Raw genomic sequence first — 56,265 nt, 5'->3', positions numbered from 1 at the left:
TCGACGGTCATGCCGTGCAGGTCGAGACTACCCTCGAACGGGATCTGGCCGACCTTGAGCTTGCGCATCTGGCTTTCCTGCACGCCGTCGCGGGCCCACATCAACTCGTCTTCGGGACCTACATCGATAACGAATTGATCCGACAGGCCGTCCACGGTGGTGGCGTCCGTGCGCACGGTCGCGGCCTGGCGCAGCTTGGCGATCTGGGCGCGATCGGTCTTGGGTTTGCCGGTGTCGGCGCGATCATGCTTGATCGGCTTGACGCCGCGCAGCTCGTTCTTGAATAGGGAAAAATCGTCGTCTTGCATGTCAGCCTCCGCGAAGGGCGGGCAGTTTACCTAATCGCGGCGGCTTGATGCGCAACAAACGCTATCTGTGCGCCATCAGTCGTGCTTTTTCATCAGGTGCGAAGCGATGTTCAGTGACAGCGGTTGGCGCATGCGCCGACGGCAACGGCGCCACAGCCATACGCCGAACCACAGCACCAGCAGGCCGATGACCAAGAGTATTGCAGAACCGCCAGGGCTGGCATTCAGCTCGCCCAGGGCCGGTGAGTGTCCAACCAAACCAGCGCCGCCAGCAATTGCCAGTAGTACGCCACCTATCGCCAACAGCGCGGCAAAGCCGGCGCCGATGCGCAGACGCCAGTTGCTCGGGCCCTTGGGGCGCAAGCGACGAGCATCAAAACCATCGGATATCTTCATTCCGACCTTTCCTCCAGGGTATCGGCCCTTCGACCGGAAGATACACAGGTTGTTCCGGGTACAGAGGCAATTGCAGCAAATGACAGGTATTTGCGGATGAGCGGGCGGCTACCCGCTCATCGAAGGTCGATCAGATCAGATCTTTGGTCAAGGCGAGGGTGGCGAAGTTGTCAGCCATGATGGCCATTTCAGTCTGCTGCACGTGGTCGGCGCTGAGGATGCCGCCCTTGTAAGGCAGGTCGCGGGTGGCGCAGGCGTCTTCCACCAGGGTGCAGCGAAAGCCCAGGTTTTTTGCCGCACGCACCGTGGTGCTGACGCTGGAGTGGCTCATGAAGCCGCAGACGATCAGGTCCAGGGAACCGAGGTCTTGCAGGTGTTTCTCCAGGCCGGTGCCGTGGAAGGCGCTGGGCAGCAGCTTGCCGATGATGGTTTCGTCGGCCTGTGGCTCAAGGCCAGGAATGAACTCACCGCGCTCGCCCTGAGGGTCAAACAACCCGCCGACAGTGCCCAGGTGGCGCACATGCACGATCGGGCGCCCGGCGTTGCGCGCGGCAGCCGCCAGTTGCTTGATATTTTCGACAGCAGCGTCCATGCCCGAGAGGGCGAGGGGACCACTGAGGTATTCCTTCTGGGCGTCGATGATCACGAGGGTCGCATGGTTCAGGTTCGCCGCTGCGTAACCACGACCGCTGAGTTGAAACATCGTCTTTGGAACGGACATTCTGGGGCTCCTGTGAGTGGGGCTTTTGTGACATTGTCCTCTGGCTGAGCGCTTCTGTGAATCGCTACCATCGTAAGGTACGCCGTTGTTGGCGTGCAGCGATGTCAATAGGGCACTACGTTTAGGCAAAAACCACGTTTAAGATGAAATCCGACGTGCGGCAAAGGGTTTTTTCGTACATCGTCGGTACAGCTTAAGACTGTTAGAATCGCCGGTCGTTTTTTCCAGGAGCTTGCCCCCGTGATCACTTCCCGCCTGCGCACCTTGCGCGACCACATCCGATGGGCCGTCAGCCGTTTCCATGGGGAAGACCTGTTTTTTGGCCATGGCACCGACAACGCCTGGGACGAAGCCCGGCAACTGGTGCTCGGCGCCTTGCACCTGCCATGGGAAATTGCCGACAGTTACCTGGATTGCAACCTGGAAGAAGAGGAAATCTCCCACGTGCAACGGTTGCTGCACCGCCGTATCCACGAGCGTGTGCCGACCGCTTACCTGTTGAAGGAAGCCTGGTTCTGCGGCATGTCGTTTATCGTTGATGAGCGTGTATTGATTCCACGCTCACCGATTGGCGAACTGATCGAAAACCGCTTCGAACCGTGGCTGGGCACACCGCCGGCACGCATTCTGGACCTGTGCACCGGTTCCGGTTGCATCGGTATTGCCTGCGCCTACGAGTTCCAGGACGCCGAAGTGGTACTGGGCGACCTGTCCTTCGAAGCGCTGGAGGTGGCCAACCAGAACATCGAGCGCCATGGCGTCGATGAGCGCGTGTATACCGTTCAGGGCGACGGCTTTGATGGTTTGCCGGGCCAGCGTTTTGACCTGATCGTGTCCAACCCGCCGTATGTCGACGCCGAAGACTTTGCCGACATGCCGGATGAATACCAGCACGAGCCGGAGCTGGGCCTGGCCTGCGGTGACGACGGCTTGAACCTGGTTCGGCGGATGCTGGCCGAGGCGGCAGATCACTTGACCGAGAAGGGCTTGCTGATTGTCGAAGTGGGCAACAGCCAGGTTCACGTCGAGGCGTTGTACCCGGAAGTGGACTTCGCCTGGCTGGAGTTCCAGCGCGGCGGGCATGGCGTGTTCATGTTGACGGCCGAGCAGTGCCGGGCGCATCAGGCGGTGTTTGCCGCCAGGGTTTAACCGCTTCCAAGTGGGTAACGCGGTCAGTGTGGGAGCGGGCTTGCTCGCGAATGCGGTGGCTCAGTCAAGATATCCGGTGACTGACACACCGCATTCGCGAGCAAGCCCGCTCCCACATTTTGATCCGGTTTCAATTGATAAACCGGATTACCGATGTGTCGCAATCCAGATCAACAACCCCGCCTGAAACACGGTAAACGCCACCAGGCACGTAATCGTGAAGCGCAACCCGCTGTCTTCGCGCTTGAACTTGGTGACCTTTTCCTCTTCCTTGCGCAGTTTCACTTCCTGTTCCGCCAGGTTCTGCTCGGCCTGTTGCAGCATCTGCGCCGCTTCCAGAATCTCCACGAACTGCAGCTTTTCGGTGTTCCAGCTGTCCAGCACATCGCTGACCTTGCCCGGCTGCACGTTGCCCTTCAAATGCTGGACATCGGCGTACGCCACATCAAAGCCCTGGATACGCAGGAAGTGATCCCGGCGCAGGCGCGTGGCTTCGTTGAGGGCGTCCTTGTTGGCCAGGTCGACGCCGTCGACGCGGTAGTGCGACCACTTCTTTTTCGCCCAGGCGGCGCCCTGGGCTACCAGGAAACGGCCGATGCCGCGGTTAGCCGGCTCGATCTCCAGGCTGTTGCCCGGGCCAAAGTGCACCCGATGGGTCGCGTGATCGACCCAGATATCCAAATGGTTCTGTTCCCGGCGCACCCGCTGGCCCGGCAACTGAATGACCATGCGCAGCAGGCTGTGGTCCTTGTTGTTGCGTTCGGCCCAGCCAAACTGCACAAAGCGCAGGGGCCGCACGCCCGTGGCACGGTCGGTGGCCAAAGGGGCCAGGCGCAGCATCTTGAAATGTTCGGCCTGCACCTCCGCCCACGGTAACGCGGCCGATGCGGCGGCCTCGGTGTCAGCCGTGGTGTCGGCGGTAGGTTCGGGTGTTGCTTCGGTGTTCGTCATTCGGCGCGATCCTGTCCAAGCTCTGCGGGCCGACAGGCTTTTTGCTGTCGACCCATGGCTTATCGGCCGTTTTGCTCAGGACTGGAGGGCAATACTCGCTTAACTGGCGCGAAGTCCGTCGATAAAGCGAACCAGGCGAGTGCCCAGTTCAGCCGCCAGCGGCAACTGCGGGTCGTTATAGGACTCCAGTTGCTGCTTCACGTTGTTGGGCACGATGCGCATCACGTGGTTCATGCCTTCGATCACCGTCAGCTCGGCGTCGGGCTTGGCCTTCTGCAATTGTTGCGCATCGGCCACGCCGACCTGCAGGTCATTGGTGCCCTGGACGATCAGCGCCGGCATGGTCAATTTGGCAAAGGCCGCCGAAGGGTCGGCGCGGAACAGGCTGATCAGATAGGGCTGCACGCTGGGGCGGAAAATGCCCTCAAGGGGGGTGGGCACATCGGCGTCCACCTGGCCGGCCTTGAGGTGATCGAGAATCTGGTTGCTGCGCAGTAACAGCGCTGGAGGCATATGGTCGGCCAGTTGCTGGCGGATCACCTGGTCCACCGGGCGCGCGCTGCCCGACAGTGAAATCACCCCGGCCGGGTTGAGCTGCGGGGCGGCGAGGGCGGCCACCAGTGCACCTTCGCTGTGGCCCAGCACAATCAGCGGGCCCATGCGTGGGTCGGCCTTGAGCAACTTGCCCCAGGCCACGGCGTCGGACACGTAGGCATCCAGAGTCAGGTTGCGTTCATCGGGGGTGGCGGCAAGGCTGGCGGCCACGCCGCGCTTGTCGTAGCGCACGCTGGCGATGTTGTGCCTGGCCAGCACCCAGGCCAGGCGCTTGAGGCTGTCGTTGCGTGCGCCGTCGGCGCTGTTGCCGTTGCGGTCGGTGGGCCCGGAGCCGGCGATGATCAGCACCACCGGCACCGGCTTGTCGGATCTGGGCAACAACAGCGAACCAAACAGCTCGCCACTGCCGGTGTCCAGGCTGATGGGCCGTTGCAGCACGACAGGGGAGGCGGCGAAGCCAAGGCTGGAAAACAGAGTGAGGGTCAAAAGCAGAACTCGCAGCATCATCGCGCCATCATGAGGAAGGTGCCGGTTGGACCAACGTCTACCGGTAAGGTTTCGAGGATGAACTAGTCGGTTAGCCTGCGTATACTGGCCGCCTTAAGTTATTACGGTTGACTTGATTCAACTGATTTCACGGAGCGCCCTGCATGTCCGGCAATACCTACGGCAAGCTGTTCACTGTTACCACCGCGGGCGAAAGCCATGGCCCGGCGTTGGTCGCCATTGTCGACGGCTGCCCGCCGGGCCTCGAGTTGTCCCTGGAAGACCTGCAGCGTGACCTCGACCGCCGCAAGCCCGGCACCAGCCGCCACACCACCCAGCGCCAGGAAGCCGACGAAGTCGAAATCCTCTCCGGCGTGTTCGAAGGCCGCACCACCGGCTGCGCCATCGGCCTGCTGATTCGCAACACCGACCAGAAGTCCAAGGACTACTCGGCGATCAAGGACCTGTTCCGCCCGGCCCACGCCGACTACACCTACCACCACAAATACGGCGAGCGCGACTACCGTGGCGGTGGCCGCAGCTCGGCGCGGGAAACCGCGATGCGTGTGGCGGCCGGTGCGATTGCCAAGAAGTTCCTGGCTACCCAGGGCATCGTGATCCGCGGCTACATGAGCCAGCTGGGCCCGATCGAAATCCCGTTCAAGACCTGGGACAGCGTCGAAGACAACGCCTTTTTCTGCCCAGACCCGGACAAAGTGCCGGAGCTGGAAGCCTATATGGACCAGTTGCGCCGCGACCAGGATTCCGTCGGCGCCAAGATCACCGTGGTTGCCGAAGGCGTGATGCCGGGCCTGGGCGAGCCGATCTTCGACCGCCTCGATGCCGAACTGGCCCACGCGCTGATGAGCATCAACGCGGTCAAGGGCGTGGAAATCGGCGCCGGGTTCGATTGTGTGGCCCAGCGTGGCACCGAGCACCGTGACGAGCTGACCCCGGAAGGTTTCCTCAGCAACAACGCCGGCGGCATTCTCGGCGGCATTTCCTCCGGCCAGCCGATCGTTGCGCACCTGGCCCTCAAGCCGACGTCCAGCATCACCACGCCAGGCCGTTCGATCGATGTGCACGGCAACCCGGTGGACGTGATCACCAAGGGCCGTCACGACCCTTGCGTCGGCATCCGCGCCACGCCGATTGCCGAAGCGATGATGGCCATCGTGTTGATGGACCACCTGCTGCGCCATCGTGGGCAAAACGCCGACGTAAAAGTCAGTACTCCGGTATTGGGCCAGCTGTGACCGTGTGTGGCGAGCGAGCTTGCTCGCGCTGGGCTGCGCAGCGGCCCCAAAGCCTGCAATCCGGTAGTACCTGGAGAACTGCGGCGCTTCTATCGGGGCCGCTTCGCGACCCAGCGCGAGCAGGCTCGCTCGCCACAAGTCACTTATGCTGACGCAAGCCCTTCCATACTGGCGACTCTCCAGCTTCTACCTGTTCTATTTCGCCCTGCTGGGGGCGACGGCGCCGTTCCTGGCGTTGTACTTCGATCACCTTGGGTTCTCCAGCGCGCGCATCGGCGAGCTGGTGGCCATCCCCATGCTGATGCGCTGCGTGGCACCCAACCTGTGGGGCTGGCTGGGGGATTACACCGGCCGGCGCCTGGCCATCGTGCGCTTTGGCGCGGTGTGCACCCTGGTGAGTTTCTCGCTGATCTTTGTCAGCAAGACTTACGCCTGGCTGGCGCTGGTGATGGCCTTGCACGCGTTCTTCTGGCACGCGGTCCTGCCGCAGTTTGAAGTCATCACCCTCGCGCACCTGCAAGGCCAGACCTCGCGCTACAGCCAGGTGCGGTTGTGGGGCTCCATCGGTTTTATCCTCACCGTGGTGATCATGGGCCGCTTGTTCGACTGGCTGAGCCTGGATATCTACCCGGTGGTGGTCGTGGTGATCATGGCCGGCATCATCGGCGCGAGCCTCTGGGTGCCGAATGCGCAGCCGCCGGCCCAGGGCAACCGCCTGGCCGGTGACGGCTTTTTGCGGCAACTGCGCAGCCCCGGCGTCCTCGCGTTTTATGCCTGCGTGGCGCTGATGCAAATGAGCCACGGCCCGTACTACACCTTCCTCACCCTGCACCTTGAACACCTCGGTTACAGCCGTGGCGTGATCGGCATGTTGTGGGCGCTGGGCGTGGTGGCGGAAGTCTTGATGTTCCTGGCCATGAGCCGGATTCTCACGCGCTTTTCGGTACGCCGGGTATTGATGGCGAGTTTCCTGCTGGCCGCACTGCGCTGGTTGCTGCTGGGCTCGTTTGCCGAATTCTTCTGGGTGCTGTTGCTGGCGCAGGTGATGCACGCGGCGACCTTCGGCAGCTTCCACGCGGCGGCCATCCAGTTCGTGCAACGCAGCTTTGGTGCTCGCCAGCAAGGGCAGGGCCAGGCACTGTATGCGGCACTGGCCGGTACCGGCGGTGCGCTGGGCGCACTCTATTCAGGTTACAGCTGGAACCTGCTGGGGCCGACCCTGACCTTCAGCATTGCCAGCATCGCGGCCCTGGCCGCCGCCCTAATCATTGGCATTCGATTGCAAGAGGAGCGGCCATGAGCGGCTCCCGTGACAGAGGAAGAGTTTGATGAGCTATCTCGCGGTTTACCACGTCTGCACCCCCGACACCCCGAACAAGGTCCTGACTCACCAGGACGATATCGCCTCGACCCTGGCCGAGCTGGGTGTGGGGTTCGATCGCTGGCAGGCGGCTACCCGACTTGAGCCCGGGGCCAGCGAGGTTGAGATTATCGCCGCCTACCAGGCGCCCATCGACAAGCTGATGACCGAGCGCGGCTACACCACCGTTGATGTGCTCCGCGTCAGCAACGATCACCCACAGAAAGCCCAATTGCGCGCCGAGCGACTCGACGAACACCGCATGGCCCAAGACCACGTGCGTTTTTTCGTAGCGGGTCGTGGGCTGTTTACCTTGCACATCGAAGATTACGTGTACGCGGTGTTCTGCGAGAAAAACGACCTGATCTTGGTGCCGAGCGGCATCCCGCACTGGTTTGATATGGGGGAGAACCCGCACTTTGTGGCGATCCGCCTGTTCAGTGACCCTGAAGGGCTGGCGGTCATGCTGACGGGCGACGCGATCGCCGAGGGTTTTCCTCGGCTTGATGACTAAGTTCGTCCGGCAATGCCTCCTGAACAGGGGGCATTTTTTTAACTTCAATTCCTTCAGGTTGGAAATCGCTGTAGGAATAAACTTGAAAGTTTGTGGGTAACAGCTGTTTATCGTTGACCTTACTTGTTACTTCCACTCTTTGTGTAACTCTCTCTGGTCTCAATATTTATTCGCCTGTCAATAGGAGTAATCCGACTTCGGGCGTTACAAGACCTATATGAAGAGAGAGGCCTGCATGAGCGGTTCGGAGCCACAGGAACAACCGTCCACGCAAACGGACAGCGCGCCGGTTGCCAACCGCAAGGCGCGTGCGATGTTGTCGGGTAAACCCCTGACCCCAAAGGAACGGGAAATCCTGCATTGGGCGGTCGAGGGCAAGACGGTGTGGGAAATCAGCAGGATTCGCTCCATCTCCCAGGCCACGGTGAAGTTTCACCTGCGCAACATCTACGGCAAGTTGCAGGTGACTAACCGGGTCCAGGCCGTGAACGAGGCGGTGAAACAGGGATTGTGCAAATAAAAAAAGGCCGTGGTGCGCAACGGCACCACGACCTGTTCGGGTCCTGCATGACGGTCAAGCCGAATGGTAGGTCGGCAGGGCAAAGCGGTTCTGGCTTTGCAGCATCGAAATCTGTGGCAGGTCGCTGGCTTGTTCAGCCAGGTCGCGGCGAATGGCGCTGATGACCCACGTCAGTTGGTCGGCCGTGTGCAGTTGCTGATAAGAGATCGAACGTTTGATCTGCTTGCCTTCGCTGTTACGCAAGGTCAGCAGGATGCCGCCATCAGGACGCGCCTGGGTGGTGACGTCGAAATTGGAGAACACAGAAGAAAATTTATCTTGGATCAGGCTCATGTCTATCAGCTCCGTTAGCTCATGTTTTGCAGCGTGGAGTGATAGGTGCAGTGATTGTGCCAGTACTGAGTATCTTAAAAAATCGTTATAAATCAATCAGTTATAAAATTTTAAGATTTCCGGTTTCGTGCAATTTGCATGAATGGCCATCGTGCATCCTGCATTTTGCGGGGTTTTGCCAAGTGTTTCACCGCTGGCACGCAAGGCAGGTCTTCCATAGTGACCAACTGGCGGTGCGCAAAATTCCTTTTCCTTTCGGGATACAAAACTTTTCAAATCCTGCGTGTACAGCCGAAGAACGGCTGGCGTATTTTCCTGCAAGGCATTCGGCGCGGGTCTTACAGTGCGATGAGTGCCTTGAGGGTCATACGAACAATAAGAAAAAGGACGTTCCCGCCATGAACCACCCGCCAAGTGACATGATCACCTGGGGCATGATGCTGCGTAAGGTGCCCACCATTGTCCGTGCACTGCCGCGCCTGGTGCGCGGAATCCGCGTTGCCAACATCACCGATCCCGACCAGCCGTGCGGCCTGGGCTGGACCTTTGAACAAGCCACCCAACGCAACCCCGACGGCGCCGCGCTGCTGTATGGCGACACGGTGCTGAGCTACCGCCAGGCCAACCAGCAGGCCAACCGCATGGCTCACTACCTGCAGCAGCAGGGGATCGGCAAGGGCGACGTGGTGGCGTTGTTTATCGAGAACCGCCCCGAGTTGTTGCTCAGCGTACTGGCCGTGGCCAAGGTGGGCGGCATTTGCGCGATGCTCAATACCTCGCAAACCCAGACCGCACTGGTTCACAGCCTCAACCTGGTGACGCCGGCGGCCATTGTGGTGGGTGCCGAGTTGATGGGTGCCTACGAGGCGGTTCGCAGCCAGGTGGCAATCGGCGCAGAAAAAACCTGGTTTATCGCCGATCAACAGCACACCAGCGTACCACCGGGTTATGTGGACCTGATGGCCGCGAGCGCTGATCATTCGCTGGAAAACCCCGCCAGCACTCAGCAGATCTACTTCAACGACCCTTGCTTCTATATCTACACCTCCGGCACCACCGGCTTGCCCAAGGCCGGCATTTTCAAACACGGCCGCTGGATGAAGTCCTCGGCCAGTTTCGGCACCATCGCCCTGGATATGGGGCCCGAGGATGTCGTCTATTGCACCTTGCCGCTGTATCACGCCACTGGCCTGTGCGTGTGCTGGGGTTCAGCGATTGCCGGGGCGTCGGGGTTCGCGATTCGCCGCAAGTTCAGCGCCAGCCAGTTCTGGGACGATGTGCGCAAATTCAATGCGACCACCCTGGGTTATGTCGGCGAGCTGTGCCGCTACCTGATCGACCAGCCCGCGAGCGAGCAGGACCGTGATAACCGTGTGACGAAGATGATCGGCAACGGCCTGCGCCCTGGGGTTTGGGCTGAGTTCAAGCAGCGCTTTGGCGTTGATCATATCTGCGAGCTGTACGCCGCCAGTGACGGCAACATCGGCTTCACCAATGTGCTGAACTTCGACAACACCATCGGCTTTTCCCTGATGCACTGGGCACTGGTGGACTACGCCCATGACAGCTGTGAGCCGATTCGCGGCGCCGACGGTTTCATGCGCGAAGTGCCCAAGGGGGGCCAGGGGCTGCTGCTGGCCAGGATCGATGACAAGGCACCGTTCGACGGCTACACCGACCCCGAGAAGAACCGCAAGGTGGTGCTCAGCGACGTGTTCGAGAAGGGCGACCGTTATTTCAACACCGGCGACCTGTTGCGCAATATCGGCTTCGGCCACGCCCAATTCGTTGACCGGCTGGGGGACACCTACCGCTGGAAAGGTGAAAACGTCTCCACCACCGAAGTCGAGAACATCTTCCTGCAGCACCCGCAGATTTCCGAAGTGGTGGCCTACGGCGTGGAGATTGAAAACACCAACGGCCGCGCGGGCATGGCGGCCATTACGCCTGCCGAATCCCTGGCTTCCCTGGACATGCGCGAGTTGCTGACCTTCGCCCACGGGCAATTGCCCGCGTATGCGGTGCCGTTGTTCCTGCGGATCAAGGTGAAGATGGAAACCACGGGCACCTTCAAATACCAGAAGGTGAAACTCAAGGAGGAAGCGTTCGACCCGGGCAAGGCCGGTGATGATCCGATCTTTGCCTGGCTGCCTGGGTCGGACAGTTATGTGCCGGTCACCGGGCAACTGTTGGCGGATATTCAGGCGGGCAAGTTCCGTTATTGATTCTGCCTATCGCCGCTTTTGGGAAAAAAGGCATGACAGTGGGGAACTCCATCGCGAGACTGGGCGCCTTATGAAATACCAGACAAGGAGCCCCACATGTCAGACCAAGCCAAACAAATGACCGAAGACGAAGCCGCCGAATTTGCCGAGCAGGTGTTCGACGTGGCGCGCAAGGGCGATGCCGCGATGCTGGCTGCGTTGCTGGCCAAGGGCTTGCCGCCGAACCTGCGTAACCACAATGGCGATACGCTGTTGATGCTGTCGGCCTACCATGGTCATGTGGACGCGGTGAAAGTGCTGCTGGAATTCAAGGCCGACCCCCAGATTGCCAACGACAAGAACCAGCTGCCGATTGCCGGCGCGGCGTTCAAGGGCAACCTGCCGGTGGTCAAGGCATTGATCGAAGGCGGAGCGTTGGTCGAAGGCGCATCCTCTGATGGTCGCACCGCCTTGATGATGGCGGCGATGTTCAACCGTACCGAAATGGTGGACTACCTGATCAGCCAGGGCGCCAATCCCAAGGCCACCGATGCCCAGGGCGTGACCGCGCTGGCAGCCGCGCAGACCATGGGGGCGGTGGATACGGCGGCGCAGTTGCAAAAACTGGTGTAGGCTTTGCGCCCTCAAAATCAGCCCCGCCACAGGACCACCCCATGAAAACCGCACTCGTCGAACTCATCAGCAAAATCAGCTCCGGCTGCATGAGCGAACCCGAGATCGCCAAGGTGGCTGACGAAGCGGCCCAGGCCTACGCCGATCCCGACGCTTTCCTGGCCGCCAACCCCGACATCAACTACGACGACACTTTCCCGATTCCCCTGGGTGAGTGGATCGTCGTCGGCAGCCTGCCTGACACCGTGCTGTTCCAGGCCGACACTTACCAGGACCTGTTCGCCCAGATCGTCGCCTCCTTTGGCCCCGGCGTGGCGTTCAACCTCAAGCCCAAGCAACTGGCCAAGACCGAAGCCCTGACCGCGCTGAACCGCATCCAGATCCAGATGAGCGCCCTCAACCCGGAGAACGGCGGCTACGTGCTGATGAACTTCAGCCAATTGCTGGACGACGAGATCCAGGCTGTGCTGGTCTACGGCAACGACGTGCCACGGGTGCTGGAGTTGTGTGCCGAAACCGGCATAAAGGGCGAACCATCGCTGGAAGCCCTGCGGGTTGCGGTACACGTCTGAAATAAAACGGAACCCCCGGCCACGGCTGACTATCCTAAGCAGGCAAGCCCTCACTTAGGAGCGACACCATGGGTTCCACTTTTAATGGTCTGATCGGGTTGATCATCCTCGCGCTGGATATCTGGGCGATCATCAACGTGTTCAAAAGCGGCGCGAGTACCGGCGCCAAAGTGTTGTGGATCCTGTTGATCCTGCTGCTGCCGGTACTGGGCTTGATCATCTGGGCGATCGCCGGGCCGCGCGGTAACGTGCGGATCTGATCCAAACAACGCTATCCAGAGCGGGCACAGTAAGTGTGGGAGCGGGCTTGCTCGCGAATACGGTGTAACAGTCACCTGATGTATCGACTGATTTACCGTATTCGCGAGCAAGCCCGCTCCCACATCTGTTTCCGTACGCCCGTTATTGTGTTTCGAGATATTCGCTGTACAAAATTTTCACATTCCATCCAAGACAATTCGCCGGCTATTTCCCCTGTCGAGTGCTCTAAAACGAGTGCCCACCTACTGCAGGAGTGAGTAATCAATGGCGTTGCCGGCGTTGATCGGGCACCATTTGCGCCATTGCGTTCACCGTCTACCCCAGCCTGCCTGGGCGAGGGCGGGGCGCCGCTGTATTCATTCGCAACTTAAACTTCCAATGGGTCCTAAAACGACATGGCAAACCCGGACGCCCTGAATCAGCAGCGAGCTTCTAATCGCTTGCTGCAACCGACCGTCAAATCCCATCTGGCGTACACGCTGCTTTGTGCCTTGATCATGATGGTGATGTTCTCCCTGCTGCGCCTGGCGCTGCTGGTCTACAACCGCGAGATGATCCTCGACACACCGGCCTCGACTTTCCTTGAAGCGTTCGCCAACGGCCTGCGCCTGGATATCCGCCTGGTGATGTACGTGCTGGTGCCGCTGCTGCTGGCGTTGTTCAGCGTACGGGCCATGGCGGCGCGCGGGTTCTTCCGCTTGTGGCTGACGGTCGCGTCCAGCATCGCGCTGTTCCTGGGCCTGATGGAAATGGACTTCTACCGCGAGTTCCACCAGCGCCTCAACGGGCTGGTCTTCCAGTACGTGAAGGAAGACCCGAAAACCGTGATGAGCATGCTCTGGTACGGTTTCCCGGTGGTGCGCTACCTGCTGGCCTGGGCCGTGGGTACGCTGATCCTGAGCATCGCCTTCAAAGGCGCCGACCGTGCAACGCGCCCACGCGGCCCGTTCAGTGGTGGCAGCATCGGCACTCGCCAGGTAGCGCCGTGGTACACGCGCATCGCGGTGTTCGTGGTCTGCCTGCTGGTCGCCGTGGTCGCCATCCGTGGCACCCTGCGCCAGGGCCCGCCACTGCGTTGGGGCGACGTGTACACCACCGACTCGAACTTCGCCAACCAGTTGGGCCTCAACGGTACCTTGTCGCTGATTGCGGCGGCGAAATCGCGCTTCTCCGAGGAGCGTTCGAACATCTGGAAAGCCACCCTGGAGCAGCCGCTGGCCACCCAGACCGTGCGCGACATGCTGGTATTGCCGACCGAGAAACTGGTCGACACCGACACCGCCGCGGTACGCCGTGACTTCACGCCGCCGGCCGAGAAGACCCTGCCGATCAAGAACGTCGTGGTTATCCTGATGGAAAGCTTCGCCGGTCACTCGGTGGGCGCCCTAGGCCGCCCGGGCAACATCACGCCGTACTTCGACAAACTGTCCAAGGAAGGCCTGCTGTTCGACCGCTTCTTCTCCAACGGCACCCACACCCACCAGGGTATGTTCGCCACCATGGCCTGCTTCCCGAACCTGCCGGGTTTCGAATACCTGATGCAGACCCCGGAAGGCAGCCACAAGCTGTCGGGCCTGCCGCAGTTGCTCAGCGCCCGCAAGTTTGACGACGTGTACGTCTACAACGGCGATTTCGCCTGGGACAACCAGTCGGGCTTTTTCAGCAACCAGGGCATGACCAACTTCATCGGGCGTAATGACTTCGTCAACCCGGTGTTCTCGGACCCGACCTGGGGCGTGTCCGACCAGGACATGTTCAGCCGTGGCCTGGAAGAGTTGAAGGCACGTGAAGGCGGCAAGCCGTTCTATGCGCTGCTGCAAACCCTGTCCAACCACACGCCGTACGCGTTGCCGACGCCATTGCCGGTCGAGAAGGTCACCGACCGTGGCAGCCTCAACGAGCATTTGACGGCCATGCGTTACTCCGACTGGGCCTTGGGCCAGTTCTTTGAAAAGGCCCGCAAGGAGCCGTACTTCAAGGAAACCCTGTTCGTGATCGTGGGCGACCACGGCTTCGGCAACGAGCAGCAGATCACCGAGATGGACCTGGGCCGCTTCAACGTGCCGATGCTGATGATCGCACCGGGCATGCAGGAGAAGTTCGGCGAGCGTGACCACACCGTGGGCACCCAGATCGACATCGTGCCGACCATCATGGGCCGTCTCGGCGGTGACACCCTGCACCAGTGCTGGGGTCGCGACCTGCTCAACCTGCCGGAAGGTGACAAGGGCTTTGGCGTGATCAAGCCGTCGGGCAGCGACCAGACCGTCGCCTTGCTCACCGGTGACCGGGTGCTGGTACTGCCCAAGGAAATGCCGCCGAAGTTGTGGGAATACGAACTGGGCGCCAACCCGACCGGGAAAGTGATTCCAGAGTCGCCGGACGAGGCTGCGTTGAAGCAGAAGCTCGAATCGTTCCTGCAGACCGCTACCAAGAGCCTGCTGGACAACACTGCCGGTGTAGTGGACGGCAAGCCGGACTAAACACCCGCGCATAAAAAAAGAGGCCTTTCAAGGCCTCTTTTTTTTGCACGCTGGAACGCGTTATATCTTGCCGAGCAACAACAGAATCAGCAGCACTACCAACACAGTACCGAGAATACCCGATGGCCCGTAACCCCAATTGCGTGAGTGAGGGAACACTGGAAGACCGCCGACCAGCAGGAGGATCAGAATAATGATAAGAATGAGGCTCATGTTTTGTTTTCCTTATTGTCTTCTGAAAAGACCTGTTATTTAACGAATAGGCCCGACAACTGATACGGACGCCTTAATAACTCCGACCAATGTGTTTGGCAGAAAATTCCGTGTTTTTTTAAAGCTTTTCGCTAACTTGCTTATTTCCTTTAACCCCGTTGCAAATAACTGTCCTTAGTTCAAATAAATGGAACTTGGCGGGTTTCCCGCTATCCGACCCGGCCCACGGTTTGCCTGGGGCATTCAGCACTCTGATGGTGCGTGGGTGCAGGAAAAACCTTCGCTACACTGCGGCTCACTTCTTCCGTGAACCACAAGGCTACTTTCCTATGCAAAATCGCATGATGATCACCGGCGCCGGTTCTGGCCTGGGTCGCGAAATCGCTCTGCGCTGGGCCCGTCAGGGTTGGCAGCTGGCCTTGTCGGACGTCAGCGAAGCGGGCCTGCAAGAAACCCTCAAGCTTGTACGCCAGGCCGGCGGTGACGGTTTCACCCAGCGGTGCGACGTGCGCGACTACAGCCAGCTCACCGCGTTCGCACAGGCCTGTGAGGAAAAGTTCGGTGGCATCGACGTGATCGTCAACAACGCCGGTGTCGCATCGGGCGGGTTCTTCAGCGAACTGTCCCTGGAAGACTGGGACTGGCAGATCGCGATCAACCTGATGGGCGTGGTCAAGGGCTGCAAGGCCTTCCTGCCGCTGCTGGAAAAGAGCAAGGGCCGCATCATCAACATCGCGTCCATGGCCGCCCTGATGCAGGGCCCGGCCATGAGCAACTACAACGTGGCCAAGGCCGGCGTGGTGGCACTTTCGGAAAGCCTGCTGGTGGAACTCAAGCAACAGGAAGTCGGCGTGCATGTGGTGTGCCCATCCTTCTTCCAGACCAACCTGCTGGACTCGTTCCGCGGGCCGACGCCCGCGATGAAGGCCCAGGTGGGCAAGCTGCTGGAAAGCTCGCCGATTACCGCCGCAGAAATCGCCGACTACATTTACCAGCAAGTGGCGCAAGGGCAATTCATGATCCTGCCCCACGAGCAGGGGCGCATGGCCTGGGCACTGAAACAGAAGAACCCGCAACTGCTGTATGACGAGATGACCGTGATGGCGGACAAGATGCGGGCGAAAGCCCAGTCGCAGGCGGTAAAAGGTTGAATTTCAGGTGAGCACCTGATGTGGCGAGGGAGCTTGTTGTGGCGAGGGAGCAAGCTCCCTCGCCACAACAAGCTCTCTAGCCACAGAGAGTGCCTGCAAATTTGAACATATCGTTTGGTTCTTGGGTGTAATTCGAGATTATTCACTGCCTGTCTGTAGGGTAATTTACCCTGATGTGTAAGGCATGCCTGTTTAACCTGAAGGCCATTGATGGTGCCAGGCAGGGAGCGCATGGTCGGGGTTCGGTAACTTAAAAAGGACGAACCCCATGCTGGTATTAAGCCGCGCGGTAGGTGAAATAATTTCGGTGGGTGACCAGATCACCTTGCGCATTCTGGAAGTGAACGGCACCCAAGTGAAGCTGGGTGTGGAAGCGCCGGTGGGGGTCAATGTGCACCGGGCGGAGGTCTATCAGAAGATCCTCAGCCGCCACGGGCAGCAGGCCAACACCCATCCAGTGCCGGTGCCAAACCCTTGAGTCTCAGTCGAACAGGTGCTTGGGCACATCGTGCTTGAGCATCAACTGGCACTGCTCGCTCTCGGGGTCGAAGACAATCAGCGCCTGGCCCTTGGTCAGCGCCTGGCGTACCCGCAGCACCCGTGTTTCCAGGGGTGTGTCGTCACCATTGTCGGTGCCGTCGCGGGTCACGAAGTCTTCGATGAGGCGTGTCAGGGTGTCGACTTCAAGTGCATCGTAGGGAATCAGCATACAAGCCTCGGCTAGGGAATCCCGGCGATGCTACTGCGCCGGGATCCGAGTTGCCAGTCTCAGGTTTTTTGGCCCACCAGGCTGTCCACCGACGGCACGCGGGTATCACTCTCCATTTGTGTGTCGTGTTCGATCTGGTGACTGAACCGGTCGAGGGAGCCCTTGGCCGGCTGTGCATCGCTGGCGAACACCGGCGGGCTGAGGATGTACGCGCCCAGCAGGCGACTCAGCGCGGCGAGGCTGTCGATGTGCGTGCGCTCATAACCATGGGTGGCATCGCAACCAAACGCCAGCAGTGCGGTACGAATGTCGTGGCCGGCGGTCACCGCCGAATGCGCGTCGCTGAAGTAGTAGCGAAACAGGTCGCGGCGCACCGGCAACTCATTTTCCGCCGCCAGGCGCAGCAGGTGGCGGGACAGGTGATAGTCATACGGCCCGCCGGAATCCTGCATCGCCACACTCACCGCGTGCTCGCTGGAGTGCTGCTCGTGGGCCACCGGCGCAATGTCGATGCCGACGAACTCACTCACATCCCACGGCAATGCCGCCGCCGCACCACTGCCGGTTTCTTCGGTGATGGTGAACAGCGGATGGCAGTCGATCAGCAGCGGCTGGCCGCTGTCGACAATCGCCTTGAGCGCCGCCAGCAGCGCGGCAACCCCGGCTTTATCGTCCAGGTGGCGGGCGCTGATATGCCCGCTCTCGGTGAACTCCGGCAGCGGGTCGAAGGCGACGAAATCGCCGACGCTGATACCTAGGGAGTCACAGTCGGCGCGGGTGGCGCAGTAGGCATCCAGGCGCAGTTCGATGTGGTCCCAACTGATGGGCATTTCATCCACGGCCGTATTGAACGCGTGACCGGAGGCCATCAACGGCAACACGCTGCCACGGATCACGCCGTTATCGGTGAACAGGCTGACGCGGCTGCCTTCGGCAAAACGGCTGGACCAGCAGCCCACCGGCGCGAGGGTCAGGCGGCCATTGTCCTTGATCGCCCGCACGGCGGCGCCGATGGTGTCCAGGTGCGCGGAAACGGCGCGGTCGGGGCTGTTTTTCTGGCCCTTGAGGGTGGCGCGGATGGTGCCGCGCCGGGTCATTTCAAACGGAATACCCAGTTCTTCAAGGCGCTCGGCAACGTAGCGCACGATGGTGTCGGTAAACCCGGTGGGGCTGGGAATGGCGAGCATTTCCAGCAGCACTTTTTGCAGGTAAGCGAGATCCGGTTCGGGGATGGTTCGGGTCATAAAGACTCCTGATGAGTTGAGGATGATCGTTCCCACGCTCTGCGTGGGAATGCCTCATGGGACGCTCTGCGTCCTCTCTTGTGACGCGGAGCGTCACGGGCTGCGTTCCCACGCAGAGCGTGGGAACGATCATTCACGCCGTCGGTTGGCTATGGGGAAACAACAGGTCCACGAACTTTTCAGCCGTCGGCTGCGGTTCATGGTTGGCCAGCCCGGCCCGTTCGTTGGCTTCGATAAACACGTAGTCCGGTTGGTCGGCGGCCGGCACCATCAGGTCCAGGCCCACCATGGGAATGTCGAGGGCACGGGCGGCGCGCACGGCGGCGTCCACCAGGGTCGGGTGGAGGATGGCGGTGACGTCTTCCAGGCAACCGCCGGTGTGCAGGTTGGCGGTACGCCGCACCGCCAGGCGTTCGCCACGGGGCAGGATGCTGTTGTAGTCGTAGCCGGCCGCCTGCAGGGTGCGTTGGGTTTCATGGTCCAGGGGGATTTTGCTTTCGCCATCGGTGGCGGCCTGGCGTCGGCGGCTCTGGGCTTCGATCAACGCGCCAATGGAATGCTGGCCATCGCCGGTGACTTCCGCCGGGCGGCGAATGGCGGCGGCGACCACTTCAAAGCCGATCACCAGAATGCGCAGGTCGAGGCCTTCGTGGAAGCTTTCCAGCAGTACACGGGTGTCGAATTGGCGGGCCGCCTCAATGGCTTTTTGCACGTCTTCAATGGTCTGCAAATCCACCGCCACACCCTGGCCTTGTTCGCCATCCAGCGGCTTGACCACAATACGCTGGTGCTCGTCGAGAAACTCCAGGTTGTCATCGGCACTGCCGGCCAATTGCTGGGCCGGAAGGTTCAGGCCAGCGGCCTTGAACACCTTGTGGGTCAGGCTCTTGTCCTGGCACAAAGTCATGCTGATGGCGCTGGTCAGGTCGCTGAGGGATTCGCGGCAGCGCACCCGGCGGCCACCGTGGCTCAGGGTGAACAAGCCGGCATCGGCATCGTCCACTTGCACGTCAATCCCGCGCCGATGGGCTTCCTCGACAATGATCCGCGCATAGGGATTGAACTCCGCCTGCGGGCCAGGGCCGAGGAACAGCGGCTGGTTGATCCCGTTCTTGCGCTTGATGGCGAAGGTGGTCAGCGCGCGAAAGCCAAGCTTGGCGTAGAGACTTTTCGCCTGGCGGTTGTCGTGCAGCACCGACAGGTCGAGGTAGCTCAGGCCACGGCTCATGAAGTGTTCGATCAAGTGGCGCACCAGCACTTCACCCACCCCGGGGCGGGTACATTGCGGGTCGACCGCCAGGCACCAGAGGCTGCAGCCGTTCTCCGGATCGTGAAAGGCCTTCTGGTGGTTCAGGCCCATCACGCTGCCGATCACCGCGCCGCTGTCTTCGTCCTCGGCGAGCCAATACACCGGGCCGCCTTGATGGCGTGGCGTGAGCAGCGCCGGGTCCACCGGCAACATGCCGCGCCCCTGGTACAGCTGGTTCACCGCCTGCCAGTCCGCCTCGGTTTGTACCCGGCGAATCCGGAACCCGCGAAACACTCGGGTCGCCGGACGATAGTCGGTGAACCACAGGCGCAGGGTATCGGACGGGTCGAGAAACAACTGCTGGGGATCAATCCCGAGGATCTGCTGCGGCGCCGCCACATACAGCGCGATATCCCGCTCGCCGGGCTGCTCGTTGAGCAACTCCAGGGCCAGGCTCGCCGGGTCCGGGAAGGTGTGGCCGATCAACAGCCGGCCCCAACCGCAATGCACGGCAATCGGCGTGGGGTCCAGTTCGCTGCCGTCTTCGGCGAAGCGGGCTTGCAGGCGCTCGTAGGAGGGCGCCTGCCCTCGCAGCAAGCGTTGGCTGTAAGCCGTGGCATGAGGTTTCATGAATCAGATTCCTTGTTCGCTGAGCCACAGGTTCAGCGCCGCCAGTTGCCACAGCTTGGAGCCGCGCAACGGGGTCAGTTGGCCTTGGGGATCGGTGAGCAGGCGGTCGAGCATGGCCGGGTTGAACAGGCCGCGGTCCTGGCTTGGGTCCAGCAGCAGCTCACGCACCCAGTTCAAGGTGTCACCCTGCAAATGCTTGAGGCCGGGCACCGGGAAGTAGCCTTTCTTGCGGTCGATGACCTCGCTCGGGATAACCCGGCGCGCCGCTTCCTTGAGCACTTGCTTGCCGCCGTCCGGCAATTTGAATTTGCCCGGCACGCGGGCCGACAGTTCTACCAAGCGATAGTCGAGAAACGGCGTGCGCGCTTCCAGGCCCCAGGCCATGGTCATGTTGTCGACGCGCTTGACCGGGTCATCCACCAGCATAACGGTGCTGTCCAGGCGCAGGGCTTTGTCCACCGCCGCATCGGCGCCGGGCTGGGCGAAATGCTCGCGCACGAAGTCACCGGCGGCGTCATTCGCGGTCAACCATCTCGGCGCGACGGTAGCGGCATAGTCGTCGTAGCTGCGGTCGAAAAATGCGTCGCGGTAGGCCGCGTACGGGTCGCTTGCGCCATCCACCTGCGGGTACCAGTGGTAACCGGCGAACAGTTCATCGGCGCCCTGGCCGCTTTGCACCACCTTGCAATGCTTGGCCACTTCCCGGGACAGCAGGTAGAAGGCGATGCAGTCATGGCTGACCATCGGCTCGCTCATGGCACGGAACGCCGCCGGCAACTGCTCGATGATTTCGCTTTCGGCGATACGCAGTTGGTGGTGACGGGTGCCGTAATGCTTGGCGATCAAGTCCGAATACTGGAACTCGTCGCCGCGCTCGCCGCCCGCGTCTTCGAAACCGATGGAGAAGGTCGACAGGTCCTGCACGCCGACTTCCCGCAACAGGCCCACCAGCATGCTGGAATCGACACCGCCGGAAAGCAGCACGCCCACATCCACCGCCGCCCGCTGACGAATCGCCACGGCTTCGCGGGTGCTGTCGAGCACGCGGTCGGTCCAGTCTTCCAGGGTCAGGTTGGCTTCATCGGCGTGGGGGCCGTAGGGCAGGGTCCACCAGGTTTTCTGTTCAGTCTTGCCATCGGCGTCGATGCGCATCCAGGAGGCGGGCGGCAGCTTTTCAATGCCCGCCAGCAGGGTGCGCGGCGCCGGCACCACGGCGTGGAAGTTCAGGTAGTGATTGAGCGCCACCGGATCGAGGATCGGGTTGATATCGCCACCCTTGAGCAGCGCCGGCAGGGCCGAGGCAAAACGCAGGCGCTGGCCGGTGCGCGACAGGTACAGCGGCTTCACGCCGAGGCGGTCACGGGCGATGAACAGGCGCTGGGCATCGCGCTCCCAGATGGCGAAGGCGAACATCCCGTTGAGCTTGGGCAGCAGGGCTTCGCCCCAGGCGTGGTAGCCCTTGAGCAGCACTTCGGTGTCACCACCGGAATAGAAGGCGTAGCCCAGGGCTTCCAGCTCTTCACGCAATTCCGGGAAGTTATAGATCGCGCCGTTGAACGCCAGGGACAGGCCCAGCTGGGCGTCGACCATCGGTTGGGCGGAGCCATCCGACAGGTCCATGATTTTCAGGCGTCGATGGCCCAGGGCAATCGGCCCCTGGGCATGAAAGCCCCACGCGTCAGGACCGCGTGGCGCCAAGTGATGGGTGATTCGTTCCACCGCTGCCAGGTCGGCAGGTTGGTGATCGAAACGTAACTCTCCAGCTAATCCGCACATAAATTCCTTACCGGTTTTTCCGTTGGGGAGGGATAGAAATGCAGCCCGCCAAAACGGCGGGTACCCAGAGACTGACCCGGGTACATTGTGGGAGTTTTAGAACAATACGTTATAAGGCAAAGAGCCTTGACGGGCTGCGAGCCCGTCATGGCCTTCAGGATTTGCCTGGGGTACCGCGGATCAGGGCACGCAGCGCGAACCGATTGGGGTGACAGGCTTCGCTGACACTGCGCGGCAGCGGCAGGGGCTCATTGTCGAGCCAGGCGGCCAGCAGCTCTGCGCAGAGTGGCGCGGTGACCAGCCCCCGTGAGCCATGGCCACTGTTGATATACACGCCGTGCAACCACGGGCACGGCGCATCAGGGACCTGCCGGGCGTCTTTGCCGAGGGCGGCGTAGGTGTGATCAAACGCCTCTCGCTGCGCCAGCGGCCCGACGATCGGCAGGTAGTCCGGGCTGGTGCAACGGAAGGCGGCGCGGCCTTCAAGCTGTTCGGGTGCCAGGCTGTCGGCGCCCAGGCGTTGCAGCAAATCGAGGGAGATTTCCCGCAGCATCTCCAGATTGCCCGCGTGCTCGGCCACCGTGGGCGTAAGGTCATCGCTCTTGAAGTCGAAGCTGGCACCGAGGGTGTGCTCGCCCAGGCGTGGCGGGGCGACGTAGCCCTCGGCGCACACCACCGTGGCCAACGCCTGGCTTTGCGCCGTTTGCGGCAGGCGAGTGATTTGCCCGCGGATGCGCTTGAGGGGCAAGTCAGCGCTGAAGGAAAACCGCTTGATCTCGGCGGCGCCGGCCAGCACGACCACACTGGCTTGAGCCAGAACCGTATCGCCCTGCAACGCCTGCCACTGACCGTCGACCTGCTTGAGCTCAAGGGCGTCGTGGTGCTGGAGCACTTCGATCAGCGGGTGCCTGGCTTGCCATTCGCACAGCGCCGGCGGGTGAACCCAGCCGCCCTCGGGGAAGAACAAGCCGCCGTGCTCCAGCGCTATCCCGGCGCGCGCCTGTGCCTGCTCTTTATCCAGCAGGTGCAACAGGTCCGGGGCAAAAGCGCCGGCCAGTTGTGCCTGGCGCTCGGCTTCCTTGGCGTTGAAGGCCAGTTGCAGCACGCCGCAGCCATCCCAGTCCACGCCACGTTGCAGGTGTTCCAGCAGGCGCCGCGTGTGGCCGAAACCGCTGAGAATCAACTGCGAAAGTGCCGTGCCATGGGCGGAAAGCTTGAGGTACAACACCCCTTGCGGGTTGCCGGAAGCTTCCTGTGCGAGCGCCGCGTGGCGTTCCAGCAAACTGACGCGCCAGCCGCGTGCCGCCAGGCTGGCCGCCGTGGCGCAACCGGCCAGGCCACCACCGATGACCAGTGCATGGCGTTCACCGGAAACCGCAGGTGGGCGCGCAAACCAGGGTTTTGCCGCGGCAGGCGCAGGCGTTTCAGCGGGCCAGCCGAGAAACTCACCCCGCAGGATTTCCCACTTGTGGCCGATGCCGGGGGTGCGCTTCATCTTGAACCCGGCGGCGTTGATCAACCGCCGTACCCAGCCGGTGCTGGTAAAGGTGCTGATGGTCGAGCCCGGCGCCGCCAGCCGCGCCAGTTCGGCGAACAGCTCGGCAGTCCACATGTCGGGGTTCTTGGCCGGGGCGAAACCGTCGAGGAACCAGGCGTCGACTTGCGCGTCCAGTTGCGGCAATTGCTCCAGGGCGTCGCCGATCAGCAACGTCAGGGTGACTCGACCGTTATCCAGTACCAGCCGCTGGAAGCCTTGGTGAATCGCGATGTATTGCGCCAACAGTTGCTCGGCGAACGGTGCCAGTTCCGGCCAGAGGGCGAGGGCGCGCTGCAGGTCGGCGTGGCTCAGCGGGTACTTTTCCACGCTGACAAAATGCAGGCGCGCACCCGCCTCCGCGTGTTGATCAAACAACTGCCAGGCGCACAAAAAATTCAGGCCGGTGCCGAAGCCCGTCTCACCAATCACCAAGCGCCCGCCCACCGGCAGCGCCGCAAAACGTTCCTGCAGACGGTTCTGTTCGAGGAACACGTAGCGGGTTTCTTCAAGGCCCGACTTGTCGGAGAAGTACACGTCATCGAAGACCCGCGAGTGCGGGCGACCTTGGTCATCCCAGTCAAGCTGGGCGTGGGATACGGGGTTCATGAGCGGCTCGGCAAAGGCAAGGCGGCCATTCTAGCTGATCAACAGGGTTGTCATTGATCCATGGCAAGCCGCTGCGGAATTTCCTGCCACGTGTTGTTGCCCAATCCGCTAGTCTTGATCACTTCTGGAACGGAGCCGCCCATGTTCGAATCTGCCGAAATCGGTCACGCCATCGACAAAGACACCTACGACGCCGAAGTGCCGGCCCTGCGTGAAGCCTTGCTGGAAGTGCAGTACGAACTGCAACAGCAGAAGCGCTTCCCGGTGATCATCCTGATCAATGGCATCGAAGGCGCGGGCAAGGGTGAAACCGTCAAATTGCTGAATGAATGGATGGACCCGCGCCTGATCGAGGTGCGCACCTTCGACCAGCAGACCGACGAAGAACTGGCCCGCCCGCCGGCCTGGCGCTACTGGCGCCAGCTGCCGGCGAAAGGTCGCATGGGGGTCTTTTTTGGTAACTGGTACAGCCAGATGCTGCAGAGTCGTGTCCATGGCGAGATCAAGGACGCGCGGCTGGACCAGGCCATCGCCGGGGCCGAGCGCCTGGAAAAGATGCTGTGTGATGAAGGTGCGCTGATCTTCAAGTTCTGGTTCCACCTCTCCAAGAAGCAAATGAAATCCCGGCTCAAGGCCTTGCAGGACGACCCGCTGCACAGCTGGCGCATCAGCCCGCTGGACTGGCAGCAGTCCAAGACCTACGACAAGTTTGTGCATTTTGGTGAGCGGATCCTGCGCCGCACCAGCCGTGACTATGCGCCTTGGTATGTGATCGAGGGTGTCGATGCGCACTACCGCGGGCTGACCGTCGGCAAGATCCTGCTCGAAGGCCTGCAAAACGCCTTGAAAGTGCCCAAGGGTAAAGCCAGCGGCATGAACCCGGCGCCGCTGCCATCGGCGGTTGACCAGATGAGCCTGCTGAACAGCCTGGACATGAGCCTGAGCCTTGAAAAGGACGATTACGAAGAACAACTGATTACCGAGCAGGCGCGGTTCTCCGGGCTGATGCGCGACAAACGCATGCGCAAGCACGCGTTGGTGACGGTGTTTGAAGGCAACGACGCGGCGGGCAAGGGCGGGGCCATCCGGCGTGTGGCGGCAGCCCTCGACCCCCGGCAGTACCACATCGTGCCGATTGCCGCGCCCAGTGAAGACGAGCGCGCCCAGCCTTACCTGTGGCGTTTCTGGCAGAAGATTCCGGCGCGGGGCATGTTCACCGTGTTCGACCGCTCCTGGTATGGCCGGGTGTTGGTGGAACGCATCGAAGGCTTCTGCACGCCGACGGACTGGATGCGCGCCTACGGCGAGATCAACGACTTCGAAGAGCAACTGCGCGACGCCGGGGTGATCGTGGTCAAGTTCTGGCTGGCGATCGACAAGCAGACGCAGCTGGAGCGGTTCCAGGCCCGCGAGGAAATCCCGTTCAAACGCTTCAAGATCACCGAGGACGACTGGCGTAACCGCGAGAAGTGGGACGACTACCGGGCGGCGGTGGGTGACATGGTGGACCGCACCAGCACCGAGATTGCGCCGTGGACGCTGGTTGAAGCCAACGACAAGCGCTGGGCGCGGGTGAAGGTACTGCGCACCATCAACCGGGCGCTGGAGGAAGCGTTCGACAAGACCGACAAGCATGACAAGAAGGACAAGAAGAAGTAACGCCATGCTTTTGCATACGCGGGGTGAATGATTGTCGCGGTTGAAGAGGGCGGGATCTATGCTCGATCCATCTCTCAACAACCACAACAATTGAGGTAGCCCATGCGTGAAGTAGTGATCGTCGACAGCGTGCGAACCGGCCTGGCCAAGTCCTTTCGCGGCAAGTTCAACCAGACCCGTCCCGATGACATGGCTGCCCATTGCGTGAACGCGTTGCTGACCCGCAACGGCATCGACCCGGCCACGGTCGAGGACTGCATCGTCGGCGCCGGTTCCAACGAAGGTGCCCAGGGCTACAACATCGGCCGCAATGTGGCGGTGTTGTCGCAACTGGGTACCGGTACGGCGGGCATGACCCTCAACCGTTTCTGTTCCTCGGGGTTGCAGGCGATTGCGATCGCCGCCAACCAGATTGCTTCCGGTTGCAGCGAGATCATCGTGGCCGGTGGGGTCGAGTCCATCAGCCTGACCATGAAGAGCGTCAACACCGATAACCTGATCAATCCGTTGCTCAAGGAGCAGGTGCCGGGCATTTACTTTCCCATGGGGCAGACGGCGGAAATCGTTGCGCGGCGGTATCACGTCAGTCGTGAAGAGCAGGATCTGTATGCGCTGCAAAGCCAGCAGCGTACGGCTCAGGCCCAGGCTGACGGGTTGTTCGATGATGAAATCGTGCCGATGGCGGTGAAGTACAAGGTTGAGGACAAGAACACTGGCGCGGTGCAGGTGTTGGAGGGGGTGGTGGATCGGGATGATTGCAATCGTCCGGATACGACGTTGGCCAGTCTTGCGGGATTGAAGCCGGTGTTTGCGGAGGATGGGTCGGTGACGGCGGGGAATTCGTCGCAGTTGTCTGATGGGGCTTCCATGACACTGGTGATGAGCCTGGAAAAAGCGCTGGAACTGGGGCTTAAGCCCAAGGCGTTTTTTCGCGGGTTTACGGTGGCGGGGTGTGAGCCGGATGAGATGGGGATCGGGCCGGTGTTTTCGGTGCCCAAGTTGCTCAAGGCCCGTGGGCTGGCAGTGGCGGATATTGATTTGTGGGAGTTGAATGAGGCGTTTGCCTCGCAGTGCCTTTATGCGCGTAATCGGCTGGAAATTGATAACGCCAAGTACAACGTCAACGGTGGGTCGATTTCCATCGGGCATCCGTTTGGGATGACGGGGTCGCGGCAGGTGGGGCATCTGGTGCGTGAGTTGCAGCGGCGCAAGTTGCGTTACGGCATTGTCACTATGTGTGTGGGCGGCGGCATGGGGGCCACCGGCTTGTTCGAAGCCGTACGCTGACTCAGTGTGGGAGTGGCGGTGCGACGATTCGACTTGCTCGCGAATGCGGCGGGGCAGTCGATGAAAATGTTGGCTGATAGACCGCCTTCGCGAGCAAGCCCGCTCCCACATTTGATCAGCACCGTATCCCAATCCGTTCACATCCCCCTAGAATGCACCTCCTCCACCTCAGGCATTCGGGGCACTCATGCACATCTCATCGGGCCGTTGGGTCTACGGTTTATCCCTGGCCCTGCTGACCGCGCTGCTCTGGGGCATTCTGCCGATCAAACTCAAACAGGTCTTGCAGGTGATGGACCCCGTCACCGTCACCTGGTTTCGCCTGGTCGTCTCCGGCAGTTGTCTGTTTATCTATCTCGCCGCCGTAAGGCGCCTGCCCAGCTGGCGTTCCCTCGGACCAAAAGGTGGCTGGCTAGTAGCAATCGCCGTGTGCGGCCTGATGGGCAACTACGTGCTCTACCTGGTCGGCCTCAAACTGCTGAGCCCCGGCACCGCGCAACTGGTGGTACAGGTGGGCCCGATCTTCCTGATGATCGCCAGCGTCTTCGTGTTCAAGGAACGCTTTAGCCTCGGGCAGGGCATGGGCCTGCTGGTGCTGATCATCGGCTTCGGCCTGTTCTTCAACCAGCGCCTGACCGAGTTGTTGACCTCCCTGGGCAGCTACACCGCCGGGGTGCTGACGATTCTCTTGGCCACCACCATCTGGACCTTCTACGCCCTGGGCCAGAAGCAGTTGCTGACGGTATGGAATTCGTTGCAGGTGATGATGGTGATCTACCTGTCCTGCGCGCTCTTGCTGACGCCATGGGCGCACCCGATGGAAGCGCTGCAACTGAGCCCGCTGCAAGGCTGGCTGCTGCTGGCCTGCTGCTTCAATACGCTGATTGCCTACGGCGCATTCGCCGAAGCCCTGGCCCACTGGGAAGCCTCGCGCGTCAGCGCCACCCTGGCGCTGACGCCATTGGTGACCTTTGTCGCGGTGGCGCTGGCCGCGTGGATGTGGCCCGAGTATGTGCACGCCGAAGACATCAATGCCCTCGGCTACGGCGGTGCCGTGTTGGTGGTGCTGGGGTCTGCGACCGTGGCGTTGGCGCCGTCGCTGTTCGCCGGGCTCAGGGCCCGGCGTGCACGATTGGCGTCTTAATGACCGGCTTCCAGCATGTTTTCCGGACGCACCCACTGGTCGAACTCTTCGTCCGTGAGATAGCCCAGCTTCAGCGCCGCTTCCCGTAGGGTCAGCCCTTCGGCATAGGCCTTCTTGGCAATCTCGGCGGACTTGTCGTAGCCGATGTGCGGGTTCAGCGCAGTCACCAGCATCAGGCCACGCTCAAGGTGCGCGGCCATTTGCTCGGCGTCGGGTTCCAGGCCGGCGATGCAGTGCTCCTGGAAGTTGCTGCAACCGTCGGCCAGCAGGCGGATCGATTCCAGCAGGTTGTGGATGATCACCGGCTTGTACACGTTCAACTGCAAGTGGCCCTGGCTGGCGGCGAAGCCAATGGTCACGTCATTGCCCAGCACCTGGCAGGCCAGCATCGACAGCGCTTCGCACTGGGTCGGGTTGACCTTGCCGGGCATGATCGAGCTGCCCGGTTCATTCGCCGGCAACTTGACTTCCGCCAGCCCGGCACGCGGGCCGGAGCCCAGCAGGCGCAGGTCGTTGGCGATTTTCATCAGGGCCACGGCCAGGGTCTTCAACGCGCCGTGCAGGGTGGTCAACGGCTCATGGCCCGACAGCGCGGCGAATTTGTTCGGGGCGGTGACAAACGGCAGGCCCGACAGCGCGGCCAATTCCGAGGCAATCGCCTCGCCAAAACCGTGGGGTGAATTGAGCCCGGTGCCGACGGCAGTACCACCCTGGGCCAGTTCACACACGGCGGGCAGGGCGCTGCGGATCGCGCGTTCGGCGTAGTCGAGTTGCGCTATAAAGGCCGAGACTTCCTGGCCGAAGGTGATGGGCGTCGCATCCATCATGTGGGTGCGGCCGGTTTTCACCAGCTTCATGTGGCGCGCCGACAACTCTGCCAAACCACCAGACAGTTCACGGATCGCCGGCAACAGCTTCTCGGTGACGGCCTGCACGGCGGCGATGCTCATGGCGGTGGGGAAGCAGTCGTTGGAGCTCTGGGAACGGTTGACGTGGTCGTTGGGATGCACCGGGCTCTTGCCGCCACGGGGCTTGCCCGCCAGCTCGTTGGCACGGCCGGCGATCACTTCGTTGGCGTTCATGTTGCTCTGGGTGCCGCTGCCGGTCTGCCACACCACCAGGGGAAACTGGTCGTCGTGTTCGCCGGCGAGCACTTCGTCAGCGGCCTGTTCGATCAGCCGGGCGATGTCGGCGGGCAGGTCGCCATTGCGGTCGTTGACCCGGGCCGCAGCCTTCTTGATCAGGGCCAGGGCGTGCAACACAGCCAGGGGCATGCGTTGGTCGCCGATGGCGAAGTTCACCAGCGAGCGTTGGGTCTGCGCGCCCCAGTAAGCGTCATCCGGGACTTGCACTTCTCCCAGGCTGTCGGTTTCGATACGGCTCATCGGGCACACTCCTTCAGGTTCGTTTGCGCAGTTTAGGCCCTGATCGCCCGGTGGGGTTCCCTTAAAAGACTTTTCATCGGATTAAGCCCCGCAAAACCAGGCCCCACAAGGCGTGGGGTTGAGCCGCGGCGTTTTTTAGGCGCAGAATGGGCGCCCTTGGGGTCTTACCTCGCCTGCTAGAAAAGGAAACTCGATGACTCGTCTTCGTGCCATCTGTACCGCGGTTGCTCTGGTATGTGCCAGCGGCCAGGTTTTTGCCGATACCGCCAGCCACAACGCCAGTGCCGAAGCCTTCCTTACCCTGGCCCATGCCGACAAGCTGGGTACCCCGGTGTACATGCAAGTGCAACAAATGTTCGCCCAGCGTTTCGAGCAGACCAAGGCGCCTGCTTCCAAGCAAACCGTCCTGGACACCTACCAGGCCAAGGCCAACACCGCCCTGGACCAGGCCATCGGCTGGAACAAGCTCAAGCCGGACATGATCAAGCTCTACACCGACAACTTCAGCGAATCCGAGCTCAAGGACCTGGTTGCGTTCTACCAGTCGCCACTGGGCAAGAAAGTCCTGGAGAAAATGCCCCAGCTGACCCAGCAATCGGCCCAGATGACCCAGGCCAAGCTGGAAAGCGCGGTACCTGTGGTGAACAAGCTGCTGGAAGACATGACCAACGAGCTGACGCCAAAAGCCCCGGCCCCGGCCAAGAAGAAGTAAACAGGAATGACCATGCAACAGCGTATCGAATCGGCACTCGTCGCCCTGAGCCCGGAACACTTGAGCGTGCTGGATGAAAGCCATATGCACAGCCGTGGGTTGCAGACCCACTTCAAGGCCGTGCTGGTCAGCCAGCAGTTCGAGGGCCTCAACCGCGTCAAGCGCCACCAGAAGGTCTATGCCACGTTGGGTGACCTGATGAGCGAATTCCATGCGTTGGCGCTGCATACCTACACGCCTGAAGAATGGGCGAAAATCGACGCAGCCCCGGCCTCGCCGACCTGCGCCGGCGGTCACTGACACTGTGGCACATCAGCTTGATGTGGCGAGGGAGCAAGCTCCCTCGCCACAGTAAGAGGCGGTCCATAATCGTCGCCATTTTTGTTAGAATCCGCAACGCGCCGCTCAGTCGGCGCGTTTTTTTTGCATCCGGTTCACCCTTTACGAGGGTAGCCACCTGGAGAGAACACCCATGACTCAACCGATTGTCGTGGCGGCACTGTATAAGTTCGTCACCCTCGAAGATTACGTCGCCCTGCGCGAGCCACTGCTGCAGGCGATGGTCGACAACGGCATCAAAGGCACCTTGCTGATTGCCGAAGAAGGCATCAACGGCACCGTTTCCGGCAGCCGCGAAGGCATTGATGGCTTGATGGCCTGGCTCAAGAACGACCCGCGCATGGACGACATCGACCACAAAGAGTCGTACTGCGACGAGCAGCCGTTCTACCGCACCAAGGTCAAGCTCAAGAAAGAAATCGTGACCCTGGGCGTCGAAGGCGTCGACCCGAACAAGAAAGTCGGCACCTACGTCGAGCCGCAGGACTGGAATGCGCTGATCAGCGACCCTGAAGTGCTGCTGATCGATACCCGCAACGACTACGAAGTGTCCATCGGCACCTTTGAAGGCGCGATCGACCCGAAGACCACCAGCTTCCGCGAATTTCCCGACTACATCAAAGCCAACTTCGACCCGGCCAAACACAAGAAAGTCGCCATGTTCTGCACCGGCGGCATTCGTTGCGAAAAGGCCTCGAGCTATATGCTCAGCGAGGGTTTCGACGAGGTGTATCACCTCAAGGGCGGCATCCTGAAGTACCTCGAAGAGGTGCCGCAGGAAGAAACCAAGTGGCAGGGCGATTGCTTTGTGTTCGACAATCGCGTGACCGTGCGCCACGACTTGAGCGAAGGCGACTACGATCAATGTCATGCCTGCCGCACACCGGTCAGCGTCGAGGACCGTGCATCCGAACACTATGTAGCTGGCATCAGTTGCCCGCATTGCTGGGATAAGCTTTCAGAGAAGACCCGTCGCAGCGCGATCGACCGGCAAAAGCAGATTGAACTGGCCAAGGCCCGCAATATGCCGCACCCGATTGGCTACAACTACAAGCAATCCCCATCCTCCGAGGCCTGAGCCATGTCCGCACGCCTGCTCTATGTAATGGATCCGATGTGCTCCTGGTGCTGGGGTTTCGCCCCGGTGGCCAAGGCGCTGGTTGAGCAGGCCCAGGCCGCAGGCGTGGAGCTGCACCTGGTGGTGGGCGGCTTGCGCACCGGCAGTGGCGCGGCGCTGGAGCCGACGACCCGGCGCTATATTCTTGAGCATTGGCAGGCCGTGACCGACGCCACCGGCCAGCCGTTCAAGCGTGAAGGTGCACTGCCTGATGGTTTTGTCTACGACACCGAGCCGGCTTGCCGCGCCGTGGTCACTGCCCGCAGCCTGGCGCCGGATTGCGCCTGGAAACTGCTGGGCCTGATCCAGCAGGCGTTCTACGTCGAAGGGCGCGACGTGACCCGCGCCGACGTATTGGTGGAACTGGCCGAGACCGCCGGCGTGCCGCGTATCGAGTTCGCCGAAGCTTTCGACCGCGCCGACCAGCACGCGGCTACCGCGGCGGATTTCACTTGGGTCCAGGACTTGGGTATCGCCGGTTTCCCGACCTTGCTGGCGGAGCGTAATGGGCAACTGGCGCTGCTGACCAACGGCTATCAGCCGCTGTCCGAATTGGCGCCGCTGCTGAGCCGCTGGCTGGAGCGAGCTGCCTGTGCATGATCAGCCCGATCCCGTTGAGCAACCCAAGCGTGTCGACCGGCTGACCTGGGCGGAAGTCCGCCGCCTGGCGCTGCATCACAAGAAATCCCTGTGGATCGCCAATGGCGTCGCCGTGCTGGCAACCTTGTGCAGCGTGCCGATTCCATTGCTGCTGCCGTTGCTGGTGGACGAAGTGCTGTTGGGCCATGGCGATGCGGCACTGAAGGTGATGAACCACGCATTGCCCCTGGGTTGGCAGAAGGCCGCCGGCTATATCGGCCTGATGCTGCTGGTGACCTTGCTGCTGCGTTGCGGCGCCCTGGTGTTCAACGTGCTGCAGGCGCGGTTGTTTGCGCGACTGGCCAAGGACATCGTCTATCGCATTCGCGTGCGGCTGATCGAGCGCCTCAAACGCATTTCCCTCAGCGAATACGAAAGCCTGGGCAGCGGCACGGTGACCACGCACCTGGTCACCGACCTGGACACGGTGGACAAATTCGTCGGTGAAACCCTCAGCCGGTTCCTGGTGGCGATGCTCACCCTGGTAGGCACCTCCGGGATCCTGATGTGGATGCACTGGAAGCTGGCACTGTTGATCCTGCTGTTCAACCCGCTGGTGATCTACGCCACGGTGCAGTTGGGCAAGCGGGTCAAGCACCTGAAGAAGCTGGAAAACGACAGCACCTCGCGTTTCACCCAGGCGCTGACCGAAACCCTCGATGCGATCCAGGAAGTGCGTGCCGGCAATCGCCAGGGCTTTTTCCTCGGTCGCCTGGGCCAGCGGGCCCAGGAAGTGCGGGATTTTGCGGTCAATTCCCAGTGGAAAAGCGACGCCTCCAGCCGCGCCAGTGGCTTGCTGTTCCAGTTCGGTATCGACATCTTCCGTGCGGCGGCGATGCTGACGGTGCTGTTTTCCGACCTATCCATCGGCCAGATGCTCGCGGTGTTCAGTTACCTGTGGTTCATGATCAGCCCGGTGGAACAGTTGCTGAACCTGCAATACGCCTACTACGCGGCGGGCGGGGCGCTGACGCGGATCAACGAACTGCTGGCCCGCGCCGATGAACCGCAATACGCGGGCGGTGCCGATCCGTTTACCGGACGCGAGACCGTCGGCATCGAAGTGCGCGGCCTGAATTTCGGCTACGGCGAGGAACTGGTGCTGGACCAGTTGAACCTGAACATCGCCCCGGGTGAAAAAGTCGCGATTGTCGGCGCCAGCGGCGGCGGCAAAAGTACCCTGGTGCAACTGTTGCTGGGGCTGTATACGCCGCAGGCCGGCAGCATTCGCTTCGGTGGTTCGACCCAGCAGGAAATCGGCCTGGAGACGATTCGCGAGAATGTCTCCGTGGTGCTGCAGCACCCGGCACTGTTCAATGATACGGTGCGCGCCAACCTGACCATGGGCCGCGAGCGCAGCGACCAGGCCTGTTGGCAGGCGCTGGAAATTGCCCAGCTGGATGCGACCGTCAAGGCGCTGCCGCTGGGCCTGGACAGCGTGGTCGGACGCTCCGGCGTGCGCTTTTCCGGTGGGCAGCGTCAACGCCTGGCCATTGCCCGGATGGTGCTGGCGGAGCCGAAAGTGGTAATACTCGACGAGGCCACCTCGGCCCTGGATGCGGCAACCGAATACAACCTGCACCAGGCGCTGGCGCGGTTTCTCAGTGGCCGTACCACCTTGATCATCGCCCACAGGCTGTCGGCGGTGAAACAGGCGGATCGGGTATTGGTGTTCGATGGCGGCCATATTGCCGAAGATGGCGACCATCAGCAGTTGATTGCTGATGGTGGCTTGTACGCCAAACTTTACGGACACTTGCAACAAGTGCGGTGATTTAGCCTACGCTGAGCTATCAGGAGCGGTTTTCACTCGCGTGCGTATTTTAGTTGTGCATGTGCAAGGGACCTCATGAAGCAAAAGCAGACTCTCGGAACCCCTCGGTTATTGGGCATTGTGTGGCCTTTTATCGCCGTCGTGCTGTTCCAGGCATTGTTAGGCTGCGTCAGTCTCTACGTACTCTCGGCGGTGCGCGGTTATGTGGCGGGCGAAAGCCTGTGGTCCAAGGGCCAGAAAGACGCGATCTTTTACCTGACGCTCTACGCCGACAGCCGCGACGAAGCCACCTTCCTCAAATACCAGAACGCGATTGCCGTACCCCAGGGCGGGCATGAGCTGCGGCTGGCCCTGGACCGCCCGACGCCGGACCTGCCTGCCGCGCGCCAGGGCATCCTCAAGGGCGGTAACCACCCTGACGACGTTTCCAGCCTGATCTGGCTGTACCTCAACTTCCGCCATTTCAGTTACCTGGAAAAAGCCATTGAACTGTGGACGGTGGGCGATGGCTACCTGGTGCAACTGGACGACCTGGCCCAGGAGATGCACCGAGCGATCATGGCCAATCAGGTCAGCGGCAGCGACGTACACCGCTGGAAGCAGCGGATCTTCGCGATCAACGACGGGGTGACGCCGGCCGCGAAAGCCTTCAGCGATGCCCTGGGTGAAGGCTCGCGGATGATCCTGCGCCTGCTGCTGGTGACCAACCTGGCCACGGCACTGGGCTTGATCGTGCTGGCGCTGTTGCGCACCCACAAGCTGCTGGCCCAGCGGCATGCGTTTGCCGACGCGCTCCAGTTGGAGAAGGAGCGGGCGCAGATCACCCTGGAGTCGATTGGCGACGGAGTGATCACCACCGATGTCGACGGCGCCATTGCGTATATGAACCCGGCCGCCGAAGCCCTGACCCATTGGAAAGCCGCCCAGGCCCAGGGGCTGCCGCTGGCGGCGCTGTTCAACCTGCTGGACGAAAATGCCCAGGCCGACGGCTTTACCCTGATCGAACACATATTGGGCGGCCAGCTCGGTGGGGGCAGCGAGCACTCCAAGCTGATCCAGCGCCTGGACGGCACCACCGTGTCCGTCACCCTGGTGGGCGCGCCGATCCGCAGTGCCGGCAAAGTCGTCGGCGCGGTGCTGGTGTTGCACGACATGACACAGGAACGCCAGTACATCGCCAACCTGTCCTGGCAGGCCACCCACGACGCCTTGACCGGCCTGGCCAACCGCCGCGAGTTCGAGTTCCGCCTGGAGCAGGTGCTGCACAACGTCGGGCGCCAGCAAACCGGGCGCCATGCCTTGATGTTCCTCGACCTGGACCAGTTCAAGCTGGTCAACGACACCTGCGGGCATGCCGCGGGGGATGAACTGTTGCGGCATATCTGCGCGCTCTTGCAGTCCGACCTGCGTGAAGGTGACACCCTGGCCCGGCTGGGGGGCGACGAGTTCGGCATCCTGCTGGAGAACTGCCCGGCGCCGGTGGCGGAAAAAATCGCCGAAAGCCTGCGCCACACCGTGCAGAGCCTGCACTTTGTGTGGAAGGGCAGGCCGTTTGTCACCACCGTGAGTATTGGCCTGGTGCACATCACGCACGCCCCGACCACCCTGGAGACTTCCCTGCGAGCCGCCGACATGGCGTGCTACATGGCCAAGGAAAAGGGCCGCAACCGGGTGCAGGTGTATCACGCCGATGACTCGGAATTGTCCCTGCGCTTTGGCGAGATGGCCTGGGTGCAGCGCCTGCACATGGCGCTGGAAGAGAACCGTTTTTGCCTGTACGCCCAGGAAATCGCGCCGCTTGGGCACACCGAACAGGGGGATGGGCATATCGAAATCCTGCTGCGCCTGCATGACGAGGCGGGGCGGATCATCCTGCCGGACAGTTTTATCCCGGCCGCCGAGCGTTACGGCTTGATGACCTCCCTGGACCGTTGGGTGGTGGAGAACGTGTTCAAGATCATCGCGGGCTGTATGCGTGAGCGCCCGGGCCGGCCCATGGCCATGTGTGCGATCAATCTGTCAGGCACTACCATCGGCGATGAGGACTTTCTTGGGTTCCTGCGTGAGCAATTCATTGCCTATGGCATTCCACCGGAAATGATTTGTTTTGAAATTACAGAAACCAGCGCTATAGCGAATTTGGGTAGTGCGATTCGTTTTATCAACGAGCTCAAAGAGTTAGGGTGCCATTTCTCCCTGGATGACTTCTGCGCCGGGATGTCCTCGTTCGCATATCTTAAACATTTACCTGTAGACTTCTTGAAGATCGATGGAAGTTTCGTAAAGGATATGCTGGACGACCCGATTAACCGCGCTATGGTCGAAGTGATCAATCACATCGGTCATGTCATGGGTAAGCGCACAATTGCCGAATTTGTCGAGACACCCCAGATCGAACAAGCCTTGCTTGAGATCGGGGTCGACTACGCTCAGGGATACCTGATCGAGCGACCGCAGTTGTTTACCTTTGATAGTTTGCAGTGTCGACCTGTGCGACCGCAGCCTCTGTTATTCAAGGCGCCTGGCACGTTCCGATGAAACATTTGCTGGTCTGTACATATCACAAATCAAAAGGAGCCCGACAGTGATCGACACATTCAACAGAACCGGCCCGCTTATGGAAGCCTCAAGTTACCCCGCCTGGGCGCAACAGCTGATCCAGGACTGTAGCGAGAGCAAGCGTCGCGTTGTCGAACACGAACTGTACCAGCGCATGCGCGATAACAAGCTCAGCGCCAAGACCATGCGCCACTACCTGATTGGTGGCTGGCCGGTGGTTGAACAGTTTGCGTTGTACATGGCACAGAACCTCACCAAGACCAAATTTGCCCGCCATCCTGGGGAGGACATGGCGCGCCGCTGGCTGATGCGCAATATTCGCGTGGAACTCAACCACGCCGATTATTGGGTGCATTGGGCCCGCGCCCATGGTGTCAGCCTGGAAGAATTGCAGGCACAGGAAGTGCCGCCGGAGCTGCATGCACTGAGCCACTGGTGCTGGCACACCAGCTCGGCCGATTCGCTGATTGTCGCGATTGCCGCCACCAACTACGCCATCGAGGGGGCCACTGGGGAGTGGTCCGCCGTGGTGTGTTCCACCGGCGTCTATGCCGCGGCTTTCCCTGAGGAAGACCGCAAGCGCGCGATGAAGTGGCTGAAGATGCATGCCCAGTACGATGACGCACATCCCTGGGAAGCCCTGGAAATCATCTGCACCCTGGCCGGCATGAACCCGACCAAGGAACTGCAGGTAGAGCTGCGCCAGGCGGTCTGCAAGAGCTACGACTACATGTACCTGTTCCTGGAACGTTGCATGCAGCTGGAAAAGTCGGTGGCCGCCCCCCGCAAACAACCGGCCCTGGTTGCCAGCGAGGCGTAAACGGGGTGATGGCGGGGTAAATTACCCCGCCATTGCCAGCCGATTGCGGCCTTCACGCTTGGCCACATACAAGGCACTGTCCGCCCGGCGCAACAGGCTCTCGGCGGACTCTCCCGCCAGCAAGGTCGAGCAGCCCAGGCTCACCGTCAATTCGATCCGCTCATCATCCGCCCAATAATCCTGGGCCTGTGCCGCCTGGCGCAGGCGCTCGCCGACCATCGATGCCGCGTCCCGGCCGGTGTTGGACAGCAGGATCAGAAACTCTTCCCCGCCAAACCGGAACACCATGTCCACATTGCGCAGCTGGCTCTTGATCGAGGCGGCGACGGCCTTGAGCACCTTGTCGCCCGTGGCATGGCCGTGGCTGTCGTTGATGTGCTTGAAGTGGTCGATGTCCAGCATCAGCAAGGACAGGGGTTGCAGGTGCCGGCGAGCCATGTCGATTTCCCGTTGCAGGGTCTGGTCCATGGCGATGCGGTTACCGGTTTCGGTCAGTGGGTCGCGCAGGGCACTGCGAGTCGCCGCACGGTAGAGCAGCGCATTGCGCATCGGGTAGAGCAAGGTGGCCAGCAGCGATTCCAGGTTGGCCAGTTCGTCTTCGAGAAAGCGTTGGTTGCGCCGAAACACCAGTTCGCCAAGGTGCTCGCCTTCATGGCTGAGGGCATAGCTCACCGAATGATGGCCGCGGTGACCGTACTCCAGGCGCAGGTCGCTGGCTTCGTGGCGGTATTGCAGGGCGTCCAGCGGCACCAGGCGTTGGATCTCGCGGAAGAACAACGCAAGGATATGCTCCGGCTCCAGGCTGGTTTGCAATTGCATGCCCAGTTGCTGGCGAAGTTGCTCAACCGTCGCGGGGCGTCGTGTAAGAAGGGAAGGCTGACCAAAGCCCAGGCGTTGCAATTTGGCGCTGTCGAAGTCAATTGCGTTGGTCTGGGTCGGTGTTTTCATAAGCGAATGAGCCTCTAAGCACAAAACTGTCTTACAGGCTGGGTGAGAGCGTCGTACTGTTCCTTCAGTTCCGTAGGACTGACGTACAGTCTAGCCCGGTTTGCCTAAGGGTATAACTGCCGCACGTCTTATAGCCGGGGCCGCGTCGCCGCGGGCCCCGGGTTAGGGCTTATTGTTTTTGCGGGTCGAACTGCTTGTCGCGGATAAACAGCGCTGGGATTACGCCGCAGATAAAGTACGCGCCGCCCATGACCAGGAATCCCACGCCAATCGAGCCATGGGACGCCAGGAAACCAATGGCTGCCGGTGCCACCGCCGCGCCGATTCGGCCAATGTTGTAGGCGCCGCCCACTGCCGAGCCGCGAAATTTCGCCTCGAAGCTTTCGGTCATGTAGGTCGCATTCACGCCGTAGGGGATGCCGTACAGGAAACCGAACACAATCAGCATCCACAGGATGTTGTCCGGGCTCTGGAACAGCACGATCACCGGCAGGAAAATCGCCGTGCCCAGCGCGCCGACGGCGAACACCAGGCGCCGGCCCAGGCGGTCTGCCGCGAGCCCGGCGAGGATCTTGCCGAAAATCATCGCCGCGTAGGTGCCGACCATGTAGCTGGTCATCGACTTGAAGTTCATCCCCAGCTCGCCTTCCAGGTACGACGGCATCCAGTTGTTCACGCCGTAGTAGCCGAACTGCAGGAAGCCTGCGGTCAGTGCCCAGAGGATAAACATGCGGCTGGCTTTCGGGTCGCTGAAGATCAGCTTGAACATGCCGTCGGGTTTCTTCGCCGACACGCGCTTGATGCCTTCGGCCTTTTCCCGGGCACGTTCGGCCTGGGCCTTGATCCAGGCTTGCGGCTCCGGCACCAGGCGTTGCATCAGTACGGCGAGGATCACCGGGATGATCGCCACGTAGAACAACCAGCGCCAGCCGTGGTTCGGCAGGATCCAGCCGGCGAGCAGGGTGGCGACGATATAGCCCACCGACCAACCGGCCTGCAAGGTGCCGAGCACGGTGGTGCGATAGCGGGTCGGCACGTATTCGGCCATCAGGGTGTTGCACGCGACATACAGCGCGCCGAGTCCCAGGGACGCGAAGAAACGGGTGCTCGCGAACTGCCAATAGCTGTGGGTCATGCCCAGGATCGCCGTGCCGGCGGAGAACAGCACGATGCTCCAGACCACGGTTTTCACCCGGCCAAAACGGTCACAGGCCCAACCGCCGTAAATCCCGCCGATGGCCATCCCGGCCAGGGTGAAGCTGCCCAGGCTGCCGGCTTCGACGCTGGTCAGGCCGAACTCGGCCTTGAGGCTGCTGAGGCTGTAGGACAGCAGCATCAAGTCGGCACCGTCGATCAGCAGGCCGAGGAAGCAGAAGATGAATACGATGATCCACAGTTTGTTTTGCGCGGGCGACAACGCACCCGCCGAAGCGGCGACTTCCATAGCGATACCTTGTTGTAGTTGTTAGGGCACAAGTTATGGGTGTTGCGGTAATGCGGTTGGAACACGGTCAAAATGTGGGAGCGGGCTTGCTCGCGAAAACGGTGTGTCAGTTAATGCATCCGGTGGCTGATGTACCGCATTCGCGAGCAAGCCCGCTCCCACATGGGTTTTGTGTTGTTCCCGGGGTTCAGTGCTTGGCCTCGCGAATCATGTTGCGGGCGATCACCAATTGCTGGATCTGCGTAGTGCCTTCATACAGGCGGAACAAGCGCACATCGCGATAGAACCGCTCGATGGCGTACTCGCTCACATACCCGGCACCGCCGTGAATCTGCACACAACGGTCGGCCACGCGGCCGCACATTTCCGTGGCGAACATTTTCGAGCAGGACGCTTCGGTGCCGATGTTCAGGCCTTCGTCACGCTTGCGCGCGGCGTCCACCACCATGCAGCGGGCGGCGTAGATCTCGGCCTTGCTGTCGGCGAGCATCGCCTGGATCAGCTGGAACTCGGCGATCGGCTGGCCGAACTGCTTGCGTTCCAGGGCGTAGTTCAGGGCATCGTTGAGCATGCGCTCGGCGGCCCCGACGCTGACGGCGGCAATGTGCAGGCGGCCCTTGTCGAGCACCTTCATTGCGGTCTTGAACCCCACGCCTTCGACGCCACCGATCAGTTGGTCGGCCGGTACGCGCACGTTGTCGAAAATCACGTCGCACGTGTGGGCGCCTTTCTGGCCCATCTTGTGGTCGCGCTTGCCCAGAGACAGGCCGGGGGTGTTGCGCTCGACAATGAATGCACTGATGCCGCCCGCGCCCTTGATGTCCGGGTTGGTACGGGCCATCACCGTGTAGATCCCGGCGTGGGGGGCGTTGGTGATAAAGCGCTTGGTGCCGTTGATGACGTAGTAGTCACCGTCGCGCACCGCCGTGGTTTTCAGCGAGGCGGCGTCGGAGCCGGAGTCCGGCTCGGTCAGGCAGAACGAACTGAGCAGTTCACCGCTGGCGAGTTTTGGCAGGTAGTGCTGCTTCTGCGCCTCGGTGCCGTCCAGCAGGATGCCGATGGAGCCGATGCCGTTGTTGGTGCCGAAGTAGGAACGAAATGCCGGCGAGGTGCGGCCCAGTTCGAAGGCCACGTTGACCTCTTCTTCCATGGTCAGCCCGAGGCCGCCGTAGGCTTCGGGCAGGGTCAGGCCAAACAGGCCCAGCTCGCGGAACTGGCTGACGATATCCGCCGGGACGTCATCGGTCTCGGCCAGTTCGTTTTCCCGGGGGATCAGCGCCTCGTTGACGAACTGCTGCAGGGTTTCCAGCAACAGATGAAGCGTTTCGGGGTCTCGGATCATGTGCATTCCTCAGCGGCCCGTTCGGCGGGCCTGTTGTCGTCAATCTGCCGAGGCCTTGCACCGATCTGTCTAGCGGGCGGCGGCCTCGATGTTGTTCACCATGTGCTTGAGACGGGGCCCGATGTCGTCCTCGAGTTTCTCCCGGGAAAGGTGAAAACTCGGTCCGCCACAGTTGAACGTCAGCAGCCCATGTTGTGCATGCAGCAGCGGTACGGCGATGGCGTTTACATCGCGGTGCCACTCACCGATCGACATGCAGTAGCCGAAGTCGGTGTAATCCCGGAAGGCACGTTCCAGACCCTTCCTGATGCCCGGCCAATCCTCCAGATGACGCTGGCGGATATGGTCGAGGATAAATTCCCGCTCGTTTTCCGGCATCGCTGCCAGGCAGGCGCGGCCTGCGGAACTCAAATGCAACGGCAACCGTGTGCCGACCTGGCGGCGCATGGTCATGTTGGCTTCACCCTGGACCACGTCCAGGTAAACCATGTCCAGGCGGTCCCGCGTGGCCATCGCCACCGCGGCCTGGGCGTACTTGGCCATCGTCTCCATCAGCGGATGGGCCACGGCCCGCACCGACAGGTTCGACAGCATTGCGTAACCGAATGCCATCACGCCCACATCCAGCTGATACCGGCCTGACTGCGGCAGGTGCTTGAGATAGCCCAAGCGGGTCAGCGTATGGGTCATCCGCGTAATCGTCGGCTTTGGCAGCCCGGTCTTGCGCGCCAGCTCCTGGTTACCCAGCACGCTTTCGCTGGGGGTGAAGCAGCGCAGCAATTCCAGGCCACGGGCCAGGGCGGTGACGAACTGGCGGTCCTTGTCTTCTTCCTCGTCGGCATTCATCGGATCGATCAGCAAGTGCTCGAAGGCGTGGTTGCCGGCAGGTGTTTCGGGTGTGTTCGGGTCCAGGTTTCGACGGCGCATGTTAGTCCCCCTTTTTTTAGAAAATCAACAAAACAAAATTGTATTCCGCACAGCGAAACTAATCAACTTTGCGTGGCGTTGTCTGTTTGTTTAATAAAACTCGTCTAAACAACGAGTTATAGCCCGATTTATCGGAGGGTCAGGTTTTTACGTTTACATCACGGCGACTCGGTCCTTATGATTATCGCTAAATACGGAATGTTGTTTCGCATAGCGAAACTGGCGATATCCGAACTAACAAGAACATTGCAGTAGGAGAATTTGTGGCCAGCCTCGACCAACCCGTAGTGCACCTCGACGTCCAGGACAATGGCGTCGCCGTGGTACGCATCCACCGTCCCGAAGTGAAAAACGCCTTGAACGCCCAGGTTCGCGAAGAGCTGGCCGAGCACTTTCGTGCCCTGGCCAAACGCCGTGATGTGCGCGCCATCGTGCTCACCGGCGGCGACCAGTTCTTCGTGGCCGGTGCCGACATCAAGGAATTCGCCAGCGCCAGCCCGATCGAGATGTATCGCCGCCACACTGAATACCTGTGGGAAGCCATCAGCCGCTGCCCCAAGCCGGTGATCGCCGCGGTGAACGGGTTTGCCCTGGGCGGCGGTTGTGAGCTGGCCATGCATTGCGACCTGATCGTCGCCGGGGAATCGGCGCGCTTCGCCCAGCCCGAGGTCAAGCTGGGCCTGATGCCGGGCGCCGGTGGCACCCAGCGCCTGGTACGCGCCGTGGGTAAGTTCCAGGCCATGCGCATCGCGTTGACCGGCTGCATGGTCAAGGCCCCGGAAGCCCTGGCCATGGGCATGCTCAGCGAAGTGGTGGCCGATGACCAGACCATCCCCCGCGCCCTGGAACTGGCCGCGCAGATCGCCGCCTTGCCGCCACTGGCGGTGGAACAGATCAAGGAAGTGATGCTGGCTGGCGCCGACCTGCCGCTGGAAAGCGCGCTGGTGTTGGAGCGCAAGGCCTTTCAACTGCTGTTCGATTCGGCAGACCAGAAGGAGGGCGCCGCGGCGTTCTTCGAAAAACGCACCGCGAACTACCTGGGGGAATGACAATGGCTGATTCAATCAAGATCATGGGCCTGGTAGGCACCGGCGTGATGGGCGCCGGGATTGCACAGATTGCCGCTCAGGCGGGCGTGTTGGTGCGCTTGTTCGATGCCCGCGACGGTGCGGCGCAAACCGCTCGGGATAACCTCGGCGCCACGCTCTCGAAGCTGGCCGCCAAGGGCAAGATCACCCAGGCAGCGGTGGACGCTGCGCTTGCGAACCTGCAAGTTGCCGCCACCATTGAGGCGCTGCACGACTGCGACCTGGTGGTGGAAGCCATTGTCGAAAACCTCGAGGCCAAGCGCGGCCTGTTGCAGCAGCTGGAAGGTGTGGTCAGCGCGGCGTGCATCCTCGCCACCAACACCTCGTCGCTGTCGGTCACGGCCATCGCCACCGGCTGCCAACACCCTGAGCGGGTCGCCGGGCTGCACTTTTTCAACCCGGTACCGTTGATGCGCGTCGTCGAAGTGATCGACGGCCTGGCCACCGCACCGAAGGTCGGCGATGACCTGCTGGCCTTCGTCGGCCGTACCGGCCATCGCGGCGTGCGCGCCAAGGACACCCCGGGTTTCATCGTCAACCACGCCGGCCGTGCGTACGGCACCGAAGCCTTGAAGATGCTCGATGAAGGCATTGCCGAGCGCGGCGACATCGATCGTATCCTGCGTGAAGGCGCAGGCTTTCGCATGGGGCCGCTGGAACTGCTGGACCTCACCGGGCTCGACGTTTCCCACCCGGTGATGGAGTCGATCTACAACCAGTTCTATCAGGACCCGCGCTACAAACCATCGCCCCTGACCCGCCAGATGCTGGTGGGCGGACGCTTCGGGCGCAAGAGCGGGCAGGGCTTCTACCGCTATGAAAATGGCCAGGTGGTCGACGGCCCGCAGCCGCAGCCGGTGCCTTCCATCAAGCAATTCCCGCCGGTATGGATCGCCACCGAAAACGCCGAAGACTACGAGCGCCTCAGCGCCCTGGTGATCGAGTTGGGCGCACACCTTGAAAGCGCGGCGCAGCCTTCGCCTGAAGCGTTGTGCCTGCTGGCGCCCTACGGCCTCGACGCCACCTCGGCCAGCGAGCGCTTCCACACTGACCCGGCACGCACCCTGTGCATCGACCTGCTGACCGACCTGTCGCGCCACCGCACCCTGATGCAAAACCCGCTGACGTCCACCGCCACCCGCGATGCCGCCCACGCGTTGCTCGCCAGTGACGGTGTAGGTGTGACAGTGATCAGCGACAGCGTCGGCTTCGTTGCCCAGCGCACCCTGGCGATGGTGGTCAACCTGGCCTGCGATATCGCCCAGCAACGCATCGCCAGCGTCGACGACATTGACCAGGCCGTACAACTCGGCCTGGGTTATCCACAAGGCCCGCTCGCCTGGGGCGATGCCCTCGGGCCACGGCGCATCCTCACGATTTTGCAACGCATGAGCGAACTCACCCACGACCCACGTTATCGCCCCAGCCCCTGGCTGCGGCGGCGTGCCGTGCTGGGGATTTCCCTGCGTCATGAAGAGCCGGCAGTCGGCTGATTTCGATTCATCACAGGACAAGAATAATGGGTGCATTGACAGGTTTGCGGGTGCTGGACTTAAGCCGGGTATTGGCCGGGCCCTGGTGTGGCCAGGTGTTGGCCGACCTCGGCGCGGAAGTGATCAAGATCGAACGGCCACAGAGTGGCGACGATACCCGCGGCTGGGGCCCGCCGTGGATGAAGACCGACACCGGCGAGTCGTCCGGGCAGGCGTCTTATTACCAGTCCACCAACCGCGGCAAACTATCCGTGGCCATTGACCTGGCCACCAGCGAAGGCCAGGAACTGGTGCGGGCCCTGGCGGCCAGCTCCGACGTACTGATCGAAAACTACAAGGCCGGTTCCCTGGCGCGTTATGGCCTGGATTACGCGACCCTGGCCGAGATCAATCCACGGTTGGTGTACTGCTCCATCACCGGCTTCGGCCAGACCGGCCCGCGCGCCGAAGAACCCGGCTACGACTTCATCATCCAGGGCATCGGCGGCCTGATGAGCATCACCGGCGAACGCGACGACCTGCCCGGCGGCGGCCCGCAAAAAGTCGGCGTGGCGTTCTCCGACCTGATGACCGGCCTGTATTCCACCGTCGCGATCCAGGCCGCACTGCTCAGCCGCGAACGCACCGGCGTTGGCCAACACATCGACATGGCGCTGCTGGACGTACAAGTGGCAACCCTGGCCAACCAGAGCATGAACTACCTGGCCTCGGGCAAGGTGCCGCAGCGTTTCGGCAACGCCCACGCCAACATCGTGCCGTACCAGGTGTTCCGCGCCGCCGACCGCGACTTCATTATTGCCTGCGGCAACGACAGCCAGTTTGTAGCGCTGTGCCACAGCATCGGTTTGCCGCACCTGCCGGAAGACCCGCGCTTTCGGCGCAATGCCGATCGGGTTGCGCATCGGGCGGAGATTGTCGAACTGTTGTCGGCGCACTTCCTGGGGCGCACGGCGGACGAGTGGGTGGCGAGTATTCACGCCTCGAAAGTACCGGTGGGGGCGATCAACAACATCGCGCAATCCCTGGAAGAGCCGCAGGTGATTGCCCGTGGGTTGATGGTGAAGATCCCGCATCCCAGGAATCCGCAGTTCGAGATGGTCGGCAGCCCGATCAAGATGTCGGGCACGCCGGTAGAGTATGTAAGGCCGGCGCCGATGTTGGGGCAGCATACCGATGAGGTACTGGGCGAGCGCCTCGGGTTGTCGGCAGAGCAGTTGGGGCAGCTCAAGGCAGGAGGGGTGATTGAGCAACTCGACTGAAGGATGGCGGCCCATAAGGCCGCCATCTTTGCGCACGACTTTTTAGCGCGCGACTTCTTTAAGGTAGGCAGTTCGGGCCGCAACGGCAGTCGGCGTGAAATCCGTAAACACACCGTCAACACCGGCGCGGAAAAAGGCCATGTATTCCGCCGCCGGGTTGCCCTTGTAGGCACCTGCCAGGTATTTGGCTTCGTTGCGGAAGGTGAAAATATGCACGAACAGGCCGGCCTTGTGCGCATCGCTGATCAGGCTGGTGGGCTTGAAGGTATCGACCTCGGGCAAGCCGGGGTTATGCGCTGAAGCGGCGGTCAGCGACATCGCTTGCGGCTTCCATGGCCCGATGCCGTCGGCATAGGTCTTGACCTCGGCCAGCCCGGCCGGGGTCAGCATCGCACCAAAGGCGCGTGGGTCGCCGGCGACGGTCCAGCTGTAGGGGCGGCCGCTGACGAAGGTGTTGGGTTTGTCGGTGATGAAAATGGTCTCGCCGGTCTTGAAGTTCACCCCGTTCCCATCCACCAGTTGAACCGCCCTGGTTTGCAGGCCGATGGAGCGCAGGTATTTCAGGCTGTTCGGGTCGAAGCTCTGCACGAACACCGGCGCGTCTTTGCGATTGAGGTTGTTGTCTTCAAGGGTCTTGAGAAACGCCGCTTCGAACGGATGACTGCCCGGCGAGCCGCAGCCGTTGGCGATGGCCTGGGCATTGTTCCAGATCGGGTTCTTGCTTTCCGGATAGGTGGTAATCACCCGGCCCGTGGCGGCGCTTTTGGCTTTCGCGATGTCGATCACTTCCTGGAAACTCAGGATCGGCAGCTTGCCGTTGAGTTCGGTCGGGCGCTCGTCGCGGGCATCATACGTCGTGCCGCCGATCCATTGCTTGAGTTCGGCCAGGGTGAAATCGCTGATTGACCAGTCGTTGGTATGGTCTTCGCCATCCACGATCAAGGACTTCAACACGGATTTTGGATCGTTGGGGTCAGTCAGATCACTCAGGTACTGGGCCGGGCCATTTTCTGCAGTGGCCGGATACCTGACGTTAACCAGTACACCCGGCACCGTGCGCTTGCGGCGTGCAACTTCGGGATTGGTCTTCGCGACGTCGCTGATGTTGGTGTTGTCGCTCAACCAGGGATTGTGCCGGGCCACCAATACACAGTCCTTGGTCATGTGCAGGTCCAGCTCCAGCGAATCCGCACCAGCGTCGGCTGCATGCTCGTAGGAGGCCCGGGTTTCTTCCGGGTACAGTCCTGGCAGGCCGCGATGGCCGATAACCAGCGGCGGTGCACCGTCCAGGGTTTTGAACGAAGCAGGCGCGACAGGCGCGCTCCTGGTCACACTGTCACACGCGCTCACCGTCAGGCTGCATCCGATAACGATAAAACGGGCAAGCAGGGTTTTTACCGCTGGCGGGCCTGAGCGAGTGTGCATGTGTCGTCCTTCAAGAAGAGGGTAGGGGCGGGGTATCTGCGGATGTTGGCGTTGACGTATGACAGCGTCGTGACAGGAAGTGGCGTGGTGATTTTCCAGCGCGGCGCACCTGGGGTGAAGCAAAAATCTCACTGAATGCTTGACTTCTCCTTTTCAATCAGTAACATACGGCGCATTCCGCGATAGCTCAGTTGGTAGAGCAAATGACTGTTAATCATTGGGTCCCTGGTTCGAGTCCAGGTCGTGGAGCCAGATAGTAAAAAAGCCTGCAGCGATGCAGGCTTTTTTTTGCCCGGAATTTGTCCCGGACACTCGATTCAGGCGTGCCCTCGAAACAGACGATATTCGGCAGGCATGCACACCGCACAAGGACGAAATCCCGCGGCGACAGCCGTCGCTTCATCGAGAAAAAACACGCGATTTTTCACGTAGCCGCCACGCGCAATGGCTCGCAGCGCCGCACGACAGTCGAGCTTTCCATAGCGCTTGCCGCGACGGTGACCGCCCAGCGTTCCCGGCTCGGGGCTTGGGAAGGGGCTTGCGTCTGCGCCCATCAGCATCCAGATGTTTTTGTCAGCCATCGCTTGTCCTCCTGCCGCACCAGCCTGCGGTACGTCCGCCATGTATCGCCGATCAGATCGGCTAGCGCACCCGGTTTCTTGCTTTTTTTATCGCTCAAAAAGGCTCAAAGTCGGGCACGCTATCCATTTCTGCTTTTCGACAGGATTCGAACATGTCAAAACTTCCCGAAACGTCCAACGATCCCTACCAATGGCTTGAAGACGTCGACGGCACGCGTTCACTGGACTGGGTACGCGCCCAGAACCTCAGGACCGAAGACCGGCTCGCCCGTTCCGACAGCTTCAAGCAGATCAAGGCCGATGTGCTGGAGATACTGGACTCGGACAGCAACATCCCCTACGTCGATAAGGTCGGCGCCTATTACTACAACTTCTGGATGGACGCCGCCCACCCGCGGGGCCTGTGGCGTCGCACCACGCTGGCGGAGTACCGCAAGCCTCAACCTGCCTGGGAAACGTTGCTGGACCTTGACGCACTGAACGCCGCCGAAGGCGAAAACTGGGTGTGGCACGGTGCTGATTTCTTGCGCCCGGACTACCAGCGCTGCCTGCTGGCGCTGTCCCGTGGCGGCGCCGATGCGAATGTCACCCGCGAGTTTGATCTGGCCAGCAAGACCTGGGTCGAAGACGGCTTCCAGTTGCCCGAGTCCAAGGGCGGCCTGGGCTGGATCGACCGTGACAACGTCTATGTCTATACCGATTTTGGTGAGGGGTCGATGACCCGTTCCGGTTACCCGCGCATCGTCAAGCAGTGGCAGCGCGGTACACCGCTGAGTGCCGCCAGTCTTGTCTATGAAGGCGCGCTGGATGATATGTACATCGCGGCGATGCACGACGACACGCCCGGCTACGAGCGTGACTTCGTCAGCCGCACGCTGGCGTTCTACAACAACGAGCTGTACCTGCGGTGCAGCGACAACCAATTAAGCAAAATCGACGCGCCGAACTCAGCGGAAAAGTCGGTGTACAAAGACTGGCTGCTGCTGGAACTGCGGGAGGACTGGACGCTTGATGAAGTGTTTGTGGCCGGCTCGTTGCTGGCGATCCGGTTTGATCGCTTCATGGCAGGCCAGCGGGATTTCGAGGTGCTGTTCACCCCTACGGACAGCACCTCGCTGGCAGGGTTTTTCTGGACGCTGAATCACCTGGTGCTGAACGTACTGGATCACGTCAAGAACCGCCTCAGCGTCCTCACTCCCGGCGCGAACGGCTGGCAGCACAGCCCGTTCACCGGGGCGCCGAGCATGGGGACGGTGGGTGCCAGCGCAGTGGACAGCGACGACAGTGATGCCGTCTGGCTGGTGACCACTGACTACCTGACGCCGACCACCTTGTCGCTGGCCGAGATCGGTGATCCGCCCGAGGTACTGAAAACCCTGCCGGCCTTTTTCGATTCCAGCCAGCACGTGATCGAGCAGCACTTTGCGGTCTCCAGGGACGGCACTCGTGTGCCCTATTTCCTGGTGCTCGGGAAAGACCTGCCGCGCAACGGCACGGCGCCGACCTTGCTCTATGGTTACGGCGGCTTTGAATACTCCCTGACCCCGTATTACTCCGGTAAGGCAGGCCGCGCCTGGCTTTCGAAGGGCGGGGTGTACGTGGTTGCCAACATTCGCGGTGGCGGTGAATACGGCCCGCGCTGGCACCAGGCCGCACTCAAGCAGAACCGTCCGCGTGCCTACGAAGATTTTGCCGCAGTGGCCCGTGACCTGATCGACCGCGGGATTACTTCGCCCCGACACCTGGGCGCGGAGGGTGGCAGCAACGGTGGTCTGTTGGTCGGCAATATGCTTACTCAATACCCGGAACTGTTCGGTGCAATCGTCTCCCAGGTGCCCTTGCTCGACATGCAGCGCTATCACCTACTGTTGGCCGGGGCGTCGTGGATGGGGGAATACGGCAACCCGGACGTACCTGAAGAGTGGGCGTACATCCAGACGTTTTCTCCATACCACCTGTTCGATCCGGCGAAGGCCTACCCACCGGTGTTTTTCCTGACCTCGACCCGCGATGACCGGGTGCATCCAGCCCACGCCCGCAAGCTGGCGGCGAAGATGATCGAGGCCGGCAAGGACGTGACGTACTACGAAAATATCGAAGGTGGGCACGGCGGGGCGGCAGACAATGCACAGGCTGCGCATATGAGTGCGCTGGTCTACAGCTTTTTGTGGGAGAAGTTGAGTTCTAATCGGGACTGAGTGTTGCCAGCCTTAATTGCTGGTACGCCTGCACCAATTGGTCGAGCGTAAACCCAAGGTTCCTGCCGCTGGGATTGGGCAGAACCCACACCGCCGTACACCCCAGGGTGTGCGGTTGAAGCCCCCAGGCAATCTGCTTCTGCCCGCTCAACGCGCTATAGGCGGCCTTTCCCAGAAACGCGACATACCGTGGCGCATAACGTGCGATCTTGCGTTCAAAACCCGCCGCCGCCGCCCTGAATTCATCCGCCGACAACTGGTCCGCCCGGGCCGTAGGCCGCTCCACCACCGTGGTCAGCCCGCATTGGTATTGCAGGATCGTGCGGTCGTTCTCCGGCTGCACTTCATGGGGCGTAAACCCGGCCAGGTGCAGCGTGCGCCAGAACCGATTGCTCCTGCCCATGAAGTGATGCCCGGTGGTGGCGGCCTTCAGCCCCGGGTTTATGCCGCAGAAAATCACGGCCAGGTGCTCGGCCAGAATGTCTTCCAGTCCTTCACTCATCCGCAGATGACCTGCACGGCGTTGCGCGCCAGGGTGATCAATTCGGCGTGGGGCTTGCCCGCCCGTGCACGAATCGAAAGGCTGTGCACCAAAGACGCGGCGAGGACGGCGACGGCTGCCGGGTCTGCACCACCTTTCAACTCACCGGCCTCGATGGCCGTGCGCAAGCGGTTTTCGAGATGGGCGTCGAGTGCGTCGAGGCGCTGCAAAAGCACGGCGCGAATCTCCGCATCCTCCACCGCTTCAGTGGTCGCGGTGCCGATGATAAAGCAGCCCCGTGGCTCGCCATCCCCCGAAAAGTAGATCGACAACTGGCCTTCATATAAGCGCATCAACGCCTCTGCGAGGGTCAGGCTCGGGTCGTCCAGCGCCTCGTCGATGGCGGCAGAAGCGAGACCCCAATACTGCTCAAGTGCCTTGAGGTAGATCGCGTGTTTGTCGCCGAACGCGGCGTACAGGCTTGGCCGGTTCATCCCGGCGGCGGTGGCGATGCTGTCCAGTGAGGCGCCGGAATAGCCGGTGCTCCAGAACACCCCGAGGGCTTTTTGCATTGCCGTTTCGGGGTCGTAGGCCCGTGGGCGGCCACGGCCTTTTGCCTCTGTGATCTTTTTTTGTGCCATGGCGTACAAAAATCCTTGAGTAGAGGTGGGTGGGTCGATATTCTTACATCATCGCACAAAATTAAGGCCTCAGAAATCCCGGGCTCAGCAAAGGTGATTCGATCATGAGCAATGCGTTGGAAAACACGACCCGCACCCCCTGGCGTTCACTGTTGATGGTGGGCTTTCCGGTACTCATTGCAGCGGCCGGGTATGTGTATTACCTCAAGGATGCGCCGTACGTATCCACCGATAACGCGTATGCCCGAGTGGCGAAGGCGTCGATCAATGCGCGGGTATCCGGGCAGGTCGTGGAGGTCGCCGTGGAAGACAACCAGTCGGTACACAAGGGGCAGGTACTGCTGCGTATCAACCCCGAGCCGTTCCAGGTCGCGGTCGAGCGTGCGCAGGCGCAATTGAGCGTGGCGCGCCTGCGGATTGAAGGCCTCAAGGCCAGCTACCGGCAACAGCAGGCAGAGTTGCAGGCGGCCAAGGAATCGGCGGGTTTCGACCAGAAGGAATTCGCCCGCAAAAAGGCCCTGGTGGCCACCGAGTTCGTGTCCCAGGCCGTGTTCGAACGGGCCGATACCGACCTGAAAGTCGCCCGGCAACGCGTGGCGTCCGTCGAGCAGCAGATCGCCAATACGGTGGTGGCGCTGAACGGCAATCCCGACATCGAAATCGACCGACACCCGGCGATTCGCGAGGCCCAGGCGCAGCTCGACGAGGCGCAACTCTACCTCTCGTACGCGACGGTATATGCCCCCGACGACGGCGTGGTGGCCAAGGTGGATGACGTGCAGGTCGGCGATTACCTGAACAGCGGCGCGCCGGCCTTCGCCTTGCTGTCGCCCCGTCGCACCTGGGTCGAAGCCAACTTTCGCGAAACCCAGATGACCCATATGCGAGCCGGTCAGCAGGCAACCATCAAGCTCGACACTTACCCGGATCATCCCTTCAAGGCGCACATCACCAGCCTGAGCCCGGGCGCCGGTGCCGACTTCGCGCTGCTGCCGCCGGAAAACGCCACCGGCAACTGGGTCAAGGTGGTGCAGCGGGTGCCGGTGCGCCTGGAACTGGACGATGCCAACGCGGACTTGCCGCTGTTCTCCGGCACCAGCGCCACGGTGACGGTTGATATCAGGACCGGCCCATGAACGGCGCACGTACTCTCCGGTTTGCGGCGTTGCTGGTGACCTGGTTGCAGGCGGTCAACGTGTCGCTGCCGAACTCGGCCCTACGGTTTGTGCAGGGCAGTTTGTCGATGACGGATGACGAGGCGGGGTGGATCTTCACGTCGTACCTGGCGGCCAGCGCGATTACGTTGCCGGTGGCTCAGTGGCTTGCTGCGCGCTTCGGCGTGAAGGCGGTTTACCAGGCGGCGATGCTGATCTTCGCCCTCGGCCTGCTGCTCGCGACACAGGCCACCACCTCACTGCAATTCGTCGGCGCGCGGATCATCCAGGGTGCTGCCAGCGGCGTGTTGGCGCCGCTGTCGATGGCCATCGCCCTGGAGACATTGGCCCCGACGCAACGGCCAAAATTCGGCCCGTCATGGACGGCGATCGGGTTGCTGGGGATTGTCAGCGGCCCGGCGATTGGCGGCTGGATCAGCGAGCATTTCGGCTGGCGCTGGATGTTCTACGCCAGCCTGCCGCTGTTGGCGTACACCTTCTTGATCGTGGCGATGTTGCAGCAGGAGAAGAAAGCCAACAGCGCTGCTGCGTTTGATTTCGCAGGCTTCGCCAGCTTCACCCTCGGCGTGATCGGCCTGCAAATGGTCCTCGACCGTGGCCAGCGCCTGGAGTGGTTCGACTCGCCCGAGATCTGGCTGGAAGCCGCCACCAGTGCCCTGGGGTTCTACCTGTTCGCAATGCACCGGTTCACCTCGAGCACACACTTCATCAGCAAGGGGTTGTTGCGCGACCGCAACTTCGTGCTGTCGACCATCCTGTTCTTCGCCGTCGGTTTCGTGCTGCTGCCGACCATGGCGATGACCTCGCCGATGCTGGATGAACTGCTGGGCTTCCCGCCCGACACCACAGGCTTCCTCACCATCCCCCGTGGCGTGGGGCTGCTGGGTGCGTTCTGGCTGATGAACAAGGTGCCTGCGCATCTCGACGGCCGCCCATTTGTGGTCGCCGGGATCGCCGTGGTGATCTACGCCAACCACTCGATGCTCGGCTATTCACCCTTGATGGACGGCTGGCCGGTGGCAGTGGCTGGCGCAATCCAGGGCGCGGGCCTGGGCCTGCTGATGCCGGCGCTTTCCCGGGTGGCGTTCAGCACCCTCGACCCGACGTTGCGCCCCGAAGGCAGTGGGCTGTTCAACCTGTCCCGCGTCTACGGCAGCACCCTGGGTGTGGCGGTGGTGCAGTGGTTCTTCTTCAACAACACCCAGGCGATGCACGTGGCGCTGGCCGGCCACCTGACTGTGCATTCGGTCCCCGCATCGACGCCCCTGGCGGGATTCGCCGCGCTGAACGAAGCCATCACCGGCCAGGCCGCCTTCATCGCGGTGGTCGGCCAATTCAAGATTCTGCTGTGGGCAATGCTGGTGGTGAGCCCGCTGGTGCTGCTGCTGCGTAAACCTGTCACGACCCACTAGTTTTCCGGAGTGTGCGTAATGAAATCCCATGGGCTTGTTATCACGGCCGTCATGACCCTGTCCGCGTGTTCGGTTGGCCCGGACTATAAGGCGCCGTCCGTTACCGCTTCGCCGCACTATGACGTGCAGGCTGAGCAGCACGTTTCCTTCAGTCAGAAGGTCAGCGTCGACTGGTGGTCGACCTTTCATTCCGAAACGCTCGACAGCGTGATGCGCCGGGCCATTGCCGGCAACCTTGAGCTGACGGCAGCGGACGCGACGTTGCGTCAGGCCGCCGCTTCGGTGGCTGCGGCCGAGGGTGCACTTTTCCCGCAGGTGGATTTCGCCGCGCAAGCGGGCCGCCAGCGCGTGCACAACGCCGCGCGGCCAGCGGTGACGAACTTCTATGGCGTCGGGCCGCAGGTCAGTTTCGACCTCGACGTATTCGGCGGCAATCAGCGCCGGGTCGAGCAACAGCAGGCATTGGCCGATTTCCAGCAGCATCGCTTCGAGGCGGCGTACCTGACGCTGACGGGCGACGTCGCCAGCCAGGCGTTGCTGATGGCCTCGGCCAGCGCGCAGATGGAAGCGGTGCAGACCTTGCTCGCCACCGACGCGAAAAACCTCGAACTGGTGCGCGCGGCGCAACACAGCGGCACGACGACGCAGCTCGATGTCTCCCTGGCCGAAACGCGACTGGCGCAGGACCGCACCCTGTTGCCACCACTCGCCCAGCAGTGCGATGCGGCGCGGCATGCGCTGTCGATCCTGGCGGGCAAGGGCCCGGCGGATTGGCGCGCACCGGATTTCGAACTGGCTGGATTTGCCTCGGCCACCACGCTGCCGGTCAGCTTGCCGTCCAAACTGGCCCATGACCGCCCGGACGTGCTGCAAGCCGAAGCCGAATTGCATGCGGCCAGCGCGGCGGTCGGCGTGGCCACCGCCAATCTCTATCCCCGTGTGGAGTTGTCCGCGTCACTGGCCCAGGCCGCGTCGGGCAATGGTGGTGCGGCGCTGTGGGGTTTTGCCGCCGGGTTGGCGGGGCCGATCTTCGATGGCGGAACTCTCAAGGCAGAGCGCCAGGCCGCCGTGGAGGGCTACAACGCCGCGCTCGCCAACTATCAGCAGACCGTCATCAAGTCCTTCGGCCAGGTCGCAGACACCTTGCAGGCGATCAACCACGACGCCGAGGAGTACCAGGCACAGACCGCCGCGCTACAGGCCGCCGCCAACAGTTTGCGCCTGAACCAGCAGGCCTATGGGGCAGGGGAGAGCGGGCTGTTGCAAGTGCTGGAGGCACAACGCGCCTATGAGCAGGCCCTGCTCGGGCAGATCCGGGCGAGCACCGCCCAACATCTCGACACCGTGCGGTTGTTCGTGGCGCTCGGTGGTCGCTCGGTCAACGATTTCAAACGCTAGTGGAGCAAACACATGAGCTATTACGATGCACTTCGCGATACCCGTTTTCCTTTGCAGCATGGCTCGGGCGCGATGCCGGCGGTGGGGTTCGGGACGCTGTTCAGGGATTTGACGGCCACCACCCAGGCGGTCACGCAAGCGTTGGAGGCGGGCTTTCGCCATTTCGATTGTGCGGAGCGTTATGGCAACGAAGCGCAGGTCGGCGCGGCGATTCACGATGCGGTGGCGGCCGGTAAAGTCCGGCGCGAGGACCTGTTCATCACCACCAAGCTGTGGAACAACAACCATCGGCCCGAGCGTGTGGTGCCGGCGTTCGAAGCCAGTTGCCGCCGGCTTCAGGTGGAGGTGATCGACTGCTACATGATCCATACGCCGTTTGCGTTTTTGCCGGGTGACGAGCTGCACCCACGGGATGCGTTTGGGCATGTGTTGTATGACTCGGGGGTGACGTTGATCGAGACGTGGCGGGTGCTTGAGCGTCTGGTGGATGAGGGGCGTTGCAAGTCCATCGGGGTGTCGGATATCAGCCTGGAAACGCTGCGGGAGTTGGTGGCGGTGGCGCGGATAAAACCTGCGGTGGTGCAGGTTGAGTCACACCCTTATCTGCCGGAGTGGGAGCTGTTGGAGTTTTGCAGGCAGCATGGGATTGTGGTGTTGGCGTTTGCGCCGTTGGGGCATGGGATGAGGCCGCGGGTGCTGGATGAACCGGTGATTACCGGGATTGCACGGCGGGTGCGGAAGACGCCGGCTCAGGTTGCGTTGGCGTGGTCGGTGCAGCGTGGGGTGGCGTTTTTGACCTCGTCGGTGACGCCGGCGCGGATACGGGAGGATGCGGATATTTCTACGTTGCCGCAGGTGGCGATGCGTGAGATTGAGCAGGACATTACGACCCGGGTTCGTTTTAATCCGGTGATGGATACTGGGGTGTTGGGGTTTATTTCGCGGGAGAAGTGTTGAGTTTGGCCGGAGGAGGGGGGGACATATCCGTTATTTAGGTTACGGCTACTTATGGTTTCGCTCTTACAGCGAGTCACTTTGCAAAAGCGGCAGGGGGCAGTTAGATCAAGATCAAAAGTAAGAGCACGGCTGCCTGAGAGCCGACCTGAGTGTTAAAAGCAAAGGCAAAAGCTGCTTTTCTGTAGGAGCTGGCTTGCCGGCGATGCAGACAACTCGGTGAATCAGACACACCGAGGTGATGCCA

51 protein-coding genes and 1 tRNA gene (1 of these 52 only partly in view) are annotated in these 56,265 nt (G+C 61.7%); 31 read left to right on the top strand and 21 right to left on the bottom strand.

The window, feature by feature from the left end:
* The 3 genes from HX801_RS11995 to HX801_RS11985 all read right to left on the bottom strand — a co-directional run.
* Nucleotides 1–308, bottom strand: partial view of a Smr/MutS family protein gene (locus HX801_RS11995; RefSeq protein WP_003213135.1) — the 5' portion only. Its footprint begins 250 nt before the window's first position; 308 of the gene's 558 nt are visible here — the first part of the coding sequence; its start codon is at nt 306–308; the stop codon falls past the left edge of the window.
* A gap of 75 nt (nt 309–383) precedes the next feature.
* The gene (locus HX801_RS11990) at nt 384–704 is read right to left on the bottom strand and encodes a hypothetical protein (protein ID WP_003213133.1); all 321 of its coding nucleotides are present in this window, start codon (nt 702–704) and stop codon (nt 384–386) included.
* Between the two features lie 130 nt (nt 705–834).
* Nucleotides 835–1,425, bottom strand: a complete 591-nt coding sequence (locus HX801_RS11985) for a cysteine hydrolase family protein (protein WP_008433198.1) — start codon at nt 1,423–1,425, stop codon at nt 835–837.
* 240 nt (nt 1,426–1,665) lie between these two features.
* Here HX801_RS11985 and prmB point away from each other — a divergent pair, with 240 nt between their 5' ends.
* Complete coding sequence (gene prmB / locus HX801_RS11980; RefSeq protein ID WP_003213129.1) at nt 1,666–2,574, top strand: 50S ribosomal protein L3 N(5)-glutamine methyltransferase; 909 nt, start codon at nt 1,666–1,668, stop codon at nt 2,572–2,574.
* 147 nt (nt 2,575–2,721) lie between these two features.
* Here prmB and HX801_RS11975 read toward each other — a convergent pair whose 3' ends face one another.
* A complete protein-coding gene (locus HX801_RS11975; RefSeq protein WP_003213127.1) occupies nt 2,722–3,525 on the bottom strand; it encodes a hypothetical protein in 804 nt (267 codons plus the stop codon).
* Between the two features lie 99 nt (nt 3,526–3,624).
* On the bottom strand, nt 3,625–4,587 hold the full coding sequence (locus HX801_RS11970; protein ID WP_177022154.1) for an alpha/beta hydrolase: 963 nt from the start codon (nt 4,585–4,587) through the stop codon (nt 3,625–3,627).
* Between the two features lie 143 nt (nt 4,588–4,730).
* Here HX801_RS11970 and aroC point away from each other — a divergent pair, with 143 nt between their 5' ends.
* From aroC to HX801_RS11950, 4 genes are all read left to right on the top strand, one after another.
* On the top strand, nt 4,731–5,822 hold the full coding sequence (aroC, locus tag HX801_RS11965) for a chorismate synthase (RefSeq protein WP_003213122.1): 1,092 nt from the start codon (nt 4,731–4,733) through the stop codon (nt 5,820–5,822).
* A gap of 148 nt (nt 5,823–5,970) precedes the next feature.
* Entirely contained in the window at nt 5,971–7,122 is a 1,152-nt protein-coding gene (locus HX801_RS11960; protein ID WP_177009504.1) for an MFS transporter, read from the top strand.
* 28 nt (nt 7,123–7,150) lie between these two features.
* Complete coding sequence (locus HX801_RS11955; protein ID WP_003216782.1) at nt 7,151–7,696, top strand: acireductone dioxygenase; 546 nt, start codon at nt 7,151–7,153, stop codon at nt 7,694–7,696.
* 235 nt (nt 7,697–7,931) lie between these two features.
* Nucleotides 7,932–8,216, top strand: coding sequence for a response regulator transcription factor (locus HX801_RS11950; protein WP_003216779.1), 285 nt, complete (start codon nt 7,932–7,934; stop codon nt 8,214–8,216).
* A 54-nt stretch (nt 8,217–8,270) separates the two neighbouring features.
* Here HX801_RS11950 and HX801_RS11945 read toward each other — a convergent pair whose 3' ends face one another.
* Nucleotides 8,271–8,549, bottom strand: coding sequence for a DUF3509 domain-containing protein (locus HX801_RS11945; RefSeq protein WP_003216777.1), 279 nt, complete (start codon nt 8,547–8,549; stop codon nt 8,271–8,273).
* 398 nt (nt 8,550–8,947) lie between these two features.
* Here HX801_RS11945 and HX801_RS11940 point away from each other — a divergent pair, with 398 nt between their 5' ends.
* From HX801_RS11940 to HX801_RS11920, 5 genes are all read left to right on the top strand, one after another.
* Nucleotides 8,948–10,774: a long-chain-acyl-CoA synthetase gene (locus HX801_RS11940; protein WP_087692961.1), complete on the top strand. Its 1,827-nt coding sequence runs from the start codon at nt 8,948–8,950 to the stop codon at nt 10,772–10,774.
* A 96-nt stretch (nt 10,775–10,870) separates the two neighbouring features.
* Entirely contained in the window at nt 10,871–11,386 is a 516-nt protein-coding gene (locus HX801_RS11935; RefSeq protein ID WP_010176046.1) for an ankyrin repeat domain-containing protein, read from the top strand.
* A 41-nt stretch (nt 11,387–11,427) separates the two neighbouring features.
* Entirely contained in the window at nt 11,428–11,958 is a 531-nt protein-coding gene (locus HX801_RS11930) for a hypothetical protein (RefSeq protein WP_102605280.1), read from the top strand.
* 68 nt (nt 11,959–12,026) lie between these two features.
* Nucleotides 12,027–12,218, top strand: coding sequence for a PLDc N-terminal domain-containing protein (locus HX801_RS11925; protein WP_003172956.1), 192 nt, complete (start codon nt 12,027–12,029; stop codon nt 12,216–12,218).
* A 396-nt stretch (nt 12,219–12,614) separates the two neighbouring features.
* Nucleotides 12,615–14,702, top strand: a complete 2,088-nt coding sequence (locus HX801_RS11920) for an LTA synthase family protein (RefSeq protein WP_008433215.1) — start codon at nt 12,615–12,617, stop codon at nt 14,700–14,702.
* Nucleotides 14,703–14,762: 60 nt separating this feature from the next.
* Here HX801_RS11920 and HX801_RS11915 read toward each other — a convergent pair whose 3' ends face one another.
* On the bottom strand, nt 14,763–14,915 hold the full coding sequence (locus tag HX801_RS11915) for a DUF3309 family protein (RefSeq protein WP_003216767.1): 153 nt from the start codon (nt 14,913–14,915) through the stop codon (nt 14,763–14,765).
* Nucleotides 14,916–15,244: 329 nt separating this feature from the next.
* Between HX801_RS11915 and HX801_RS11910 the strand changes: the two genes are divergently transcribed.
* The gene (locus HX801_RS11910) at nt 15,245–16,066 is read left to right on the top strand and encodes an SDR family oxidoreductase (RefSeq protein WP_177022153.1); all 822 of its coding nucleotides are present in this window, start codon (nt 15,245–15,247) and stop codon (nt 16,064–16,066) included.
* A 268-nt stretch (nt 16,067–16,334) separates the two neighbouring features.
* A complete protein-coding gene (gene csrA / locus HX801_RS11905) occupies nt 16,335–16,544 on the top strand; it encodes a carbon storage regulator CsrA (RefSeq protein ID WP_008433220.1) in 210 nt (69 codons plus the stop codon).
* A gap of 3 nt (nt 16,545–16,547) precedes the next feature.
* Here the strand turns inward: csrA and HX801_RS11900 are convergent, their stop codons facing one another.
* From HX801_RS11900 to mnmC, 5 genes are all read right to left on the bottom strand, one after another.
* On the bottom strand, nt 16,548–16,775 hold the full coding sequence (locus tag HX801_RS11900; protein WP_003192759.1) for a YheU family protein: 228 nt from the start codon (nt 16,773–16,775) through the stop codon (nt 16,548–16,550).
* 59 nt (nt 16,776–16,834) lie between these two features.
* On the bottom strand, nt 16,835–18,019 hold the full coding sequence (locus HX801_RS11895) for an osmoprotectant NAGGN system M42 family peptidase (RefSeq protein WP_003216760.1): 1,185 nt from the start codon (nt 18,017–18,019) through the stop codon (nt 16,835–16,837).
* Between the two features lie 133 nt (nt 18,020–18,152).
* Entirely contained in the window at nt 18,153–19,898 is a 1,746-nt protein-coding gene (ngg, locus tag HX801_RS11890) for an N-acetylglutaminylglutamine synthetase (protein ID WP_134326020.1), read from the bottom strand.
* A gap of 3 nt (nt 19,899–19,901) precedes the next feature.
* Nucleotides 19,902–21,674 carry an N-acetylglutaminylglutamine amidotransferase gene (locus HX801_RS11885; protein WP_177022152.1) on the bottom strand — a complete coding sequence of 591 codons (1,773 nt, stop codon included), beginning with the start codon at nt 21,672–21,674 and terminating at the stop codon, nt 19,902–19,904.
* A gap of 154 nt (nt 21,675–21,828) precedes the next feature.
* A complete protein-coding gene (gene mnmC, locus HX801_RS11880; protein WP_177022151.1) occupies nt 21,829–23,817 on the bottom strand; it encodes a bifunctional tRNA (5-methylaminomethyl-2-thiouridine)(34)-methyltransferase MnmD/FAD-dependent 5-carboxymethylaminomethyl-2-thiouridine(34) oxidoreductase MnmC in 1,989 nt (662 codons plus the stop codon).
* 141 nt (nt 23,818–23,958) lie between these two features.
* Here mnmC and pap point away from each other — a divergent pair, with 141 nt between their 5' ends.
* The 3 genes from pap to HX801_RS11865 all read left to right on the top strand — a co-directional run bounded on the left by pap (nt 23,959) and on the right by HX801_RS11865 (nt 27,907).
* The gene (gene pap, locus HX801_RS11875; protein WP_102368465.1) at nt 23,959–25,476 is read left to right on the top strand and encodes a polyphosphate:AMP phosphotransferase; all 1,518 of its coding nucleotides are present in this window, start codon (nt 23,959–23,961) and stop codon (nt 25,474–25,476) included.
* 102 nt (nt 25,477–25,578) lie between these two features.
* Nucleotides 25,579–26,763: a thiolase family protein gene (locus HX801_RS11870; protein ID WP_003216747.1), complete on the top strand. Its 1,185-nt coding sequence runs from the start codon at nt 25,579–25,581 to the stop codon at nt 26,761–26,763.
* Between the two features lie 187 nt (nt 26,764–26,950).
* Nucleotides 26,951–27,907: a DMT family transporter gene (locus HX801_RS11865; protein WP_003216745.1), complete on the top strand. Its 957-nt coding sequence runs from the start codon at nt 26,951–26,953 to the stop codon at nt 27,905–27,907.
* Here HX801_RS11865 and HX801_RS11860 read toward each other — a convergent pair.
* A complete protein-coding gene (locus HX801_RS11860) occupies nt 27,904–29,292 on the bottom strand; it encodes a class II fumarate hydratase (RefSeq protein ID WP_003216744.1) in 1,389 nt (462 codons plus the stop codon). The genes HX801_RS11865 and HX801_RS11860 overlap by 4 nt on opposite strands.
* Nucleotides 29,293–29,485: 193 nt before the next feature.
* On the opposite strand from HX801_RS11860, the gene HX801_RS11855 reads away from it, so the two are divergent.
* From HX801_RS11855 to HX801_RS11825, 7 genes are all read left to right on the top strand, one after another.
* Nucleotides 29,486–30,004 carry a DUF2059 domain-containing protein gene (locus tag HX801_RS11855; protein ID WP_003216742.1) on the top strand — a complete coding sequence of 173 codons (519 nt, stop codon included), beginning with the start codon at nt 29,486–29,488 and terminating at the stop codon, nt 30,002–30,004.
* 6 nt (nt 30,005–30,010) lie between these two features.
* A complete protein-coding gene (locus HX801_RS11850; RefSeq protein ID WP_003216739.1) occupies nt 30,011–30,304 on the top strand; it encodes a BolA family transcriptional regulator in 294 nt (97 codons plus the stop codon).
* Nucleotides 30,305–30,476: 172 nt separating this feature from the next.
* Nucleotides 30,477–31,421: a rhodanese-related sulfurtransferase gene (locus HX801_RS11845; protein WP_003216738.1), complete on the top strand. Its 945-nt coding sequence runs from the start codon at nt 30,477–30,479 to the stop codon at nt 31,419–31,421.
* A 3-nt stretch (nt 31,422–31,424) separates the two neighbouring features.
* Complete coding sequence (locus HX801_RS11840; RefSeq protein ID WP_008433236.1) at nt 31,425–32,060, top strand: DsbA family protein; 636 nt, start codon at nt 31,425–31,427, stop codon at nt 32,058–32,060.
* Nucleotides 32,053–33,873: an ABC transporter ATP-binding protein gene (locus tag HX801_RS11835; protein WP_003216734.1), complete on the top strand. Its 1,821-nt coding sequence runs from the start codon at nt 32,053–32,055 to the stop codon at nt 33,871–33,873. Before HX801_RS11840 ends, HX801_RS11835 begins: the two co-directional genes overlap by 8 nt.
* A 75-nt stretch (nt 33,874–33,948) precedes the next feature.
* A complete protein-coding gene (locus tag HX801_RS11830; RefSeq protein ID WP_177022150.1) occupies nt 33,949–36,411 on the top strand; it encodes an EAL domain-containing protein in 2,463 nt (820 codons plus the stop codon).
* Nucleotides 36,412–36,490: 79 nt separating this feature from the next.
* Nucleotides 36,491–37,252 (top strand): TenA family transcriptional regulator, encoded by a 762-nt coding sequence (locus tag HX801_RS11825; protein ID WP_218166164.1) that lies wholly within the window; start codon nt 36,491–36,493, stop codon nt 37,250–37,252.
* 21 nt (nt 37,253–37,273) lie between these two features.
* Here HX801_RS11825 and HX801_RS11820 read toward each other — a convergent pair whose 3' ends face one another.
* From HX801_RS11820 to HX801_RS11805, 4 genes are all read right to left on the bottom strand, one after another.
* Nucleotides 37,274–38,200 carry a GGDEF domain-containing protein gene (locus HX801_RS11820; RefSeq protein ID WP_003216729.1) on the bottom strand — a complete coding sequence of 309 codons (927 nt, stop codon included), beginning with the start codon at nt 38,198–38,200 and terminating at the stop codon, nt 37,274–37,276.
* Nucleotides 38,201–38,369: 169 nt separating this feature from the next.
* Entirely contained in the window at nt 38,370–39,644 is a 1,275-nt protein-coding gene (locus tag HX801_RS11815; protein WP_003216727.1) for an MFS transporter, read from the bottom strand.
* A 187-nt stretch (nt 39,645–39,831) separates the two neighbouring features.
* Entirely contained in the window at nt 39,832–40,986 is a 1,155-nt protein-coding gene (locus tag HX801_RS11810) for an acyl-CoA dehydrogenase family protein (protein WP_177022149.1), read from the bottom strand.
* 69 nt (nt 40,987–41,055) lie between these two features.
* A complete protein-coding gene (locus HX801_RS11805) occupies nt 41,056–41,913 on the bottom strand; it encodes an IclR family transcriptional regulator (protein ID WP_008433245.1) in 858 nt (285 codons plus the stop codon).
* Between the two features lie 263 nt (nt 41,914–42,176).
* Here HX801_RS11805 and HX801_RS11800 point away from each other — a divergent pair, with 263 nt between their 5' ends.
* The 3 genes from HX801_RS11800 to HX801_RS11790 are packed head-to-tail and all read left to right on the top strand — an operon-like array spanning nt 42,177 to nt 45,753.
* Complete coding sequence (locus tag HX801_RS11800; protein WP_010175990.1) at nt 42,177–42,962, top strand: enoyl-CoA hydratase; 786 nt, start codon at nt 42,177–42,179, stop codon at nt 42,960–42,962.
* Nucleotides 42,963–42,964: 2 nt separating this feature from the next.
* A complete protein-coding gene (locus HX801_RS11795; RefSeq protein WP_177022148.1) occupies nt 42,965–44,494 on the top strand; it encodes a 3-hydroxyacyl-CoA dehydrogenase in 1,530 nt (509 codons plus the stop codon).
* Nucleotides 44,495–44,520: 26 nt separating this feature from the next.
* Nucleotides 44,521–45,753, top strand: coding sequence for a CaiB/BaiF CoA-transferase family protein (locus tag HX801_RS11790; protein WP_003216714.1), 1,233 nt, complete (start codon nt 44,521–44,523; stop codon nt 45,751–45,753).
* Nucleotides 45,754–45,795: 42 nt separating this feature from the next.
* Here HX801_RS11790 and HX801_RS11785 read toward each other — a convergent pair whose 3' ends face one another.
* On the bottom strand, nt 45,796–47,178 hold the full coding sequence (locus HX801_RS11785; RefSeq protein ID WP_177022147.1) for a glycerophosphodiester phosphodiesterase family protein: 1,383 nt from the start codon (nt 47,176–47,178) through the stop codon (nt 45,796–45,798).
* A 176-nt stretch (nt 47,179–47,354) separates the two neighbouring features.
* On the opposite strand from HX801_RS11785, the gene HX801_RS11780 reads away from it, so the two are divergent.
* Nucleotides 47,355–47,430: transfer RNA gene (locus HX801_RS11780), tRNA-Asn, on the top strand.
* A 65-nt stretch (nt 47,431–47,495) separates the two neighbouring features.
* Here the strand turns inward: HX801_RS11780 and HX801_RS11775 are convergent.
* The gene (locus HX801_RS11775; RefSeq protein WP_177022146.1) at nt 47,496–47,759 is read right to left on the bottom strand and encodes an Ada metal-binding domain-containing protein; all 264 of its coding nucleotides are present in this window, start codon (nt 47,757–47,759) and stop codon (nt 47,496–47,498) included.
* A 152-nt stretch (nt 47,760–47,911) separates the two neighbouring features.
* On the opposite strand from HX801_RS11775, the gene HX801_RS11770 reads away from it, so the two are divergent.
* The gene (locus tag HX801_RS11770; RefSeq protein ID WP_177022145.1) at nt 47,912–49,957 is read left to right on the top strand and encodes a prolyl oligopeptidase family protein; all 2,046 of its coding nucleotides are present in this window, start codon (nt 47,912–47,914) and stop codon (nt 49,955–49,957) included.
* Here HX801_RS11770 and mug read toward each other — a convergent pair.
* Both mug and HX801_RS11760 read right to left on the bottom strand, forming a co-directional pair.
* Nucleotides 49,944–50,459, bottom strand: a complete 516-nt coding sequence (gene mug / locus HX801_RS11765) for a G/U mismatch-specific DNA glycosylase (protein WP_177022144.1) — start codon at nt 50,457–50,459, stop codon at nt 49,944–49,946. The genes HX801_RS11770 and mug overlap by 14 nt on opposite strands.
* A complete protein-coding gene (locus HX801_RS11760) occupies nt 50,456–51,079 on the bottom strand; it encodes a TetR/AcrR family transcriptional regulator (protein ID WP_177022143.1) in 624 nt (207 codons plus the stop codon). The genes mug and HX801_RS11760 overlap by 4 nt, the downstream gene beginning before the upstream one ends.
* A 104-nt stretch (nt 51,080–51,183) precedes the next feature.
* Here HX801_RS11760 and HX801_RS11755 point away from each other — a divergent pair, with 104 nt between their 5' ends.
* From HX801_RS11755 to HX801_RS11740, 4 genes are read left to right on the top strand one after another with little or no spacing between them, the layout of a single operon-like run.
* Nucleotides 51,184–52,215 (top strand): HlyD family secretion protein, encoded by a 1,032-nt coding sequence (locus HX801_RS11755; protein WP_003216514.1) that lies wholly within the window; start codon nt 51,184–51,186, stop codon nt 52,213–52,215.
* Entirely contained in the window at nt 52,212–53,666 is a 1,455-nt protein-coding gene (locus HX801_RS11750) for an MFS transporter (RefSeq protein ID WP_177009478.1), read from the top strand. Before HX801_RS11755 ends, HX801_RS11750 begins: the two co-directional genes overlap by 4 nt.
* Nucleotides 53,667–53,684: 18 nt before the next feature.
* Nucleotides 53,685–55,064, top strand: a complete 1,380-nt coding sequence (locus tag HX801_RS11745; protein ID WP_177022142.1) for an efflux transporter outer membrane subunit — start codon at nt 53,685–53,687, stop codon at nt 55,062–55,064.
* Between the two features lie 12 nt (nt 55,065–55,076).
* Nucleotides 55,077–56,021, top strand: coding sequence for an aldo/keto reductase (locus HX801_RS11740; RefSeq protein WP_003216508.1), 945 nt, complete (start codon nt 55,077–55,079; stop codon nt 56,019–56,021).
* The last annotated feature ends 244 nt before the right edge of the window (nt 56,022–56,265 follow it).

The organism is Pseudomonas sp. G1002 (genome assembly GCF_013385455.1).
GTDB lineage: Bacteria > Pseudomonadota > Gammaproteobacteria > Pseudomonadales > Pseudomonadaceae > Aquipseudomonas.
The sequence above is the reverse complement of the archived record's forward strand: the minus strand, read 5'-3'. Positions and strand labels throughout refer to the sequence as shown.

Excerpts from the sequence above, each read along its gene's own strand:
- HX801_RS11775 (WP_177022146.1), bottom strand. The coding sequence starts at position 47,759 with ATGGCTGACAAAAACATCTGGATGCTGATGGGCGCAGACGCAAGCCCC.
- HX801_RS11830 (WP_177022150.1), top strand. The coding sequence starts at position 33,949 with ATGAAGCAAAAGCAGACTCTCGGAACCCCTCGGTTATTGGGCATTGTG.
- HX801_RS11795 (WP_177022148.1), top strand. The coding sequence starts at position 42,965 with ATGGCTGATTCAATCAAGATCATGGGCCTGGTAGGCACCGGCGTGATG.
- HX801_RS11770 (WP_177022145.1), top strand. The coding sequence starts at position 47,912 with ATGTCAAAACTTCCCGAAACGTCCAACGATCCCTACCAATGGCTTGAA.
- HX801_RS11910 (WP_177022153.1), top strand. The coding sequence starts at position 15,245 with ATGCAAAATCGCATGATGATCACCGGCGCCGGTTCTGGCCTGGGTCGC.
- HX801_RS11850 (WP_003216739.1), top strand. The coding sequence starts at position 30,011 with ATGACCATGCAACAGCGTATCGAATCGGCACTCGTCGCCCTGAGCCCG.
- HX801_RS11970 (WP_177022154.1), bottom strand. The coding sequence starts at position 4,587 with ATGATGCTGCGAGTTCTGCTTTTGACCCTCACTCTGTTTTCCAGCCTT.
- HX801_RS11745 (WP_177022142.1), top strand. The coding sequence starts at position 53,685 with ATGAAATCCCATGGGCTTGTTATCACGGCCGTCATGACCCTGTCCGCG.
- HX801_RS11755 (WP_003216514.1), top strand. The coding sequence starts at position 51,184 with ATGAGCAATGCGTTGGAAAACACGACCCGCACCCCCTGGCGTTCACTG.
- HX801_RS11885 (WP_177022152.1), bottom strand. The coding sequence starts at position 21,674 with ATGTGCGGATTAGCTGGAGAGTTACGTTTCGATCACCAACCTGCCGAC.
- HX801_RS11855 (WP_003216742.1), top strand. The coding sequence starts at position 29,486 with ATGACTCGTCTTCGTGCCATCTGTACCGCGGTTGCTCTGGTATGTGCC.
- HX801_RS11920 (WP_008433215.1), top strand. The coding sequence starts at position 12,615 with ATGGCAAACCCGGACGCCCTGAATCAGCAGCGAGCTTCTAATCGCTTG.
- HX801_RS11845 (WP_003216738.1), top strand. The coding sequence starts at position 30,477 with ATGACTCAACCGATTGTCGTGGCGGCACTGTATAAGTTCGTCACCCTC.
- HX801_RS11840 (WP_008433236.1), top strand. The coding sequence starts at position 31,425 with ATGTCCGCACGCCTGCTCTATGTAATGGATCCGATGTGCTCCTGGTGC.
- HX801_RS11975 (WP_003213127.1), bottom strand. The coding sequence starts at position 3,525 with ATGACGAACACCGAAGCAACACCCGAACCTACCGCCGACACCACGGCT.
- HX801_RS11810 (WP_177022149.1), bottom strand. The coding sequence starts at position 40,986 with ATGATCCGAGACCCCGAAACGCTTCATCTGTTGCTGGAAACCCTGCAG.
- HX801_RS11900 (WP_003192759.1), bottom strand. The coding sequence starts at position 16,775 with ATGCTGATTCCCTACGATGCACTTGAAGTCGACACCCTGACACGCCTC.
- ngg (WP_134326020.1), bottom strand. The coding sequence starts at position 19,898 with ATGAAACCTCATGCCACGGCTTACAGCCAACGCTTGCTGCGAGGGCAG.
- HX801_RS11895 (WP_003216760.1), bottom strand. The coding sequence starts at position 18,019 with ATGACCCGAACCATCCCCGAACCGGATCTCGCTTACCTGCAAAAAGTG.
- HX801_RS11785 (WP_177022147.1), bottom strand. The coding sequence starts at position 47,178 with ATGCACACTCGCTCAGGCCCGCCAGCGGTAAAAACCCTGCTTGCCCGT.
- HX801_RS11915 (WP_003216767.1), bottom strand. The coding sequence starts at position 14,915 with ATGAGCCTCATTCTTATCATTATTCTGATCCTCCTGCTGGTCGGCGGT.
- HX801_RS11865 (WP_003216745.1), top strand. The coding sequence starts at position 26,951 with ATGCACATCTCATCGGGCCGTTGGGTCTACGGTTTATCCCTGGCCCTG.
- HX801_RS11950 (WP_003216779.1), top strand. The coding sequence starts at position 7,932 with ATGAGCGGTTCGGAGCCACAGGAACAACCGTCCACGCAAACGGACAGC.
- HX801_RS11760 (WP_177022143.1), bottom strand. The coding sequence starts at position 51,079 with ATGGCACAAAAAAAGATCACAGAGGCAAAAGGCCGTGGCCGCCCACGG.
- HX801_RS11935 (WP_010176046.1), top strand. The coding sequence starts at position 10,871 with ATGTCAGACCAAGCCAAACAAATGACCGAAGACGAAGCCGCCGAATTT.
- HX801_RS11740 (WP_003216508.1), top strand. The coding sequence starts at position 55,077 with ATGAGCTATTACGATGCACTTCGCGATACCCGTTTTCCTTTGCAGCAT.
- HX801_RS11990 (WP_003213133.1), bottom strand. The coding sequence starts at position 704 with ATGAAGATATCCGATGGTTTTGATGCTCGTCGCTTGCGCCCCAAGGGC.
- HX801_RS11820 (WP_003216729.1), bottom strand. The coding sequence starts at position 38,200 with ATGAAAACACCGACCCAGACCAACGCAATTGACTTCGACAGCGCCAAA.
- HX801_RS11870 (WP_003216747.1), top strand. The coding sequence starts at position 25,579 with ATGCGTGAAGTAGTGATCGTCGACAGCGTGCGAACCGGCCTGGCCAAG.
- HX801_RS11825 (WP_218166164.1), top strand. The coding sequence starts at position 36,491 with ATGGAAGCCTCAAGTTACCCCGCCTGGGCGCAACAGCTGATCCAGGAC.
- HX801_RS11750 (WP_177009478.1), top strand. The coding sequence starts at position 52,212 with ATGAACGGCGCACGTACTCTCCGGTTTGCGGCGTTGCTGGTGACCTGG.
- HX801_RS11945 (WP_003216777.1), bottom strand. The coding sequence starts at position 8,549 with ATGAGCCTGATCCAAGATAAATTTTCTTCTGTGTTCTCCAATTTCGAC.
- mnmC (WP_177022151.1), bottom strand. The coding sequence starts at position 23,817 with ATGAACCCCGTATCCCACGCCCAGCTTGACTGGGATGACCAAGGTCGC.
- HX801_RS11955 (WP_003216782.1), top strand. The coding sequence starts at position 7,151 with ATGAGCTATCTCGCGGTTTACCACGTCTGCACCCCCGACACCCCGAAC.
- HX801_RS11925 (WP_003172956.1), top strand. The coding sequence starts at position 12,027 with ATGGGTTCCACTTTTAATGGTCTGATCGGGTTGATCATCCTCGCGCTG.
- HX801_RS11790 (WP_003216714.1), top strand. The coding sequence starts at position 44,521 with ATGGGTGCATTGACAGGTTTGCGGGTGCTGGACTTAAGCCGGGTATTG.
- HX801_RS11860 (WP_003216744.1), bottom strand. The coding sequence starts at position 29,292 with ATGAGCCGTATCGAAACCGACAGCCTGGGAGAAGTGCAAGTCCCGGAT.
- aroC (WP_003213122.1), top strand. The coding sequence starts at position 4,731 with ATGTCCGGCAATACCTACGGCAAGCTGTTCACTGTTACCACCGCGGGC.
- HX801_RS11930 (WP_102605280.1), top strand. The coding sequence starts at position 11,428 with ATGAAAACCGCACTCGTCGAACTCATCAGCAAAATCAGCTCCGGCTGC.
- HX801_RS11805 (WP_008433245.1), bottom strand. The coding sequence starts at position 41,913 with ATGCGCCGTCGAAACCTGGACCCGAACACACCCGAAACACCTGCCGGC.
- HX801_RS11940 (WP_087692961.1), top strand. The coding sequence starts at position 8,948 with ATGAACCACCCGCCAAGTGACATGATCACCTGGGGCATGATGCTGCGT.
- pap (WP_102368465.1), top strand. The coding sequence starts at position 23,959 with ATGTTCGAATCTGCCGAAATCGGTCACGCCATCGACAAAGACACCTAC.
- HX801_RS11815 (WP_003216727.1), bottom strand. The coding sequence starts at position 39,644 with ATGGAAGTCGCCGCTTCGGCGGGTGCGTTGTCGCCCGCGCAAAACAAA.
- csrA (WP_008433220.1), top strand. The coding sequence starts at position 16,335 with ATGCTGGTATTAAGCCGCGCGGTAGGTGAAATAATTTCGGTGGGTGAC.
- mug (WP_177022144.1), bottom strand. The coding sequence starts at position 50,459 with ATGAGTGAAGGACTGGAAGACATTCTGGCCGAGCACCTGGCCGTGATT.
- HX801_RS11985 (WP_008433198.1), bottom strand. The coding sequence starts at position 1,425 with ATGTCCGTTCCAAAGACGATGTTTCAACTCAGCGGTCGTGGTTACGCA.